A 56,786-nucleotide genomic window follows, 5' to 3' on the forward strand; every position below is an offset into this window, starting at 1 on the left:
GCCGGAACGTATCCGCCGTGCCCTGCGCGAGCGGGACGGGGTCTGCCAGTATCCCGGCTGCCAGGAATCCGAGTACGTGGACGCCCATCATATCCGGCACTGGGCCGAGGGCGGGGAAACACGGCTGGACAACCTGGTGACGCTGTGCCGGTTCCATCACCGTCAGTTGCACCGCGGGTGCTTTGATATTCGCCTCAACGGCACCTCCGCGGAGATTCTGGCGCCAGACGCTGGTTAGGGGGAGAGGCTTCCAGCGGAAACGAGGCTCCCTTGGAATAGGTAAGGTTTTTCTGGAACCCGAGCTGGAATTGATAGCCCGCCATCGCGTCCGGTATCGCGGCCGGCAAGATGACGACCGATACGATCGCAATGATTGTGATAACTGTTGGCAAAGGTCCCGGCTCTAGCCCTGCCTTGGGGCCTCGCCAGAGACGGCTGCAGGCTGCAGTTGCCCCTGGTCCATCCGCCAGAGCGCGCCCTCGCAGATGTCGTAGTGCGGGCAGTCGCGGGTACAGCCACGGCAGGGCAAGCGTGGATGTTGGGGTGCTGCCTCTGGCGGGGAAGTGTTCTCTGGCATGATCCGGTCTCCTGCTTTGCTGGCAAGCCAGAGTATACGGCATTCGCCGCAATCCCGATCAGTCCCTGGCTGGACAGGTCGCCCCGGGCAGGCCAGTATTCACAGTTGTCGCCACCTGCCACAAGGAGCCACCATGTCCTCAACAACAGCACCCCCCTGGGTAATTGCCGAAATGTCAGGATCGGTACTCTGGCTCACACTGAACCGGCCCGGGCAGCGCAGTCCTCTCTCCAGCCAGATGATCAATGCACTGCAGGAGTGCCTGAGTGCTGCAGCAGCGGATAGCGCGGTGCGCTGTATTGTTATCACCGGCTCCGGCCCGGCTTTTTCCGCCGGTCACGACCTGCGTGAAATGACCCCGCAAGCCGGCGAATCGGACGCTGATTGCCGGGCCCGGATGCAGGCCATCCTGCAGGCCTGCTCCCGCCTCATGCTGGGGATCACCGAATCCCCGAAGGCGGTAATCGCCTGTGTCCAGGGCGTTGCCACCGCCGCAGGGTGCCAGTTGGTGGCGGCCTGCGATCTCGCCATCGCCAGTGAAGAGGCGCGTTTCTGCCTGCCCGGGGTCAACATCGGGGCCTTCTGTACCACGCCGTTGGTAGCGGTCGGCCGCAATATTCATCGCAAACATGCCATGGAGCTGGCCTTGACGGGCGACTTGTTTGACGCCGAGGATGCAGTGCGGATGGGTTTGCTCAATCGTGTGGTACCGGCTGACAGGTTGCGGGCAGATACTGAAGCGCTGGCGCAGAAAATCGCCAGCAAGTCTGCCGAGGGCATAGCCAGGGGCAAGCAGGCGTTTTACCAGCAGCTCAACAAGCCCCTGGCGGAGGCCTACAGCACCACCTGTGAACCCATGATCGATACCATGACCACCGCGGATGCCCGCGAGGGTACCCAGGCCTTTTTCGACAAGCGCCAGCCGGTGTGGCCGCAAGGGTAGCGTCGGCGCCTCGATAGCCGAGGCCCCGGATCAGGGCCGGCTCCGGATCAGGTCTGGCGCTGAATCAGGTCTGGCGCTGAATCAGGTGACAGGCCGCAAGCTGGCCCGCGCCGACCTCGACCAGCTCGGGCGCCTGTTCCGCACAGCGGGGCTCGGCCACCGGGCAGCGGGGGTGGAAGCTGCAGCCGGAGGGCGGGTTGATGGGGGAGGGCACATCTCCACGCAAAACCTGCCGCTGCACCTTGCGATGCGGGTCCGGTACGGGAATGGCGGCTATCAGGCTCTGGGTATAGGGGTGGCGCGCCCGATGGTAGATGGTCTCGCTGGCGGCCGTCTCCACAATCTTGCCCAGGTACATGATCGCAACTCGATCGGACACGTGCTTTACCACCGCCAGGTCATGGGCAATGAACAGATAGGACAGCTTGAACTCACGCTGCAGGTCCACCAGCAGGTTGAGAATCTGGCTCTGGATGGAAACATCCAGCGCCGACACCGGCTCATCGCAGATCACCAGCTTCGGGTTCAGCGCAATGGCCCGGGCAATGCCTATCCTTTGCCGCTGGCCACCGGAGAACTCAAACGGATAGCGGCTCGCCGAGCGCGCCGGCAGACCGACGGTATTCAGCAGTTCCGTCACCCGCTTCTGGCGCCAGAGCCGGTCGCCGATCTTCTGCACGATGAAAGGTTCTTCGAGAATATCACCCACCGTATGTCTTGAATTCAGGGACTCCATCGGGTCCTGGAAGATCATCTGGATGTCCTGTCGCAGTGGGCGCAGGGTGCGTGGCGGCATGTGGGTAATATCCTGCCCATTGAAGCGAATGCTGCCGCCAGTGGGCTGGTACAGGCGGGCTATACAGCGGCCCAGGGTGGACTTGCCGCAGCCGGACTCGCCGACCAGCCCCAGGGTTTCCCCGGGTCCGATATTGAAGGAGACGCCGTCCACCGCCCGGTTGAAGGCCTTGGCGCGCAGCAGCAGGCCCTCCCGCACCGGGAAATGCATGGCCAGGTTGCTGACTTCCAGCAGCGGCGCGCTCACAGATCCCGCCAGCGAATGCAGCTTACATCGTGGCCAGCCGCGACCTGTTCCAGCACAGGCACTACTTCCCGGCACTCGTCCATGGCATGGGGACAGCGATTCTCGAACCGGCAGCCCAGGGGCAGGTCGCGCAGTCCCGGCACCATGCCCTCAATGACGCCCAGCCGCGATTTTGGCTCCGTATCCAGGCGCGGGATGGAATTCAGCAGGCCGCGGCTGTAGGGATGGGCCGGGCGGTCGAAGATGTCAAACACCGTGCCGCGCTCGGCGACCTTGCCCGCGTACATTACCGCTACCTGGTCGCAGGTCTCCGCGATCACGCCGAGATCGTGGGTAATCATGATGACCGCCATGCCCATCTCCGCCTGCAGGTCCTTGATCAGTTCCAGGATCTGGGCCTGGATGGTCACGTCCAGCGCGGTGGTGGGCTCATCGGCAATCAGCAGGGCCGGCCGGCAGGCCAGGGCCATGGCAATGACTACCCGCTGGCGCATGCCCCCCGACAGCTGGTGCGGGTACTCGCCGAGGCGTACCTCGGGCGAGGGAATGCCCACCCGCTCCAGCAGTTCCGCCGCCGCCCGCAGGGCATTGGCGGGCTCGCAAATCCTGTGCAGCAGCATGCCCTCGGTCAGCTGGCGGCCGATGGTGTGCACCGGATTGAGGGCGGTCATCGGCTCCTGGAACACCATGCCGATGCGGCAGCCGCGGATCTTCTCCATCTCGGGAATGGGCAGCTGCGCCAGATCGCGGTCCTGGAAGCGAATCGCGCCGCCGGCGATGCGGCCCATGGGTTGTGGCAGCAGGCGCATGATCGACAGCGCGGTGACGCTCTTGCCGCAGCCGGATTCGCCGACAATGCCCACCGTGGCACCGGGCTCGACGCTGAAGCTGACGCCATCGACCGCCCGCACCAGGCCCTCGTCGGTGGCGAATTCGGTGACCAGGTTGTCGACTTCCAGCAGGGCCATCGGCGCTACTCGGCCCACTGGTCGTAGACTTCGATCACCGGCTCGAAGGTCTTGCCGCTGCGTTGGGCGGCCTGGGTTTCCTCCTTTATGGCGGTGTCGATCCAGTGCACGAACAGCTCGCCGGGGCCGTCCGAGTGTCTGTAGGAGAAGCCCTCGGGATAGCGTACCCAGCGCCACTTTCCGAGCCGGAAGAAGCCCTGGTAGAAGCCAGGCACAAAGGACGCGTGCTCGTGGTGCAACTCGATCATCTGGTGCGACAGGGCAATCATCTCATCCCTGTCGGTGGATGCCCGGTAACGCTCGATCAGCTGGTCCATCTCCAGCAGCGCAAAGGCCTCCAGATTGTTGGTCTGGGTCTTGGGCTGCCGCTCGGGGTTGACGCTACCATCATCCAGGAAAGCGCGGTCCCAGGCGTTGTCGGAGTGGTAGTGCTCCCAGAAGCGGGGGTACTCCTCCAGGAAACGACCGAAAGCGGTGAAGGATATGTCGTGCTGCTTTTCCTGCACTTTCTTCCAGCCGACGGTGCCATCGAGGATTTCCAGGCGCAGGTCCAGCCCCGCCTTGGCAGCCTCCTGGCGCAGAATGGTCAGCACATCGCGCATGGTTTCGTAGCCGGTGGACAGGGTAAAAGAAAGCTTTTGCCCGGACTCGTTGACCAGGATGCCGTCCGCACCGCGGCGGCTGAAACCTGCTCTGGCGAAGTACTCCTGCGCCCTGTCGATATTGAATTCACGGGCCTTCAGGGTCGGGTGGGAATATTCACCGAAGCCGTCGTTGGCGGTATTGAGCCGCTCATTGTCGCCGCGGAAAAACTTCTCGATCACCAGGTCCCAGTTGGTGGCGTGGGCGATGCCGACGCGGATATCCCGGTTGTCCAGCAGCGGCTGCGCGGTGTTGATCCAGAGGCCGAAAGGCGGTCGCGGCCGCTGGTTGTAAAAGGTCACCTTGTGGATATAGCCCGCCTGCACATCCGGGTCGGAATCGGGTAGCTTCTCGTACCAGTACTCTGCCAGATTCAGGCCAAACTGGTCGATGTCGCCGCGCTTGAAGGCCTCGAACATCTTCGGGGTGTCGCGGATCACGCCGAGCTGGATGCGATCGGGGTTGAAACGGTAGCGCCAGTGCTTCTTGTCCCGGGCCCACCAGTTCTCCTGCCGGGTCAGCGCGATGGAGCGGCCCTTGCGGATGTCCTGGTCGCGGACGATATACGGTCCCGGAGTGGGTTCGAAAGCCCACTGGTAGCGCTCGCTGAAATCGTCACCCATCTCGCTGTAGAAATGGCGGGGAATGGGGCGCAACAACAGGCCGCGTTCGTCCATGTCGGGCTTGCGCTCGGCCATGGTAATGGAGATGGTGTGGTCGTCGTAGCGGCTGATATTGGTGTAGGTGGTGCTGTAGAAGTTGTTGTACCAGGGCGCCATGATGTACGGCGAGCGGTAGAACCAGAACATGAACAGGTAGTCGTCTGCCGTTATTGGTTCGCCGTCGGACCAGGTCGCCGCCGGGTCCAGCTTCGCGTAGACAGTCTGATTGTCCCAGTCCACCGCCCAGGACTCGGCCAGGCCGGGGTACAGCTCCAGCGTTTCCGGGTGCAGGTGGGTGAGCGTCATGCCCACGTCATCCAGCAGGAACGGACGGAAGCTGCCATTGGAATCGGGGCCGACGGTACGCAGCGTGCGCGGGAAATCCTGCAGCGCCCCGTACTGGGTGCCGCCCTTTTTTGCCTCCGGTGAACCGATTTCCGCCAGGTGATCGTTGCTGGTCCAGGCCAGATCGGGCGGCAGGTCCGCGGGGGTCTTGAAGCCGAAGAAATCCGGATTGGCGGCGTAGAACGCCTCCACCTCCGCATTGACCGCGGCCGCGGTTGCCGTCGCAGCCGCCTCCGCGGCGGCATCCGCGGCGCCGTCACTGTCCGACGTCCCGCAACCTCCCAGCAGCAGGACAAGGCTGGCCAGTAACAGCGTGGACAGTGTTTTCTTCATCTCGGTAACCTCGGCTAACGGTTCGCTAACGGTAAACGGAAAAGGTTTTGGGATCGAACGATTCGCGGATGGCCTCGCCGATGAAGGTGACCAGGGTGAGCAGGGCCACCAGGGTGCCGAAGGCGGAAATCACGATCCAGGGTGCGGTGCGGAGGTTGGCAGTGCCCTGTTTCAGCAACTCACCCAGGCTGGGCGTGGGTGCCGGCAGGCCGAAACCGAGGAAATCCAGCGCGGTGATGGCAGAAATCGCCGCGACTATGGTGAAGGGCATGAAGGTCACCAGGGTCGACAGTACATTGGGCATGACGTGCCGGAAGATGATCCGCGAATTGGAGGCGCCGATAATCCGCGCCGAGGCAATGTAGTCGCGGGACTTCTCCTTGTAGGTCTCGGTGCGCATGTAGTAGGTCATGCCGGTCCAGGAGAACAGCACCATGACCAGCAGCAGGATGCCGATCCGCGTGGTCACGGCAACGCTGGATGGAATCACCGAGAAGATGATGATCACCATGTACAGGAAGGGCACGTTGGACCAGATCTCGATGATCCGCTGGAACACGAGGTCAAAAAGCCCGCCGAAGTAGCCCATGGCGCAGCCGATACTGATGCCGATGACATAGACGCAGGCGGTAAAGATCAGGGCAAAGACCAGGGCGATGCGAGTGCCGTAGAACAGGCGCGCCAGGATATCGCGGCTGGTGGTGTCGGTGCCCAGGTAGTGCTGCTCTGCGGCGTCGGGCGGCAGGGGCCGGAATATCCCGCCCGGGGCGTGGTTCTCATAGGGGTTGTAGGGCACCAGCGGCAGCAGCACCCAGTTGTCCCCGCCCTGCTGCCGGAAGTGGGCCTTCAGCTCGCGATAGTTGGTCTCATAGTCGTAATCCAGGCCGAAATCGGTGCCGGGACGGAAGTCGGTATAGGTCGGGAAATGGAGCTTTCCTTCGTAGCTGACGATCAGGGCCCGACTGTTGACCAGCAGCTCGCCGAAAACCAGCAGCACACCCAGCCCCGCAAGCAGCAGGAAACTGTAGTAGCCGCGCTTGATCTTGCGGAAGCGCTGCAGCTTCTTGCGGGTCTGGGGGTTAAGGGCAAACACCGTCTACTGGAACCTGATCCGGGGGTCGACCAGGGCGACCAGGATGTCGGAGAGAATGTTGCCGATCAGCAGCAGCAGGCTGGCGAGCAGGACTACCCCCATGACCACCGGATAGTCGCGATCGAGAATGGCGGTGAGACCGAGCAGGCCAAAGCCGTCGATATCGAAGATGGTTTCGATCAGGAACGAGCCCGATACCAGCAGAGTGATGTTCTGGCCAAAGGTGGTGGCAATCGGGATCAGGGAGTTCCTGACTGCGTGGCGAGTGACAGACTGGCGGAATGACACTCCCTTGGCGACCGCGGTGCGGATGTAGTCGGCTGCCAGGTTGTCCATCAGGTGGTTTTTCAGCAGCAGGGTGACCAGGGCGAAACTGCCCACCAGGTAGCAGATCAGTGGCAGTACCGAGTGGTTCAGCAGGTCCATGGCCTGCGCTCCAGGCCCCAGGTCCTGGAAGTTGTAGCTGACGAAGCCGCCCATGGGAAACCACTCCAGGCGCACGGCAAAAAACAGGATCAGCAGGGAGCCCAGGGCGTAGCCGGGAATGGCGTAGCCGATGAAAATCAGAATGGAACTGATGTTGTCGACGAAGGTGCGGTGGCGTATGGCCTTGAGAATCCCCAGTGGAATGCAGACCGCATAGGTGATTACCAGGGTCATCAGCCCGTAGTACAGGGATACCGGAAAGCGCTGCTGTATCACCTCCCACACGGGTTCGTTATAGCGATAGGAGGAGCCGAGGTCGCCGCGAACCACCTTGCCCAGCCAGTGAAAGTAGCTTTGCAGCAGCGGCTTGTCGAAGCCGTAGTATTCGCGCAGTCGGTCCAGCTGGGCCTCGGAGATGGCCATGCCCTGCCCGGCCATCTGCGAGCCGCCACCGCCGGACATGCTCATCTGCTGGGTTTCCATGATCGCCCGTTCCAGCGGTCCACCGGGCACCAGGCGGGTGATGGCGAAGACGATGATGGTGACACCGATCAGCGTTGGGGGGACGAGCAGAAGGCGTCTGAGGAAATAATCGCGCATGTATGCCGTCAGGACCCCTGTGGTCGTGTTCGCCGCGGTTCAATAGACCGGCTCAGCAGCGGATGGTGCCACAAAGCCCCCCCTGGGCAAAGCCGGAGCAGTGTAATCCTGATTCACCACCGGTCCCGGACTCAGGCCTGGCGCCGTTGGCAAGGGTGGGCGCCGCTGAACGCATGGCCATGCTGACTCACTTTGAGCTCGAGCGGTTCAGCAGTCCGGTCGTCAGTTGCTCAGACGTTGCTGGCGGCGCCAGTCCCAGGGTGGGATCGGGTCGTGGCCGGCCCACAGGCCCCGCCGGGCGCTGCGCGCTTCTTTTTCAGCTGCCTCCAGCGGGCGCTCGTGGCGGGCGAAGTACTGATACCACCAGGCGTGGCCCTGCTGCACCAGGGCCAGGTTGATATTGCGGCTGTCAGCATAGAGGGTGCCCACCCGCCGACCGTAGTCGTCGGTCTCCACGACCACCACGCCCAGGTGCCTGCCCGCAACCATCCCCGCTAGCGCCTCGCGGGCCCTGTCGCCGTGGGGTTGGCCATGCTCCGGTGCATCAATCCCGTACAGGCGAATCCGGTGCTGCTCGTTTTTGCTGTCCAGCAGGGAGACCGTGTCGCCGTCCGCCACCCGCACAACGCGGCCGCTGATATCGAAGTCCGGCAGCGGGGTCCCCTCCCTGGCCGCCCCCGCCTGTTCCAGCTTGTCGGCCGCGTGGCGCCAGCCCGGCTCGGGGCCATCGCCGCCAGTTACGGTCGTCAGCAGCTGCCGGTGCCAGGTGATTTCGCCACCGGAGAAGTACTGGAACAGAGTCAGCCCCAGCAGAATTACCGCGACGCGGGTCAGGTTCTTGCGCGAGCGAGCAGCCATGCGTTTCACCGCCGGGGCCGGCGCCGCAGCAAGTAACTCATCAGGGTGATGGCAACGCCGTTCTTGGTCGAGGCTGCCAGCACTTCCCAGCCCAGGGCCTGATAGAAAGTCGCGTGCTCGGGCGTATACAGGTAGAGCCGCTCCAGGCCGCGCAGGCGTCCCTGTTCGCAGGCATGGAGCACCAGCCGCTTGCCCAGCCCGCGGCCGCGCCACTCCCTGTCTACCCAGAGATTGGCCAGCCAGGGTGTGAGTTCGGGCCTGCTGTCCAGGTCCTGTTCAATCAAGGACACTGAGCCGATGGCCACGCCTGCGGCCACCAGCGCCCAGGTGGACGGTACCGGGTCCCCGCCCAGCGAGCGCGCCAGGTCTGCGGCAAAACTGTCGACCGTGTCCTCGGGATACAGCTCCCGCCACTCTTCCAGATGTGCCCTGGCGAGCGTGTCTATGGCCTGCGGGCAGGCACTCAGCGGCAGTATGTCGACGACAATTGTGTCACGGGCCTTTAACATCGGGGCATTAACCTTGCTGATTCTCCTCTGCTCAGGATACCTTGCCCGATGATTTCCCGCCGCCATTTTCTCCGCTTGTCCACCGTCCTCGCAGGCTCAGTGGCGATTTCCACCGCCCTGGGCGGCTGTCAGTCAGCCCGGCCGCGGGGCTCGCTCTCGGCTGCCCGGTTTGAGCACGGCGTGGCCTCGGGTGACCCTGGGGTGGATAGCGTGCTGCTCTGGACCCGGGCCACGCCTGCCGCGGGTGAACCCGCCCTCGACCTGTCCTGGGAACTGGCGGCAGACTCCGCCTTCGAACGGGTGATCCGGCGCGGCGAGGTTCGAGCCGATGTCGGGCGCGACTACACCGTCAAGGTCGATGTGCGTGACCTCGAGCCGGGGGCCGAGTATTTCTATCGCTTCGCCGCCCGCGACAGCGTAACCGCGGTGGGGCGCAGCAAGACCCTGCCCGCCGCCGGAGTACAGCAGGTCCGTCTGGCTGTGTTCTCCTGCTCCAATTATCCCGCGGGCCACTTCCACGTCTACCGTGAAGGTAGCCGGGTGGCGGACCTGGACGCGTTTCTGCATCTGGGCGACTACCTCTATGAATACGGCGCCGGCGGCTATGCCACCGAGAACGCGGAGCAGCTGGGCCGCAGCCTGCCGGCGGATAATGCCGGCGAGCTGTACAGCCTGGCGGACTATCGCAAGCGCTATGCTCTGTACCGCACGGATCCGGAGCTGCAGGCGATGCACGCTGCCGCACCGTGCATCGCCGTGTGGGATGATCACGAAGTCGCCAATGACGCCTGGCGCGACGGCGCCGAAAACCATTCCCCCGGGGAAGGGGATTTTGACGAACGCAAGCTGGCGGCCCTGCGGGCCTGGTATGAGTGGCTGCCGGTGCGTCCCCCCATTGCCGAGGGCAACGAACAGATCTACCGCAGCTTCGACTTCGGCGACCTGCTGTCCCTGCATATGCTGGATACCCGCATCATCGGCCGCGACCGACAGCTGGAATACCGGGATTACGTGGATTCGGCAACCGGCACCATGGAACAGGACCGGTTTCGGGCCGACCTCGGCAACCCGGGGCGGACCCTGCTGGGGCCCGCGCAGCTGGCGTGGCTGGGTGAGCGTCTGGCCGCATCGCCCGCCCGCTGGCAGGTGCTGGGCCAGCAGGTGGTGATGGCGAAAATGCACCTGCCAGCTGATCTGCTGGGCGTGGAAGACCTGGCCGAGTTGCCGCCCCTGCTCGCAGAGTTGGCTGAATTGAAAGCCGCGCTGATGCGAGGCTGGGATATTGGCCCGGAACAACGGGCCCGCCTGCAGCGGGTGACGCCCTATAACCTGGATGCCTGGGACGGTTATCCGGTGGAGCGGGAAAAGCTGTACGGCCTCGCGCAGCAACTGGGCAAGCGGCTGGTGGTACTGGCGGGCGATACCCACAATGCCTGGTACAGTCGGCTCCACGACCGGCAGGGCGCAGAGGTCGGGGTGGAGCTGGCCACGGCCAGCGTGTCATCACCGGGCATGGAGAAATATCTGGGCGTCGGTGACGAGGAGGCGTTGCAACTGGCGGAGACGATGACCCTGCTGATCGACGAGCTGCAATATTGCAATCTGCATCAGCGCGGCTTCATGCTGTTGACCGTGACACCCAGCGCCCTGGAGACAGACTGGCTGTTCGTTGATGGCATCGGCGCACCGGATTACCGGCTCGCCCGCGGTCACCGTGTAGTGCTGGCGTCCTGAGCGCTCTCTTTCAGCGCCAGCGGGCGCACCGTTACCGACTCACCGGCGCCGTTCAGCCAGGCTTCGCCGCCCGAGAGGGTGCACTGCAACTCCAGCCCGCTGCGCGCCATGGCGGCCAGTGCGCGGGCGCCCGTATCGGGGATCTGCCAGACTTGCAGGTGCCTGAAGCGCTCCAGGCCGGGGCCGTGCTTCTGCCACCACACGGGCACTGCCCGGTCGCCGTAGGCATAGAGAATGACGCGGCGCGAGCGGGAGCAGGCCTTGCGCAGGCGGTCCGGGTCGGGGGTGCCCAGTTCTATCCAGGTTTCAATGCTGCCGGTCAGGTCCTTTTGCCACAGGTCCGGTTCGTCATCGGTGCTGATGCCGCGGCCGAATTCCAGGCTGTCGCTCGCGTTCAGGGCGAATGCCAGCACTCGCAGCATCATCCGTTCGTCGGTTTCCGAAGGGTGGCGCGCCAGGGTGAGCGGAAAATCGGCATAGTACTGGCGGTCCAGGTCGGCAATATTGAGGTCGAGCTTGAAAATGGTGGACTTGAGCGCCATGACATCGGCTTATCTGCAATCAGGGTGGGGCACTATAGCGTATGCGCGCTTGCAGGGCACGAGCCCTGCCAGGTCAGCGCCAGGGGCGTGGCACCAGTACCGGTGTGCGGGCCCGGTACGCCTGCCACTCGGGGTCGTTGCCCCAGCGTCGATCCGCCTTGCGTTCCAGCAGTGGCACGCCGCTGACCCGGGTCAGCAGCAGGAATACGAACAGCGGTGACAGCAGCGTCAGCCACTGCCAGCCAGCCAGCGCCGGTGCTGCAATCAGCGCAATACCGCACCACAGCAGGATTTCGCCGAAGTAGTTGGGGTGCCGGGAGCAGGACCAGAGGCCCGAGTCGATAAACCGCTCACTGCCGTGAGTGCGCCGGAAAGCGCGCTTCTGGTGGTCCGCAATCACTTCGATAGTGAAACCGCCGAGCCAAAGCAGCAGGCCCGCGAGTTCCAGCAAACCCACCTGCCCTCCGCGACCGCCGCTGATCGCCGCCAGTGCGCAGCCGGCCGTGATCAGGACCCACAAACCCTGCAGGCTCCAGGTGAACAGGAACGTGCCGGCATGGGGCTTGATCCGGTCGAAACGTGAGTCGCTGCCATCCTTGAGAACGCGCAGGAACAGGAAACTGCCCAGCCGCAACGCCCACAGGCTGATGCAGCCGGCCAGCAGCAGGCTGCGGCTATCGCTGGCACCGCTCAGGCCGACCGCCAGCCAGATCACCGACAGGTAGGTGCAGGAACCGGTCAGGTCATAGAATTTCTCGGTTTGCAGCAACCACGCCGGCACAAAGGCCAGCCATTGCAGCGCCAGCGCCAGCAGCGCGCACAGGGCAAATATCGGCCAGCCGTGCCAGCTGGCACCGGTGTGGCTGCCGGCTAGGGCAAATGCCAGCGCCAGCACGAGGACACTGCTCATGCGCAGCAGAAACTGCAGCGCGGCAGCTCCGCGGGTGGCGGGTTTTCGCGCCGCTTCCGCGTTCACTGCTTGCTGGCCGTCACCAGCCACACCGCCCCGGGCATGCGTATCTTGCCGTCGCTGAACCAGGGCGCCATGGCCTCGATGGCGGAGGTGTAGACCGCTTCCCGGAGTGCCGGGTCGCAGTCCTGCAGCAGCCGGCTCACCGGGCCCATGTTCAACATGTCCCGGGCTGTGGTGGCGAGATCGTCTTCGCGCCCCCAGGCCATGGTGACCGCATGCGCGGTAATGGCGATAGCGCTGAAACCAGCGCCCGCCAGTACCGAGCGGGTGTAGTCGGCGTCGGCAAAGGCGAAGGGCCCCGGGGCATGGGGTGGTGGCGGCTCCGGTGCAGGCAGATGCTGGAACGCGGCCTTGAGGGGAATCATCGCCCACAGATTCTCCTGCAACGGCTGCCAGCAGGAGAACGCCAGCTTCGCGCCAGGCTGGAGTGCCTGGTACAGGATGGCAAAGGCCGCTGTCGGGTCGTCGAAGAACATGACCCCGAAGCGGGAAAACAGCAGGTCGAAACTGGCGGGGGGGAAGGCGTGGTTCGAGGCGTCCGCTTGCAAAAAGTCGACCTGCCTGCCACTGGCGCCGGCCGCCAGCGCATTCTCCCGAGCGACCGCCAGCAGCGGGGCGGAAATATCCACACCGAGCACGCTGGCCTGCGGGCCGAGGTGGTCTGCCAGCATCAGGGTTTCGCTGCCGCCGCCGCAGCCCACATCCAGTACCCGTCGGGCGCTCCCGATATTGGCGTGCTGGATAAGGTCCCGGGCGATGGGGGCCAGCATATGCGCCATCATCGCGTCATTATCCGCCCATTTGTGGCCCGCCTCACCGTTCCAGTAGGCCAGCTGATCTGCATTGCTCATGAATTGATTCCTGTTGTCTTTTTAGCCTCCGGAAGGATACAGCAATGGATCGCGCCATTGCCCCTGCGGCGAGCACTTTGACAAAAATATAAGTAAATACTAATGTATATCCAGTTGCAGCGGGTTTATCCTAGGGAGAATGTCATGACACTCGATCGCGCAGTGATGGCCTTTGCCGGCATCATGGTTCTGCTCAGCCTCGTGCTGGCCCAGCTCCACAGCGGCTACTGGCTGTGGTTTACCGCCTTTGTGGGCGCGAACCTCCTGCAGGCTGCCTTCACCGGCTTCTGCCCGGCGGCCATCCTGTTCAAAAAGCTAGGCATAAGGACTGGAACCGCCTTTTCCTGAGAACAGGTAGCCAGGGTCCGTGCTCTACACCGTGTGCCTGCCGGACGCCGGGGCTGTCGGTGCCTTGTTGTGGAGGGATGCTCCGGCCAATGCTGCCACCGCTCAGGGGCGGCAGCCGGCGCCCGTGGGCGGGTGTGCGCCATTGGCGGCAGTCAGCCCCAGCAGGGACGCCTTGCTGACCGCCTGCACCCGGTTCTGGACGTTCAGCTTGGCAAAGATGTTCTTGAGGTGAAAGCGCACGGTGTTCTCGGACAGGTCCAGGTCTCTGGCGATTACCTTGTTGGCAGCGCCCAGGGCCAGCAGGGCCATGACCTCCTGTTCGCGCTTGCTGAGCAGGGGTTGAGTGACTGCGCCGGTGGCGGGTCCCTGCAGCCGTTCCCTGAACCTGATGGCGTGGCTCACCAGTCTGGCGTCGAGGCCCTCGCTGCGAGCCAGGTAGAGGTCGATGAGGTCTTCGAGCGGGCCCGCATCGTCCACCAGAGCGCGGATAAAACCGGTGCGCAGGGATAGCGCCAGAACCTCACCGGTATACTCCCGTGCCCGATCCCCGTCGCCCAGGGCGTGGGCTGCCTGGGCCATCAGCAGGGCGTAGCGGATCGATGAGCGCAGGCGCCCCTGCTCGCGCGCCTGTGCCGAAAAGTGCGCCAGCTCGGCGAGCGCCTCCTGGCTGCGTCCCTCCGCGAGCAACAGGCGGCTGATGGCGAGGGCGGCAACATCCCGCTCGCGCCAGGCCGCTTCATTGCCGTCACCGCTGCGATAGGCTTCCAGGCTGATGCCTGAATCCGCGACCAGCGCGCGGGCGGCGCGGTGCTTGCCCGCTCTCACCAGCAGTTCGACACGCTGGCACTGCAGCAGGTCCTCCAGGCGTGCCAGTCGTTGCTGGTCAGCGTACTTCATGGCCCGCTCCAGCAGCCGCAGTGCGGGCTTCAGGCCCGAGCGTCGATACTCGATATTGCTGGCGGTGCAGTAGCCTGCCAGGTAGATGTCGAACCAGGCCTCGCGAGCCTCCAGTTCGCGAGGAAGCTGCCGCAATACCGTCAGCGACATATCCTCGCGACCCAGCTCGTCCAGCAACTCCAGCAGCAGGACGTGGCCGATCAGCCTCAGACCCTTGTCTTCGCTGAACTTGCGCCGTGCCATATCGAGCCCGGCTCGATAGAGTTCTTCGGCTTTGGCGGTTTCGCCCTCGGCAAAACTGGCATCGCCGAGGTGGAAGTACAGATAGCTTTCGCCATACAGGGAGCCCATCTCCCGAAAGGAGCGAATGGCCTCCCGGGCAAAGTGGCGGGCACTGCGAAAATCGCCCTGCTGGGTATGCACCACGCACATCAGGTTGTAGTGGAAGGCGCGCCGCTCCGGGTCCTGGCGGTCGATCCGGGCGGTTGACTCCAGCAGGGCCTGGTAGCTGGTTTCCCGGATTCTGCGCCCCGCATAGATGGCCAGATAGGCGTCGATCTGCCGGAGTTCGTTCAGCAGCGTCTCGGGTACCCCCGCCGCCAGGGCAGCCCCGTCATCCAGGGCCAGCCGCTCGGCCTCGCGGAATGTCTGCAGAGCCCTGAATACCAGGCCATCCTTCACCTCGATGATGCTCTGTAACAACAACAGCAGCGGTGACGCGCCGATGACCATTGTGTCGAGCAGGCCCAGTGCGGTGCGGATTCGGGTAATACCCTCGCGCAACCAGAGAGAAATGGCGCCCATGGACTCGATAATCCCGATGGCGCGAGCGGGGTCACCGGCAAGCACGCAGTGGCGCACTGCATTCACCAGGTCGGACTCGCGGGCATACCAGTCCGCGATGCGGCTGTGCAGATGCCGCAGCTGGGCCGGATCCTCGATCTGCAACCGACGGTAGAGGTGATCCCGCAACAGCGGGTGCAGCTGAAAGATGTCACCGGGCCCCGATAGCGGTCGTATCAGGCTGTGCAGGTGCTGCAGCCGGTGAATGCGTTGCAGGCTGTCCCCCGCCTCGCGAACATGGTCGGCCAACTGGCAATCCACTCTCTCCAGCGGTGCAACCGACATCAGGAATTGCCGGTCCGGGTCCTCCAGCCCTTCCAGGATCTGGTGGGCAAGGTAGGCAGACAGGGTGCCGGCATCACGGCCCAGCTCCTGCAGCACCCGCTCGTGGTCGCGCTCGGTGGCGAGGGCGCTGCGCAACATCTGGACCGCGACCGGCCAGCCCCGGGTGCGGCGGTAGATCTCTTCGGCTACCGCGACAGGCAGCTGGTCCGAGAATATCTCCCGGATCTCTGGCAGGGTGAACTGTAGTGCCGTGGCATCAAGACGCTGTACCTCCCCGTTGACTTCCAGCCGGCTGAGGTCCAGGGCGCTGTCGTCACGGGTGGCGATGCAAAGGTGCAGGTTCCCGGGCGCGTAGCGCAACAGTGGCTGCATGATTGCTTCAATGGTCGCCGGTAATAGCTTCTCGAAGTCATCGATAACCAGCAGGACGCGCCCGGGGCAGGCCTCGACGCTGCGCTGGATCAGGTTGAGTATCTGGCGGGGCGTAAGTTCGCCGTGGAATGCATTGCTGTCCTGATAGGTGGGCTGGAGGACGCCGGCACGGGACAGGCTGAAGGCGAGATAGGTCAGCAACTGCAGATCGTCGTTGTCGTCTTCGTCCAGCGCCAGCCAGCAGCAGGTTGCCGTGTTATCCGGCAACTGGCGCAGCCAGTTTGCGAGCAGCGTACTTTTGCCGTACCCGGCGGGGGCGCTGACAATGGTCGCCCGCTTTGACAGCCCCTCGTTCAGGCGCAGTTCGAGACCCCGGCGGTCGAGCACAGCCACCCGCTGGCTAGGCGGACATACCTTGGCGAGCGCGAGCCACGGCGGGAAGGCCGTGGTCGTGCGGGGCGTGTCTTCTGGGGCATGTTCCTGCATAGGACTGACTGTATAAGACTGGCGCCGTGAAATCGACGCCCATGTGCCCGGCCCGCCCCACCCGAACGGGTAGGCTGCAGACAACAGGGCCGAACCCGGCCCCACCCGCGGACGCCGGTTTCCCACACCAGACGCGGATTGTGAGTGGGCGCGGCGCTGGCTAGGGTAAGCATGAAGCAGTCAGGGATACATTACACCATGAGACTCGGAGTCGATGTCGGCGGGACGAATACGGATGCGGTGCTGGTTGACGGCCTGCGGGTGGTGGCCAGTTGCAAGCAGCCGACGACGGAGGACGTAAGCTCCGGAATCGAGGCCGCGCTGCGTCGGGTACTGATGTCGGCGGGAGTCGAGGCACAAGCCGTGACCGCGGTGATGATCGGCACCACCCATTTCACCAACGCCTTCGTGGCTCGCCAATCCCTGCTGCCGGTGGGCATCCTGCGGGTTGCCCTGCCGGCGGCTCGCGGCATCCCGCCGCTGGTGGACTGGCCCCGGGACATTCGCCAGGCGATTGGTGGACCCTGCTTCCAGGTTCGCGGTGGCGTGCAATACGATGGCCGCGTCAACGCGGAGCTCGACGAAAAGGCCGTGCGCGAGGCCGCACAACAGTTTCGCGAGGCGGGCATCCAGAGCGTCGCCATCTCTTCCCTGTTTGCGCCCATCAGCGCCGACATGGAGTTGCGCGCAGCGGACATCGTACGCGCGGAAATGGGGGCGGAGGTGGCGATCACCCTGTCCCATACAATCGGCCGGATAGGACTGCTGGAGCGGGAAAACGCCACCATCATGAACGCTTCGCTGGCCCGGCTGTCGCGCGAGGTTGTTCGTTCCTTCGGGGCGGCGATGCGCGCCCTGTCGCTGCAGGCTCCCTTCTATATCAGCCAGAACGACGGCACCCTGATGAGCGCGGACTTTGTCGAGCGCTACCCGGTGCTGACCTTTGCCTCCGGCCCGACCAACAGCATGCGCGGCGCCGCGCGCCTGGGGGGGCACGAAACCGCGATGGTGGCGGACATCGGCGGCACGACCACGGATTTCGGCTGGTTGGCCGGTGGCTTCCCGCGCGAATCCTCGGTGTCTGTGGATGTCGGGGGGGTGCGTACCAATTTCCGCATGCCCGATATCTACGCGCTGGGGCTGGGCGGCGGTTCCCGCGTTGTCGAGCAGGGTGGCGACGTCGCCATCGGCCCGGGCTCGGTAGGCTACCGCCTGCTGGAGGAAGCCCTGGTGTTCGGCGGCAGTACCCTCACCGCCACGGATATCGCGGTGGCGGCGGGCTACGCCGAGATCGGCGACCGCGACCGCGTGGCCCACCTGGATGCGGCCCTGGTTGAGCGCTGCGTCACCCGGATACACGACATGGTAGCCGGCGGGGTGGACCGGATGAAAACCAGTGCCGAGCCGGTACCCCTGATCCTGGTGGGCGGCGGCGCGGTGCTGATCAACCGGGACATCCCCGGGACCACCGAGGTCATCGTCCCCGGGCACGCCGGCGTTGCCAATGCCATTGGCGCCTCGATCGCCCAGATCGGTGGCGAGACCGACCGGGTGTTCTCTTACGAGCAGAGCGGTCGCGAAGCGGCCCTGGCCGCGGCCCGGGCCGAAGCGTGCGAGCGCGCCGTGGCCGCCGGCGCGCGACCGGACAGCATCGTGGTCATTGACCTCGAGGAGTTGCCGCTGGCGTATGTGCCGGGCAATGCCGTCCGGGTGAAAGTCAAGGTGGCCGGTGACCTGGCCGCCGGTATCTGAAGCCTCCAGGGCTCTACGGGAGTATGCAAGCGAACATGAAGATAAGTCTGGAAGACCTGCCCTACATTGCCACCGGCGCCGCGTTCCTGGGAACGGGAGGCGGCGGGGACCCCTATATCGGCCGGATGCTTGCCACCAGCGCGATCGAGGAGTTCGGGTCACCTGAACTGGTCAGCGTGGAAAGCCTTGCGGACGATGCCAACGTCTACACCATCGCAATGCTGGGCGCGCCCACGGTGCTGGTGGAGAAGGGCGCCTGTGGCGATGACATCGATCTCGCCCTGGCACAGCTGCAGGAATACACGGGTCGGCGTGCAGACGCGGTGATCCCGATTGAAATTGGCGGGGTCAACTCCCTGGTGCCGGTCATGGCTGCCGCCCGCACCGGGCTGCCGCTGGTGGATGCCGACGGCATGGGTCGCGCCTTTCCGGAGATCCAGATGGTCACCTACAACGTCCACGGCGTCTCCTGTACCCCGCTGGTGGTGACCGACGAACACCTGAATTCCCTGGTCGTGAATACCGGCAGTGCCAAGCGCGCGGAGGATCTGGTGCGGGTGTGCGCCGTGGAGATGGGCTGCAGCGTCATGCTTTCCAGCTATCTCATGACCGGGCGCCAGGTCAAGGACAGCGCGGTCACCGGCACCATGACCCTGGCGCTGGCAATTGGCCGCGCCATCGCGGCGGGCCGCAGGGCCGGTGATCCCGTGGGAGCGCTGCTGTCAGCGCTGCGTGCCACGCCCTACTACAGCCACTGCAAGGTGATCTTTGACGGCAAGGTCAGCGACCTGCAGCGTGACACCCGCGGCGGGTTCTCGGTGGGGCTGTGTGACCTGGTGGCGCTGGACGGCAGCGGGTCCGCGATGCAGCTGGTGTTCCAGAACGAACATCTGGTGGCGCGCCAGGACGGTGCGGTGCGGGCCATAGTGCCCGACCTGATCTGTGTGGTGGACCGGGAGACCGCCGAACCGATCCCGGTGGAGGGGCTCAAGTACGGACAGCGGGTCAAGGTGCTCGGCGTCAGTGCGCCACCCATTCTCAGAACGCCGGCGGCACTGCAGGTCTTCGGTCCGGCGGCCTTCGGGCTGGACGATCCTTTCCAGCCGATCGAATCACTTTAAACAGCCAAAACAACATCAATGTGTGGGGAGAAAGAGATGAAGCGCAACAACAGGATGATCGGGGCGATACTCGCCGCCACTACCGCCGGATTCCAGTATCAGCTCGCGGCCCAGCCGGCGGCCGGCCTGCAGCTGGAGGAAGTCATTGTCACGGCGCAGAAGCGGGAACAGAGTTTCAACGAGGTGGGCATCGCCGTCACTGCCTTCAGTGGCGATGACATCAACGCGCTGCGCCTCAACCAGCCGGTGGATATCGCCGCACAGACCCCCAACCTGCGCATCAATAACGTGGTCGCCAATTCCATTCCCAATGTGACGATCCGCGGTATCGGGCTCAATGACTATGCGACCAACAACAATCCGGCGGCGGGTATCTACATCGATGAGGTATACCTGGTATCACCGGCCATGCTCAGCTTCCAGATGCATGACCTGGCGCGGGTGGAGGTGCTGAAGGGGCCACAGGGAACCCTGTTCGGGCGCAACACTACCGCCGGCGCGGTCAACTTCATTGCCAACCGTCCGACCGACGAGTTTACCGCGGGGGCAACGCTCGAGTACGGCCGCTACGGCCATGCCTCCGGTCGCGGTTTTGTCAGCGGTCCGCTGATGCCGGGACTCGAGGGGCGCCTGTCGGTGCAGCGCATCCGCCAGAGCGACGGCCACCAGACCAATCGCGTTACTGGCGAGGAGGTGGGCAGGATCGCCAGCACCGCCTGGCGCGCGCTGCTGCAGTGGCAACCGACCGACAACCTGGACATTCTCCTGAACGCCCACGGCGGCAGGGATGATTCCGACGTACACCTGGTGAAGATCGACAATCCGTTTTCACCCGAGGACGACGGTGATCGCGATGTCTTCCGCTCGGGTGCCTCGGTGGATACCCGGCAGGACATAGACAGCCAGGGCTTCTCTTTGACCGCCAACTGGGCTTTCGCCGGGCAGCTGAGCCTGACCTCCATCAGCGCCTGGGAAGAGCTCGACCGCTTCCACGTGGAAGACCGGGATGCCACCAGCCTGGTCCAGCTGGATGGCTATTTCGACAATGCCGTGGAGCAGTTCTCCCAGGAGCTGCGGCTGTCCTATCTCGGTGACGAGCTGGTATGGATCGCGGGTGCCTTCTACGGCAGCGATGAAGTGGAGACCCGTGACCGTTTTGACAGCGCCGACCTGCTGCCCCTGCTGGGCCTGGATGGCTTCGAGTCGCTGGGCAATGAATACCGCCAGGAATCCGATTCGGTTGCCGTGTTCCTGCATACCGAGTGGCAGGTCGCCCCCGCCTGGCGGCTGACAGCCGGTCTGCGCTACACCGATGAAGACAAGACTTTCTCCGATGCCTTTACCTACCTGATCGGCGGCGGCTTCGAGGCGCCCCTGTTCCCGGGCGTTCGCAACGACTACAGCACCGACGATGTGTCCGGCAAATTCGGGATCGATTACACGGGCTTCGAGGATGCCCTGCTGTATGCCAGCGTATCCCGGGGCTTCAAGTCAGGCGGGTTCCAGGGCCAGCTGACCTTTGACCCGTCGGACCTGCAGCCCTTCGAGGAGGAAAACCTGCTGGCCTACGAGGCCGGCGCCAAGCTGACCCTGCTGGATGGCTCCATGCAACTGAATGCCTCCATTTTCTTTTATGATTACGAGGACATGCAGTTCTACGGCGGGATCTTCGATTCGCCGGTGGGTACCCTGTTCGGGATTGCCAATGTCGGTGATTCGGAGGTGACCGGTGGCGAGATCGAGCTGGCCTGGCGCCCGGCCGAGGGGCTGGATGTACGCCTCGGGATGGGCTTGCTGGATACCGAGATCACCCGCTCCATCGTCGGTGGCGTCGCCGAGGGCAGTGAGTTGCCGAATTCCCCGGAGTTGAACGTCAACGGTATCCTCCGTTACCAGTGGCCGCTGTCGGCGGGCCTGTATGCCGATGTCATGGTGGACTTCAACTACCAGGATGAGATGACCTTCGATATCGTGCGCCAGCCGCAGGAGGCCCGCGAGGACAGCTACTGGCTGTGGAACGCACGCGCGGGCGTCGGTGCCGCATCGGGAGGTTGGACGCTGTCGCTGTGGGGCAAGAACCTGTCCGACGAGCGCTATCGCACCCAGGTGCTGTTCTCGAGCGTCGGTTTCGGTGAGTCCTGGGGCATGCCCCGTACCTATGGTGTCAGTCTGGACCTGAGCATCTGATGCCTTCGGGCCAATCGACAGGAGGTGTCGGCATGAAGTCAGTCATCCACATCATTACCCCGATCATCACGGAAGGTGTACGCAGCCTCGACGATGTGCAGCCGTTCCTGCGCCCGGACATGGAGGTCCGCCACAGCCTGATCAGCACCGGTCCCGCATCGATAGAGTGTTCGACGGACGAGGCCCTCAGTATTCCGGGGATCCTGGAGCAGGCGGTGGCCGCCGAGCAGGCCGGAGCCTCGGCACTGATCATAGACTGCATGGGTGACCCGGGTCTGGAAGCCTGTCGGGAACTGGTTTCGATACCGGTGCTGGGTCCGGCGCAAACCTGCATGCACTACGCCAGCATGCTGGGGCATCACTTCGCCTTCATTACGGTGCTGGACCGCCTCAAGCCGATGATAGACGGCCTGGTGGCGCGCTATGGGCTGCAGTCGAACTACGCCGGCTTTGGCGCGGTGGATATTCCGGTGTTGGAGATCGAGCAGCGCCTGGACGAGCTTGTGGATCAGTTGGTGACGGCTTCCCTGCGCAGTATTGAAACGACGCGGGCCGGCGCTATTATCCTCGGCTGCACCGGTTTTTTCGGCTGTGCCGAGGCCATTGCCGGGCGCCTTGCCGCGGCGGGATATGCGGTGCCGGTGCTGGACCCGATCCCGCTGACCCTGCATGCGGCGGATGCGCTGGTAAAGACCGGCCTGAGCCACAGCAAGTACATCTATCCCACCCCGCGGCGCAAGCCCCTGGCCGGCTACGCGCTGCCAGGGGCATACACGACCGCCTGACCCGCGTTGTCCCTGGTGGTATTGCCGGAGGCGGGAACTGCCCGGGGCCTTCGGACCCCTTTTTTGTCCTGCCATGCTGACCGATAATGCCCGGTCATTATACCGCGGGAGCAGGAACAATGGACGACACCGGCAAGGTGCAGGACAACGGGTTGCAAGGACAAGTGGTCTGGATCACCGGGGCTTCCGGGGGGATTGGTGCCGCCCTGGCCCGACAGCTCGCCGCCCGCGGCGCCCGGCTGGTACTGTCGGCCCGCCGTGCGGATGTGCTGGAGGCAGTGAAGGCCGACTGCGTCAGCGCCGGGCTGGCGCCGGATGCCGTGCTGGTGCTGCCGCTGGACGTGATCGCGGTCGACAGCATGCCGGCGGCGGTGGCGGCGGTGCTGGCGCGCTTCGGCCATGTCGACCTGCTGATCAACAACGCCGGCATCTCCCAGCGCTCCTCGTGCCTGGAAACCGAACTGGATGTCTACCGCAGGCTGTTCGAGGTGGATGTCATCGGCCAGATCGCCCTCACCAAGCAGGTACTGCCCCACATGGTCAGCCGCGGCAGCGGTCACGTGGCCGTAACCGCGAGCGTCGCGGGCAAGGTGGGCGTGCCGCTACGCACTGGCTACTGTGCCGCCAAGCACGCGGTGATGGGGTTTTTTGATGCCCTGCGCACGGAAATGGCGCACCTGGGTATTGCTGTCACGACGATCGTCCCCGGCTTTATCCGCACGGATATCGCCCGCAACGCCCTCACCGGGACCGGGGCGCCGACAGGTGTGGCGGATGAAGATATCGACGGCGGCATGGATGTCGATGACTGCGCTGCCGCGATTCTTGAAGGCTTCGCCAGTGGTACCGAGGAGATCGCTGTCGGCAAGGGCGCGGAGATGGACCTGCTGGCGCTGAAGCGCAATGATCCCACCGGCACCTTCCGGCTGCTGGAGGCCATGGCTGCCGACGTGGTGGCCAGGCGTCCGTCCTGAGCATAGTGTTCAGCTGGCGGCGGGATCTGCGGTCAGTATCTGCTGCACGAACTGTAGGTGTTCCGCTGCTTCGTGCCCCAGCGGCGTGAGGAAGCCGCCGTCCTCATGGTCCACCAGCCCCTTGGCGTGGAGCCGGCCGGCGGCGGCAATCATCTCCGGTGCCGCGTTGCTGTGAATTTTCAGTCCGACCTGGGCGCTGCTCAGGTCGAACTTCAGCAGCAGCTCAATCTCGTCTATAAGATCCGGGGTCAAGGTCATTGCGGTATCCTGGCTGTGTCATGTGGCAAGCATACCGCATTACGGGGCCCCGGGCTGTAATCGTGCGTGACAGTCAGTCATTCTCCGGCAGCGGTGCGCGCACGACTGGCTCCAGGCGCACAATGGCGGATGGCCTGGCGCCGCGGTCGTCGATGGCGAGGTAGACAAAGCCATCCGGCCCCTGGCGTACATCGCGGATGCGGCCGAGGCCCTTTGCCAGGCTCTCTTCCCGCACGACCCGCTGTCCGTCCAGTTCCAGTAAAGTGACTTCCTGTCCCGCCAGCCCGCCGGCCAGCAGGTGGCCGCGCCAGTGGGGAAACGCGTCGCCGGTATACAGGGCCAGGCCGGACGTGGCGATGGACGGCACCCAGACCTTGCGCGGCTGGGTCATGCCTTCGGCGTGGGTGCCGGCATGGATCGCGGAACCGGAGCTGTAATTGACTCCGAAGCCGACCACTGGCCAGCCGTAGTTGGCGCCGGCCTCGACCAGGTTCAGCTCGTCACCGCCCTGGGGACCGTGTTCCGTCAGCCACAGGTCCCCGGTTGCCGGATTCATGGTCATGCCCTGGGCATTGCGGTGGCCGTAGCTCCAGATGTCATCGAGCGCCCCATCCTCGTCGACAAAGGGGTTGCCGGCGGCGATGCTGCCGTCCTCGGTGAGGCGCACAACCACCCCGTGGTGGTCGGACAGCAACTGTGCCGGGTGTGTCTCCAACTCGCCGGAGGGGGGCACCTGGCGATCGCCGATGGTGACGAAGATATGGCCCTTGCCATCGAAGACGATGCGCGAGCCATAGTGGCCACGGCCCCGGGATTTGGCCTCGAAGATTTCCTCGACCTCCTGCAGCGCGCCATCCTGGTAGCGGCCGCGGATCACCGCCGTGGTGGACTCGTCGCCGGGCAGCGGTTTGGAGTAGGTCAGGTACAACAGCCGGTTGGTGGCGAAATCCGGGTGCGCAACCACATCCAGCAGTCCGCCTTGCCCCTTGTAGTACACCTCCGGTAGCCCGGCCACCGGCTCGGCCAGGAGTTCGCCGTCGCGCACCACGCGCAGCCGCCCGGGCTGCTCGGTGACCAGCAGCTCGCCATCGGGCAGGAATGTCATGGACCAGGGCCGGATGAGGCCGTCGGCCACGGTGACTACCCGATAATCGTGGAAGGCGGAGTAGCGGGTCTCTCCGGCAGCAGCCTGCTGGGCGCTTGCATGGCCGACGATGGACAACAGCAGGGTAAAGGTAACCGCCAACATCTTCATGACTTGAGCTCCGTGTCGTGAATACGCCAATCAGTATAGCGGTTTGCCGTGAATGGAGCTAAAGGGCGCGGCAACAGTCGCCCGGCCCTGCCGGGTACCGGTCTTCAGGCGGACGCCAGCTCCACCCAGTGTTTCGGAATGTTGTCTTCAACCAGCTCGTGAATGCTGACGTTGATGATACGGTGCTCGCTGCCGACTTCCTCGGCGAACCGTGACTGCTTGCTGCTGCGGGCTATGATCATGGCATTGGGGTAGTTGCGCCGCAGCCACAGGGCGGTGCGCAGGTTGTCTTCCTCCTGGCCGGTGCCGAGCACGAAGATCAGGTTGTAGGCGTCGGCTTCGATATGCACCTCCTGCCGCAGTTGTTGCCAGACCACCGGGTGCGAGATGTCCCCTTCGTATACACAGCGGCGATAGTCGCTGGAGAAAACCATCTGCTCCTCGGCAACCAGCACCCGGCGCGTGGCGTCCCGCTCGATAATGGCGACCGTATCCAGCTCGCCCTTTGCGTGTTGCTGCAATTCCTCCAGCACCGTCTGCCCGAAACGCCCGAACCCCGCGAGCACCACGATGTCCTTGCCCCGCGACTTCTGGAACCGGTGCAGCATGTGTCCGTGCACGAGGCCGTAGGCGGCCAGGCTGTAGGAGTTGAAGGTCTCGCAGCTCTGCGCTACCCGGGTGCTGTGCATGGAGCGCATGAAGCGCAGGTTGGCGCAGTGCATCACTACCCGGGAGCCGATGCCGGGCACCAGGTTCAGCAGCACGCTGACCGCTTCATAGCTGCGCAGGCTGTTGTCCGACAGCAGCACTACCCGGAGCGCGTGCTTGACCCGGAGCTGGCGCAGGAAGAACTCGTGGGTGACATCCCCCACCGCCAGCAGGGCGTCATACTCTTCCCGCAGTTCATCCACGACCGGGGCAGCAGGCAGGGCGCGAGACACCACCACTACCGGCACGGTCGGGTTGTGATTGCGCAGGACTCGCAGGTAGCTGAGGGTGAGGTCGCCAGCACCGATAACCACCACGTGATTGCGCAGTTTGCGCAGCTGGAAGTGCTGGGGCGAGAGTGATTTCAGCAGCGCCTCGATCAGGGTCCAGGCGGCCAGCACAGGGGAGCCGAAGTAGGCCAGCCACAGCAGCACCATGCCGGGCCAGGGTCCGCTTACCGGTGTCCCCAGCTCTACCCCGCCAATCACAAACAGGCTCAGGCTGTAGTAGGCCTGGGCAACGAGGCCGGCCGTGGCGACATCCGGACGCTCGCTGACGATGACCCCGGAGGCAAACCCCGCGAGCCCGCAGAAAAAGAACAGGATCGCCCCCAACAGGCGCCAGGAAATCCGGGGTTTGCGGCTGGACGGACTCGACATGAAGCAGGGGCTCGTTCGCGGTGGTCAGGGCATGATACGCAAGCCGGGTGGCCCTGGCCATGTGCGGCCGGCGAGGTGCGGCCGGCGAGGTGCGGCCTTGGAACAGCCCGGCCGTTCACGTCAAGTCTTGCGTCAGGGGCGCGGTGGTGCAAGTATCCGCCAACATGTGTTGTGGATATAACCTGTCATGAACCTGCGGACGTTTTCTGGCTTTCTGTTATTGGCCGCCTGCACTCCGGCGCTGGCCGATGACGGTTTCCCCGCCTGCCTTGCAGGGCTGCAGGACCAGGCCCGGCAGGCACGTGTTGCCGACTGGATCGTGGACGATATCGTGCCAGGCCTGCAGCAGCAGGCCAGGGTGCTGGAGCTCGACCGCAAGCAGCCGGAGTTCGTCCAGACCTTTGCCCAGTACCTGAATGCCCGTGTCACTCAGGCGCGGATAGAGCAGGGTCGCATCCTCTATCGCAAGCATCAGGAGTTCCTCGGCCGGCTGCAGCAAAAGTACGGCATACCTGGACATTACCTGGTCGCCTTCTGGGGGCTGGAAACCAATTTTGGCAGCTATCTCGGTGGCATGCCGACTCTGGATTCCCTGGCGACCCTCGCTTGCGATACCCGCCGCGCCGATTTTTTTGGCGGCGAATTCATCGCCGCGCTGCAGCTGCTGGAACGGGAGCGCCTGCAGCCGGAGCAGATGCGCGGCTCCTGGGCTGGTGCCGTGGGGCACACCCAGTTCATGCCCAGCAACTACCTGCGCTACGCCGTGGACGGTGACGGTGACGGCCGTATTGACCTCTGGGGCAGCGAGCAGGATGCCCTGGCCTCCGGTGCCAACTTCCTGAGTCAGCTGGGGTGGGTGCCGGAATTGCGTTGGGGGCGCGAAGTGCGGCTGCAGCCCGGGTTCCGTTTCGATCTGGCCGGTGGCGGCAAGTGGCGCCCACTGCGGGAGTGGTCACAGCTGGGTGTTCGCCGCAGCGATGGCGGGCCGCTGCCGGAGTTGGAACTGCAGGCAGCGATCCTGGTCCCTGCTGGCGCCGCCGGTCCCGTTTTCATGGTCTACGAGAATTTCGATGTGATCATGCGCTGGAACCGCTCTGAGTCCTATGCCATTTCTGTAGGCTACCTGGCAGACCGCATAGCCGGCGCCGGGCCCCTGCAACGGCCGCCGCCAATGACCCAGCGGTCCCTGTCGCGGAGTGATGTGGAAGCGCTGCAGCAGCAGCTCAACCAGCTCGGCTTTGAGGCCGGCGTCGAAGACGGTATTTTCGGCTCCGGCACCCGCGCCGCGCTGAGTGATTTCCAGCGCAGCCGGGGCCTGGTCGCAGATGGCTATCCGGATGCGGACAGCATTGAAGGCCTGCAGGATGCCGCGACCAGGGATGCCGCGGAAGCGCCTGGAGACGATTAGCGCGGCAGCTGCCGCGGCACCATGACCGGTCGCTGCAACCAGCGCTGGAAGCGGATGTTGATACGGTCCATGTTGTCCGACCACCACTGCGCGTCCAGCTCAATGGCCGTGGCCAGGTGCGTCTCGGTGGTGGGGAGGATTTTCCGCATATCCTCCTTGACCAGGGGCATGGAGGACCGGCGCACCGGGCCATAGGGAATGTGGTTGGCTTGCGCGGCCAGGCTCTCGGTGGAGGTGGCAAAGCGGATGAAATCCATGGCCTGAGCGGTATTGCGACCATTCCTGGGTACGCTCCAGACATCGTAGAACCAGACCTGGTGGTCCCAGAGGATTGCCAGTGCCTCCCCCCGTGCCACTGCGTCGTGGATCCGGCCGCTGTAGACCGAGCTCATGGCAACCTGGCCCGTCTCCAGCATGCGAATGGCCTCCTCGCCGCTGCGCCACCAGTCGATGGCGGGCTTTATGCTCGACAGCATCGCGAATGCCCGGTCCAGTCCCTCGTCGGTAGACAGCACCCGGTACACGTCCTCCCGCTGCACCCCGTCGGCGATCAGCGCCCACTCCAGGTTGCCCTGGGGGCTGCGCCGCATGCCCCGGCGGCCGGGGAAGTCCCGGAGATTGAAGAAATCCGCCAGCTTTTCCGGCGCGCGGTCGATCCTGTCGCGGTGATAGCTGACCACGGTCGAGCCGACCACATTGCCGACTCCGCAGGGCATCAGGCTGACGCTGATGAAGTCCCTGCGCGCCGGCGTGCCATCCGGTGCCGGTGGCAGGCTATCCGGATCAATGGTCTCCAGCAGGCCCTCCTCGCAGGCACGGATGGCATCGAACAGCTCCAGGTCCACCACATCCCAGCTCACATTCCAGGAGCGCACCTGGCGCCTGATTTCCTCGATGCCGCCACCGTACTCCAGCACGTTGACCCGGATCCCCGCGGCTTCTTCATAGGGGCGGATAAAGCCCAGGATCTGGCTTTTGACATAGGCGCCATCCCAGGAGACCACGTTCAGCGAGTTTTGCGCCAGAGCCGGAATGGCGAGGCTGCAGGCGCAGAGAATGCCGAGTCGGGACAGGGCGCGGGTCAGCATGAAGTCACCAGTAGAATCCGATATTGACGTTGAAGCGGCGGCGCCACTCGTCGCTACCCCCGGCGGCCATGGAACCGTCGCCGAAGAAGGCCATGTTGTTGGCCAGGATATAGTCGATGTAGGTGAACAGGGGGCCGCTGCCGATGGCGCAGCCGATGGTGTTGATCTGCGAGTCGATGGCGCCGGGTTCGTCCTTGAACAGCCGGGAGTAGTCGTTGTAGCAGGTTATCTGGTCTATCCAGGACAGGGGCGACTGGAAGTTGTAGGCCAGGTTGACGACTGCCACGTCCGCCTCGCCGGCGATATCGTAGCTGCCACCAAAGGCGCCCACCCGCACCGCGGTGGTGTCTGCTCCGGCGGGGTTGACGGGGTCGTAGGCATAGCGGATGCCCTGCAGTTGCAGGTTCCAGCGCCCGCAGCGGCTGTCGATATGCGCGGCGGCAGCCCAGTGGTCGCCACGGCGGTCGCTGGCGGCGTTGTAGACCTCGGACCACTGGCCGGAGCCGCCGACCTCGGTCTCGCAGCTGCTGCCGAGGCCAAAGGTATGGACCAGGCGGGCATTGAACTGGTTGATTTCCTCGTTCTGCTGCTCGCCAACCTGCACCAGGTCGAAGGAGTAGCGGTCGAGGTCGGCGGGACTGTTCAATTCCTCGTTCTTGTAGAAGGCGAGGTGGCTGGTCCAGGGACCGTCCTGGCGCTGGTAGCGAATGCCCATGTCGTAGTCGTCCGCCAGCCCCAGATAGTAGGGCACGCCAAACCAGGCGTTGTGCGCAGCAAAGGGCAGGATGCCGAAGGGAACCTGGTGAATGCCCACCTGCAGCTGGCTGGCATCCTCGAACTCGTAGCCCAGCCAGCCGTGGTGAATCGTGTTCATGTAGGAATAAAAGCGGTACTCCGCAGACACCAGGATGTTGTCGATCTTGCCGTCGACGTTGAGCCGGAATACGTCCAGCCCGCTCTCGCCGCGCTTGCCTTCCGAGCTGTCGAGGAAGTCCCGGTGTACCAGATTGAAGCGCAGGGCGCCGCCGACATGGATGTCAGGTGCACTGGCAACAGGTTCTGCAGCAGTGGCGAGACGCTCGGATCCGGACACCGCATCCATCAGTTCCGCGGTTGGCTCTGGCGCAGCCTGCATCGCGGGTTCCTCGCGCAGCACGGGCAAAGCCTGCCGGTCCTTCGCCTCCAGTTCCCGGAGCCGGGCCTCTAGGGCCTCAATGCGTTGCAGCAAGGCCTCCACCGTGGCCTGTTCGTCTGCCTGCACCGCGCCGCCGGCAAGACCGCCACACAGCGCTGCAGCTACCAGCATGGCCGCGCGTTTCACTCTCAGGACCCCGGCATCGGCTCGGGGCTGGGTTGCAGCATTTCATCGTGTTCCGCCATGTTCCAGGGCAGGCTGGCCGGGGAGATGTGCAGGAAGTGCAGGTGCTTCTCCAGTTGGTCGAGGATGTCGGTGATGATGTCGTGCTGGTCAAAACCGAACAGGTCGTAGGACTGGCCACCCCGGCGCAGGAATACTTCCGCCCGGTAATAAGTGTTGGGGGCATCCTGGTTATGCACCATCTCCGGGAAGGCGTAATTGGGCAGGGCGTGCTCCAGCATCCGGATTTCGTAGATGAAGTCGACCTGGTCATCCTTGATAACCTCCAGCCAGACACGGAACGGTGTTTCTTCTTCATGCACTTCGGCTTTCCAGCCCTGCTTGTCCAGCTCCCGCTGGACCCGGAACATGGCCTTGCGCACGGTCGTGGTGATGAATTCCGCTACCTGTGCCTGATCCGGGTGGTTTACCAGCCCGGCGAGCCGCCGGCGCCAGAGCCCTTTACCGGATGTGCCGGAAAACCGGCTCTGGATTTCCGTCTTCAGGCTGGTCTGGTGGTGGCTCTCGATAGTCAGCGCCCGCCACATGCCCAGGGCGGCCACAATCATGATCAGGGAAAAAGGCAGCGCGCTGGCGATGGTCATGGTCTGCAGGGCACTGAGGCCACCTGCCAGCAGTAGCGCGGCGGCCACTGCCCCCGCTGCGGAGGCCCAGAAGATCCGCTGCCAGACCGGGGTATGTGTCGCGCCACCGGACGCCAGCGAGTCCATCACCAGCGAGCCCGAATCCGAGGAAGTGACGAAGAAAGTGATGATCAGGATCACGGTGATGAAGGACACCACGGAGGACAGTGGCAGCACTTCGTAGAGCTTGAACAGGGCCACCGCATGGTCCGCCTGTACGTCGGCGATCAGCGTGCTGTAACCCTCGTTCATGATCAGGTTCAGGGCGGTGTCGCCAAAGATCGAAAACCAGAGGAAGGTGAACACCGTGGGCACCAGCATCACCCCGACCACAAACTGGCGGATGGTGCGGCCGCGGCTGATCTTGGCGATAAACAGGCCCACGAAGGGTGCCCAGGCAATCGTCCAGCCAAAGATGAACAGGGTCCAGTTGCCGATCCAGTCACTGCGCGAGTAGGCCTGCAGGTTGAAGGTGCGCTCGACGATATGGTTGAGGTAACTGCCGGTGTTCTGCAGGAAGCTCTCCAGGATGTGAATGGTGGGGCCGACGCTGAACACGAACAGCATCAGTGACACCGCCAGCCCCATGTTTAGGACCGACAGGCGCTTGATGCCCTTGTCCAGGCCCGCGACCACGGAAACGATGGCGAGCAGGGTGATGACCACGATGGCGATGATCTGCACAGTGATGCTGACCGGGATCCCGGGCCACAGGTAATTGATGCCGGCGTTGATCTGGGCCACCGACAGCCCGAGGGTGGTGGCGATCCCGAACATGGTGCCGAGAATGGCAAACACGTCAACCGCGTGGCCGATGGGGCCATGGATTCTGTCGCCGATCAACGGGTACAGCGCCGAACGGATGGACAGCGGCAACCCGTGACGAAAGGCAAAGTAGGCCAACACCAGCCCGGTCAGACCGTAGATGGCCCAGATGTGGAAACCCCAGTGAAAAAAGGCAATCTGCATCGCTTGCTTGGCGGCATCGACGGTTTCCCCCGCTCCGGCGGGGGGGGTCGCGTAGTGCAGGACCGGCTCCGCCACCCCGAAAAACAGCAGCGCTATACCGTAACCGGCGGAAAAAAGCATCGCAAACCAGGCCGGGAAGCTGTATTGCGGATCGGCGTGATCGGGACCGAGCTTGATATGGCCCCAGCTAGTGAAGGCAACGCTGACGATGAATACCAGGAAGAAGGCCACCGACAGCATGTAGAACCAGCCGAAGGTGGAGGTGATGTAGGCGAGAGTGGAACTGAACACCTCTCCCGCCAGCTCGGGATTGCTGATGGTGCCAACCACCAGCAGCAGGATCACGACGACGGCCGGAACAAACACTGGAATCAGGATGGTAGAGGTGGATTCGGCGGCACTTTTTGCCTGGTTCATGGATGGGTTTCCTCGATCCGGGGCTGTATCGGTGCGGCTCGTTGGCCGACCGGCGCGCTGTTCAGAGTAGCAGACCCTGCTCATCGGGTGTAGCGCCGACACCGCTGGCCTGCAGGAGCCCGCTGCCCCGGGCCACCCTCTCTGTCCGCTGCGCGGCCATTCACCTTTGTCCGCGGGTGATCGCGCAGGGACCGCGCTCCCACACCCCCCCCCGACCTGTAGGAGCCCGCTCTGCGGGCGATCGCCCGCAGAGCGGGCTCCTACACACTCCGGGTTATGCTACTGTTGGTGGCTTGCGCAACACCATTACCGGAGCCGCCATGAGTGCCCTGCAGAACCGCCAGTTTCGTCTCAAAGCCCGACCGGAAGGCCGCATCGAGCGCAGCCATTTCGATTTTGTTGAATCCGCAGTGCGGGAGCCCGGCCCCGGCCAGGCGCTGGTGCGGGTGCTCTATCTCAGCCTGGACCCGACCAACCGGATCTGGATGAGCGACATGGACCAGTACATGCCGCCGGTGGCGATTGGCGAGGTCATGCGCGGCGGTGGTATCGGCGTTGTGGAGAAGTCCAATTCTCCGCGCTACAAGCCCGGCGACAAGGTCCTCGGCCTGACGGGCTGGCAGGATTACTGCCTTGCGGATGAAGGCGACAATGCCATGTCAGTGCTGCCCGCGGATCTGCCGATCCCGTTGTCCACGATGCTCGGCGCCTGCGGGATGACCGGTATTACCGCCTATTTCGGTTTGCTTGAGCTGGGCCGGCCCCAGTCCGGGGAGACTGTTCTGGTTTCGGCAGCCGCAGGCGCAGTCGGTTCCGTGGTCGGCCAGATCGCGAAAATCCGGGGCTGTCGGGTGGTCGGCATAGCCGGCGGCGCCGAGAAGTGCCGCCATATTGTCGAGGACCTGGGTTTTGATGCCGCCGTGGATTACAAGGCGCCGGACTGGCGTGAGCAGCTCGCTGCGGCGACGCCGGACGGCATTGATGTCAATTTCGAAAACGTCGGCGGCGACATCATGGAAGCGGCGATGGCGCGGATGAACCTGTTCGGGCGCATGCCCCTGTGCGGGATGATTTCCGGCTATAACAGCGGCCAACCCATGCGCGCGGATTTTGCGCCCATCCTCATGCGCCGGATCGAAGTCCGCGGCTTTATCGTCTCCGACTTCATGGATCGCTTTACCGAGGCCACGACCCAGCTCGCTACCTGGTATCTCGAGGGCAAGCTCAAGCACGAGGAAACCGTGATCGACGGCCTCGAGGCCGCCCCCGAGGCGGTCAACCTGCTGTTCGATGGCGGTAACGTCGGCAAGCTGGTGGTGAAAGTCAGCTAATCACAGCTTCGCTCTTCCGGCGGCGTGTCCAGCAGTGACTGCAGGAGCACCGGCCGGTCGGTCATGATGGCATCGACGCCCAGGGCCATGAGCCGCAGCATGTCCTCGCATTCGTTGACGGTCCAGACCTGCACCGCCAGATTGGCGTTGTGGGCGTCGGCAATGAAGTCCGCCGTCACCACCTCGAGGAAGAAGCCCTCGGGCAACTGGCCCTCCCCGGTAATCTGGCTGGTATCCGGGGGCACCTGGAAAGCGACGTGCTCGGGTACTGGCGGAATGATGCCGTCACCGAGTGCCGCCAAGACCAGGTTGGTGCCCTGGTCCAGGGGCACCGAGGTGGGAATGCACGGCGCCGCGGCCTTGAACGCGTTTGCAGCTTCGTCGACGAACGAGGCTGCAATCACGTCATCAGTGCGGCCATAGGCCAGAAGGGCCTGGGCGATCTGCTGCTCGTAATTGCCCGCCCCGTCCAGGTCCGGCTTCAGCTCCACGTTGAGCCGCTCGGCGGCGAAGCGTTGCAGGGCCTCCTCCAGGGTGGGAATGCGGAAGTCCTCCGGGCTGTAGCCGGGCGGTGGTGGCCGCTCGCCGGTGGCAATGCCGCGGAACACATAGTCCTCTTCCGGCCGGTCTTGCGGGGTGCCGACTCCGGGCACGAACCAGTAGGCCGCATCCAGTTGCCGCAGTTCCGCCAGGGTCAGGTCCACCACCCTGCCGCTACCGTTGGTAGTGCGGTCCACCGTGAGGTCATGGAGGATGACCAGCTCGTTGTCCCGGGTCTGGTAGACATCCATCTCCAGCACATCGGCACCGACCAGGGCGACTTCGGCATAGGCGTAGAGGGTGTTTTCCGGAAAATCGATCACACCGCCGCGATGGGCGTAGTTGAGCGGGTCGGCGCCGGATACGCGCCAGGGATTGGGTTCCTTGTTGAAGGGCGCATCACAGGCGTCGTCGTCGTTGGCAATGGTGCCCACCGCGGCTGTGCCGGTGGGCTCGGCATTGCCGTCGACCTCGTACAGCAGGCGCAGGGTCTTGGCGGGCTCGTCTGCCGCGTTGCCGAAGACCTCTACCACAATCTCCGCCGCCAGCGCTCCCGCGGGAATGGTGACATCGCCCTCGACCGGCAGGAAATCCACGTCCGCCACGGCGCTGCCGGCTTCGGTGCGATAGCGCACCAGCACCGGCTCCGGCTGTGGCCCGGTCAGGGTGGCGCGAAAGCGCAGCTGCGCCATTTCACCCGGGCCGCCCTCGGGTATCGCCGTTGGCGCAATGGTCAGCGCCGAGGGGGCAACCGGCTCCGGTGGCGGCTGGTCGCTGCCATCGCTGCAGCCCGCGAGCAGTGAGACCACGAACAGTGCCGGTAGGAACAGGGACTGGCGCATGAGATGTCCTCCTGAATGTAGCAGAAAGGGCTACGCAATTTTCATCACAGTCGTTGGCGCCGGGTAGCGGTTTGGCTCAGCGGATGGCAACCGGATTGATGATCGCCTGTACCGCGCCGACAAAGCGGGGCTGGCCGAGGACAAACAGGAACTCTGTCGCGGCGTCTGCCGCCAGGGCCCGGGTGTCCATGTTCTCGAGGATGTACACCCCGTGGCGCGCCAGCAGTTCCTGATGGGCGGGGAACATCTCATCGGGTTGCTCGCCCGGCATGGCATCCAGGCCCCAGGTGTCTGCGCCGACCGCCACCACCCCCAGTTCCGCCAGGTAGCGCGCCCCCTCCTGGTTGAGGCCGGGCTCGCCGGCCATGAAACGCGCGGGATCGGAGTCGGCGATGGCGAGCCAGCCGGTGTGGAAGAGGACCACATCCCCTTGCTCGATGCTGACATTCTGGGCCGCTGCCGCAGCCTTGATCTCCGCGCTGCCGAAGACGGTACCCGCATCCAGAATCTCCTGCCCCAGATGACTGGCCATGTTGATCAGCACCCCGCGGGTCACGATCGGCGGCAGGGTTTCGATACCGAAGCTGGTCAGCCCGGTGACGGTGACAAACTCGCTGGCGTGTTTACCGTTGTAGTAGCGGTGGTTGATGCCCAGGTGGCCGAGACCGTCAATCTGGCTGCCGATCCCCATCCAGGTCTGCAGCAGGTCATCGTTGGAGGTGAGCTGGTTGGCGGCCATCGGCGCGCCGACGCCATCGTCCAGTTGCAGCACGGTGAGGGCGTAGCTGCGGGGGCCATAGGCGGGCGAGTCCGGGCCGGTTGCCACGCCCAGGGCATAGGTCTTGCCGGCCTTTACCAGGCGGGCAGCCTGCAGTACCTTTTCCGGCGACAGGTAATTGATTGCGCCCAGGGTATCCTCCGCACCATGGCGCGAGGGATACCAGCTGTTGTCTTGTTCGGCGCTGTACCCGTGCAGGGCGGGCAACAGCAGGAGCAGGAGGGTCAGGCAGGTCATTGGCAGTGAAGTCATGGCACGGGTTCCGGTGAGCTGTTATTGATTCCCGGCCACTGATCGCCGGCATGTCCCCCAGCAGCATAGAGCAGATTGGTCGCTGCTGCCGCAGTCCCGCGCTGGCCGTCAGTCCGCGGCGTTGTGGTACACGTTCTGCACGTCGTCCAGGTAGTTGAGCATGTCCAGCAGCCTCTCCATGACCTGGGCATCGTCCTCCTCCAGGGTCACGGAGGTCTGGGGCACAAACTGCACTTCGTCCACCTCGAATTCGATCTCGCCGAAGGCGTCCAGCAGGGCCTGGCGAGCCTTGAAATGTTCGGTATGCGGGACAAAGGCGCTGATATTGCCGCCCTCGCTTTCGATATCGGTCACATCGACGTCCGCTTCCATCAGGGCCTCGAGCGCGGCGTCCTCGTCGTCGCCGGGAAATACCAGGATAGCGCTGTGATCGAACAGGTGGCTGACACTGCCGGGCGTGCCCAGCTTGCACTTGGTCTTGGTAAAGCAGTGGCGAACATCGCCGAAGGTGCGGTTGGGGTTGTCTGTCAGGCACTCGACAATGACCATGCTGCCGCCTGGGCCGAAGCCTTCGTAGCGGGCCACGGCGAAGTCCTCGCCGCCACCGCCTTTGGCCTTGTCGATCGCCTTCTCGATCACGTGGGCCGGCACCTGGTCCTTGCGGGCGCGTTCCAGCAGGCTGCGCAAGGCCAGGTTGGCGTCCGGGTCCGTGCCGCCGGCCTTGCCGGTGACATAGATTTCCCGTGCATATCTGCTGTATACCCTGGCCTTGGCGTCAGAGGTCTTGGCGATCGATTCCTTGCGGTTCTGGTAGGCGCGGCCCATGAGCGTTTTCCGATTGCAATTCAGCCGTGCATTATAGGTCCCTCCCCCCGGGGGCTGACAAGTCATCGCGCGGTCCGGATGCTTGCGTGAGGTGGTTGCCGCTGCGCCGTCGGATACCGGGGCCGGGTTATGCTATTGTTTGCCGACGAAGCGCGAGTGGGTAACGGGTTCGCGCGACTGGATGCTTCAACAGGGAGTCAACGATGTCCAGACGAGCAGCAAACTATGGCCGCGCCCTTGTGGCCGCGGTGGTCACCTTCGGCGCCGCGGTGCTGGCGCCCCTGGTGTCGGCGGAGGAGAGCGTCGCCACCACAGCCTTGAAGGTGCTGGTGCGCGCTGACGATGCCAAGTTCATCGGCAGCGGTGTTGGCGACATGAACATCGTCGTTCGCAACGCGGCGACAGGAGAGCTGCTGGCCCAGGGCGCCATTACCGGCCCCACCGGGGACACCGAAGCGCTGATGCAGACGCCCCAGACCCGCGGCCGCTCGGCCACGCTGGGGGATCCCGCCAGTTTTCAGGCAGAACTCGGCCTGGCGCGACCCACCCGGGTCGAGGTCAGCGTCACCGGTCCCCTGGCGGTTGCCCAGAGCATCCAGTCCACAGCCGTGACCCTGTGGTTGATCCCCGGCCAGGACCGGGTGCAGCAACCCGTGATCCTGCACCTGCCCGGGCTCATAACCGAACTGCTGAATTACACGCTGGGAGAGGAGCAGCTGGCCCTGAGCGCCAGTGTCACCATGATCTGCGGCTGTCCCATCACCACAGAGGGCCTGTGGCCAGCTGCCGATTTCCGCGCCAGGGTACAACTTTACCGCGAGGGCGAGCTGGTCGCGGAGGGACCGCTGGATTTCACCGGTACCGACAACGAGTTCGCCGGGAAACTGGACCTGCCAGGCCCGGGTGATTTCGACATGGTCGTCCTCGCCCACCAGATCAGCACTGGCAACGCGGGCGTTTACGAGCGCCCACTGCGTATTGAATAGGCGCCGCGATGGCGGGTGAACCTGCTGCGGGCGCTGGCAGCCATTGGGTGTTCGGCTACGGGTCACTGATCTACAAGGTTGATTTCCCGTTCCTGCAGCGTGAGGTGGCCGAGGTATCCGGGTGGGAGCGCCGCTTCTGGCAGGGTTCCCACGATCACCGGGGCACAGTGGCAGCTCCCGGGCGCGTGGTGACCCTGGTGCCTTCCCCAGGCGCGGTGTGCAAGGGCATGGCCTACCTGATTGACGAATCGGTATTCGGGCATCTGGATCATCGGGAAAAAAACGGCTATCACCGCCACGAGGTGGATATTTCCCTTTCCGGGCGGGGCAACAGCGTGGCGGGCGTGCTATACGTAGCGGATGAGGGTAATCACGCTTTCCTGGGGCCGGCGCCCGCTGCCGAGATTGCGGCACACATTGCGGCCGCCTCCGGGCCCAGCGGCAGCAACAGGGACTACCTTCTGCAATTGGCCCAGGCCCTGCGGGATCTTGATGCCGCCGATCCGCACGTGCACGAGTTGGCACAGCTGGTGCGGCAGATCACGGCCCCGGGCTCTTGACTACAATCTGCCCGATCACCGGCAACGGCCAGGAGCAGACACGGAGAACAGCACTTTATGGAAGACAACAACAGCTATGTACCACCGCGGGTCTGGTCACCGGACACCGCAACCGGCGGCCGCTTCGCCAGCATCAATCGGCCGGTGGCGGGGCCGACCCATGACAGGGTGCTGCCGACAGGCAAGCACCCTCTGCAGTTGTATTCACTGGCGACACCCAATGGCGTCAAGGTCACGGTGCTGCTGGAGGAGCTGCTGGCGCTCGGCAGGAGCGATGCGGAATACGATGCCTGGCCGATCAATATTCTCGAGGGCGAACAGTTCGGTTCCGGGTTCGTCGCCATCAACCCCAACTCCAAGATCCCGGCCCTGCTCGATCACAGCACCTCGCCGCCGACGCGGCTGTTCGAGTCCGGTGCGATCCTGGTGTACTTGGCGGAGAAATTCGCAGCCTTCCTGCCCACGGCCGCGTCCGCGCGCGCCGAGTGCCTGTCCTGGCTGTTCTGGCAGATGGGCAGCGCCCCCTACCTGGGTGGAGGCTTTGGCCACTTTTACGCTTACGCCCCGGAAAAGTGGGAGTATCCGATCAACCGCTTCACCATGGAGGTCAAGCGCCAGCTCGATGTGCTGGATCGCAACCTGGCGGACCGGCGCTACCTCTGTGGCGATGACTACACCATCGCCGACATGGCGGTCTGGCCCTGGTACGGTGGCCTGGTACTGGAGACGCTGTACGACGCCCAGGAGTTCCTGGACGTGGGCTCCTATGCGCACCTCAATCGCTGGGCACGGGACATCCAGGCGCGGCCCGCGGTGCAGCGCGGGCGCCGGGTCAACCGCATCTGGGGGCCGGAAGAGGAACAGTTGCCGGAACGGCACGCGGCCAGCGACTTCGGAGGGTAGCAAGTATGGCAGGCTCACTTCAGGATCAATTGCTCAAGGCCGGTCTGGCGGATACCGACAAGGCCAAAAAACTGGCGAAGGAAAAGCGCAAGCAGGCCAATGTTGCCCGACGCTCCGGTGAGGAGCTCGGGGTCGAGACCAAAGAGGCAGCCCGCGAGGCGCTGGCCTTAAAGGCCCGGCGCGACCGCGAGTTGAACGAGGCCCGCAACGCCGAGGCCCTGCGCAAGGCGATCAACGCCCAGATCAAGCAGCTCATCGAAGGCCACAAGTTGCCGCGTGGACGCGGCGACATCGGGTTCAATTTTACCGATGGCAAAAAGGTCAAGAAGCTCTACGTCACAGCCATGGAGCAAAAGCAGCTCGCGGCCGGCAACCTGGCCATTGGCAAGCAGGGGGACCAGTATGAGCTGCTGCCCTGGCCCATTGCGGCGAAGATCGCGGAGCGCGACAGCAGCCGAGTGATTGTCTGCAGTGAGGCGGGGGCCCAGGAACTGACGGCAGAAGAGCAGGAGTGGTACAAGGATTACGAAGTGCCCGATGATCTGATGTGGTGAGCTACGTTACTGTGCCCAGCTGCCGTATGGCCGCCGTGCATGACCGGACATTTGCCTGGACCCGGTGCGGGTCTGGAATCGCGAAGATCAGGCATCAGATCTGTAAATTTTGGTACAAGCTATGTAGGCTTGCAGAGATCCAGACCGAACAAGCGGAAGGAGCAAGAACGATGAAAGCACTATTGGCCTGCCTGATCATCGCGTTGCAGTCGTTGTCCGCGCTAGCAGACGCGGACTCTCATGGGTCTGGCAATGCCGATCTGCAGGTGCAACTCATGCCCGGCGACGATGTCGCGGTAGCCACCTCCTTCGTCGACAACCGCACGCGCGCCCCGGATGGCGCGACATCAACGGTGCGGGCATTCGAGACCGATGTCTGGCAGAAGATCAATGGCGAATGGAAGATCATCAGCCTGCACTACAGTGTCATCCCGCCGCCAGAGTGATTAATCCGGAAGGGCCGGCCCGAGCACGAGGACCGGATGTCATGGAAAGGTCGCTTAATCCAGCTGCAGCCAATCCCTGAGGCTGCGGCCGATATCCTGGATTTCCTCCATGCACACTTCGTGTTGCATGGGGTAGCTGCGGTACCTCGGTGCAAAGCCCATCCCCTGCAATATCTGGCTCGCGGTATGGCCCATTGATTCAGGCACCATGGGATCCCGGGTGCCATGGAAAATATGAATCGGCAGGGCCCTGTTTGCTTCCGAGAGACTCACTTCCCTGGCTGTCGCGAAGTAAGTGGACAGCGCCAGCAATCCGGCCAGGGTCTTTGGATAGGACAGTGCCGTATGGTAGGCGACTGCGCCTCCCTGGCTGAACCCGGCGATCACAATCCGCTCACTGGGAATACCCGCATCCAGTTCACGCTGGATCAATTCCCGGACGGCGGCAGAAGACGATTCTATCTGCTCCAGATCAATCTCGCGCTCTATCGACATGGCGAGAATGTCGTACCAGGCCGGCATCACCATGCCACCATTGATTGTCACGGGTATTTCCGGGGCGTGGGGAAATACGAAACGCACACCGTGTTTTTCCGGCAGGCCCAGATGAGGTACCACCGGGACGAAATCGTGGCCGCTGGCGCCCAACCCGTGCAGCCAGATTACAGCGGCATCTGCCGTGCCGCCGGGTTCCAAAACTTCACAATTCAGCAAGATCCAACTCCCCCGTATTCAAATATGTCGCAAAGGATATCATGGGAGCTGGAGGCGAGAAGGACTTGAATTCAGCCCCCCGCCGGCGTGGTAAGTTTCCAAGCGAATAAACGGGTTAGCGATAACGCCAGTGTCAGGCGTCGGTGTTGTCAGGCGCGCCCCTTGCTTTTACATTTCCCCGTATACCTTTAGCGCTCACCTGAGTACCTTCCGGATGAGACTCTCCATGGACCAGGGTAAACCCAGCTGTCAAAGCCTGAACAGTGGCGAGCCGGCAAATGCACATTCTGGCGTAAGTGGGCTAAACTGTGGTTGTGATTGGCAGACCGGTGCGATTTGGAAAACGGATCGACTATTGCCACATTCTCTGCCCATGTACCCACTCTGATAGAGTCAGGCATTGAACTCATTATCGATCCTGCTGGTAGAGGACACCCTCGCCATCGCCCGCCAGGTGACTGATTTCCTGGAGGGGCATGGCTGGCAGGTGGACCTTGCCCAGACTGGCACCCAGGCTGTAGCGCTCGCAGTGGAGAATCTCTATCACGTTGTACTTCTCGATCTTAATCTGCCCGATATGGACGGAGTGGATGTTTGTGCGCGTATTAAGGAATCCGCCGAGATAAATGTTCCGGTGCTGATGCTTACGGCACGCGACAGTTTCGAGGACAAGGCCACCGGCTTCGGTGTAGGTGCTGATGACTATGTGACCAAACCCTTTGATTTGCGGGAGCTTGCCCTGCGCTGCCAGGCCCTCGCCAGGCGTAACGCCCTGAATCACAGCAAGGTGCTGGAGCTTGGAGAGCTGCGCATCAACCTTTCGCAGAAAGCCGTATGGCGGCAGGAACAGCGACTGGCGCTCACCTCAATCAGCTTCAAAATTCTGGTGCAACTGGCGCAGGCCTATCCGAACCCTGTATCCCGCTCGGTGCTTATGCACCAGATTTGGGGGGATGCGCCACCGGACAGCGATGCACTCAAATCCCACATCTACAGCCTGCGCAATACCCTGGACAAGCCCTTCGAATCCAGCATCCTGATGACCATTACCAATGTGGGTTACAAGCTGGATATTCCCGGTGCCTGAAAGGAACAGTATCGAGCGGCAGGTCACGAGAACCTTCGTTGGCTTGACCCTGTTGCTCACCACAGTCTACGTGGGCATGGTAGTTCTCTTCGCCTATATCACCGAAGATGCGCTTGTCGAGAAGCTACTGGCCCGGGAGATCAGCTACCTGCAGGATACCTATGCCGGCACTGGCCAATGGCCCTCTCCCAGGCTTGACTACATGATGCTGTATGCCAGTGCTGAGCAGGCTCCGGTGCCTGTGCGCCGAAAGCTGCAGGCAAGCCCGGACAGCGGCGAGATATTCACTGCCGACGAGAGACACTATCATGTGCGCAACTTCTACCTGGATGAAGATCTTCAGGCGCTGCTGGTTGCGGAGGTGTCGTCCCTGCTGGTAGTGACCAATCTCTCCGGCAGCCTGTTGAAAATTCTGGCTGGCCTGGTGGTGATTACCCTCGCCGTGTCACTCTGGCTTGCCTACAGGGTGGCGCGACGGACGACGCGCCCGATTATCCAGCTGAGCGATGAAGTAAAGCAGATGCATCAGCAGGGCAAGGCGCTGGACCTCAGTGCAGCCGGCAGAAACGATGAGATTGGCTACCTGGCGGAGACCATTCAAAGCAACTTCAACCAGATACATGACGCACTCGAAAGAGAGGGTCACTTTACCCGAGATGTCAGCCACGAGTTGCGCACACCGCTCACGGTGATGAAAAATACCCTTACCCTCTTGGAAACCCGGCCGCCGCAGCCCCGGGATATTGAGCAACTGAAGCTGGCAGCGCAACATGTGCAGAGGACCGTCGCCATCCTGCTCGCCTTGGCTCGGCAGGACTCGGTACAGGCGCAGTCACTCAGGTTACGCCCCATTGTGGAAGAAGCGATACTGGGCTTGCATGGGGCACTCGAGCGCTCCAATTTTTCGGTGGAAGTGGCAATAGCAGATGATTGCGAGCTGATCGGCAATCGTCAGTTGATCACGCTGCTGGTCGGTAATCTGGTTGAGAATGCAATGCGCTATGCCGCTGAGCCTTCACTGAACATCTCACTGCACGAGGACAGCCTGGTGTTCAGCAACGCGGTCTTTGCGCCCGTGATCGATGACCCGGTCAAACCCGGCAGAAAACAGGCAGACAGCCCCGGCCTTGGACAAGGACTATTTCTGGTTGAGCGCATTGCTGCAAGGCTGAACTGGCTACTGTCAACCCGCTCTCAGGCGGGGATATTTAGCATTATCCTGAAAATTTCACCTTGATTTGACCTCCTGTCACTTAGCCTGTGGTCACGGCATAGGCAAGGCGAAATCACATGTTAAAGAAATTACTACTGGGCATAGCCCTGATAATACTTTGTTTCACAGGTGCTGGCGTATGGGTCATCAACTTGCTACAGAGCAGTGAATTGACGAACCTGGCCGCCACAACCCCGGATAAGCTCGCCTACCTTGACGCGAAAGTAAGCTCGAGCAGAGGGAAAATTCTCGCCGTTGTGACCAGCACCGGCGAGATGGGTGAGTCCGGAAAACGAACAGGCTATGAGCTCACTGAATTATCCCGGGCCTATTACGTATTCACCGCCAACGGCTTTACTGTCGATATCGCCAGTCCGGACGGAGGACAACCACCGGTAGTGATTGATGACGATGACATGGGGGAATTTGACTATGCGTTCCTCAATGACCCTGTGGCAAGAAGCAAAGTCATCAACTCCACTGCGGTAGCGAGCATCAATCCCGAGGAATACGCCGCTGTGTATTTCGTGGGTGGCAAGGGCGCCATGTGGGATTTCCCGGACAATGAGGCCATGCAGAACCTCGTTCGGCACTTCCACTACAAGAACAAGGTGATTGGTGCTATCTGCCACGGACCGGCGGCGCTGGTGAATGTGAAGCTCGACGGCGGTGAATACCTTCTTGCCGGTAGGCGGGTCAGTGGATTCAGTAACGACGAGGAGCTTTTCCTGATACCGGAAGCCCGGACAATTTTCCCGTTCCTGCTGGAGGACAGGCTGCGCGCTCGCGGCGCGGCGGTGCAGACAGGCCCGTCCTACCTGGAGCAGGTGAGCCGGGACGGGGCGCTGCTCACGGGGCAGAATCCCTGGTCGGTTTGGGCGCTGACTGAATCCATGATTGTGCAACTGGGCTATCAGCCTGTTCCCCGGCTGAAAACCGCGGATGAGTACAGCGTCCAGATTCTTGGCACCTATGAGCAGCATGGTTACCGCAATGCCCGGGCACAGCTGGAGTTTTTGGCCGGCAGGGCAGGCACGCCGATCAACCATCGCCTGATCGCTATGCACTCGCTGGTTGCCGCGATGAAGATGGAGTTTATCAAGGCGTTCGAACTGGTGATGATCGCCGCCGCTGCCAGGCAGGTTGGAGGCCGTATATGAAGCGCTTATTCAAAATTCTGGCCACTGTGGTAGTGCTTGCTGGACTGGCGATGGCGGTGCTCTCGCTTACGGCGCTGCCGGCCATGCCGCAGACTGGTATCCACAGCGACGTACTGTTGCGCAATGTACGGTTACTGGTGGTTGAGGGAGGCGAGATGACAGGGCCGCGGGATGTCCTAATTCGCGAAGGCCTGATTGTCCGTATTACTCCAGTAGGGCAGCTGGCACCCGTGAGCGATGTGCTGGAAATCGACGGCACTGGCAAGTACGCAATTCCCGGCCTGTGGGACATGCACACCCACTCCACCAAGTTATCCGCTCAATACCTGCATCCTCTTTTTCTCGCCAACGGGGTAACCGGGGTGCGTGAAATGTGGGGCTGTATGTCCGAACCCGACAGCTATATCGCCTGCCAGGAAGACCGTGTCAGCTGGAATCAGGGTCTGGTCAGGGGAGCTGCAAACAGTCCTCGCTATCTGCAACACAGCGGCTTCCAGATTAACGGCGGCAACGAGGTGCCCGAGAGCTACCCCGATTTCTTCCGGGTCCGCAATGGCGGCGAGGCCAAGGAGCTTGCGGCCTACTACGCGAATCAGGGTGTGGATTTTCTCAAGATCTACTCCGAACTGTCCCCCCAGGCCTATCGCAATCTGGCAGTTGAAGCACGGGCACATGGATTGTCCATGGCGGGGCACAGACCGCTGGGGGTGTCACTCCCCGAGCTGATTGCAGCGGGACAGCGCAGTGTGGAACACCCCCGTCTGTTCCTCCTGGAATGCTACCGTGGGGCCAGTGATTTCCGCGCTCTTCACGACCCGTTGGCCGCCTTTAACATGGACCTGCGTCGCGAACTGGTGGAACAGCATGACCCCGACACATGCGCTCGACTGATGACGTCGATGGCGAGCGCTGAAATCGCCTGGGTGCCCACCCTGCAGGTATTGGCCATGAGCGCTCGCGCCCAGGATGCTGGTTTTCGCAACGACCCCAGGCTGAAATACATCCCCTGGCCGATCCGTGAAGGCATGTGGAAGCCGGATGCGGACAATGCTGCCAAGAAATCCAGGCTGGCCGGACACGCGGAGACCTATGAGCAATTGTATCAGTTGGCGCGGCGTAACCTGGTGGACGCGCATGAAGCGGGCGTTGAGCTACTGGTGGGCACCGATGCCGGGGATAGCTATATATTCCCGGGCTTCTCCGTTCACGATGAGCTCCGGGAATTTGTCGAGGCCGGTATTTCTGCCGCTGATACCCTGCGTCTGGCCACGCTCGGGGCGGCGACCTTTAGCGGCCTTGATCACCAGTACGGCTCTATTGAAGAAGGCAAGGCAGCTGACATTCTACTACTCAACGACAACCCTTTGGCTAACATCGAGGCAACTCGGGACATTTACGGCCTGCTCTTTAACGGGCAGTTTTTCAATCGCGCGGCGCTCGACGAACTTTTGAGTTTCGCCGAGCAACAGAGCAACGGCGTTCAGTTCAACCTCAAGTTACTTTGGAGCCTGGTCAGCAGCCCTATTGTGCGGATGCAGTTCGCCGATTAGGGTGCAGACGAGTCAAATAGTCGAAATGGAGCGATGTCCGGGAGATTACCGCTGCTGTGATCAGAGCGTTCGGCCAGAAAGGCCCGAGCCCGGAATTCGATTTTACTGACAAAACAGGAATTCGCCAGGTACAGGCGCAGGGTAACCGGCGCCATTGCTTCTTGCCCGCTTATTCGTGGGTGCCCAGCATAATATCCCTGGTATCGGGGCGAGTGTAGGGCTTGCTCATGAAGTTATCGACTGTCCGGTTAAACAGCTCCGGCGATGTTTCCGGTGTGAAGTGCGTTTCACCGGGAAAGATGGCCAGATGAGCCCGGGGAATGTGCTGGTACATCAGTACAGTGTGTTCGTCTCGAATAACGTCTTTGTCTCCCGCCATTACCAGCACCGGTACTTTTATCTGGCCCAGTTCGCCCAGCGTCATATTGGGTTGCTCCCGTAATAGCCGCAGATGCTCGGCCTGTACCTTCCAGTTCTGGCTGGTATCGCCTGCAGTCAGCATGGCATCGACTTCCGCCGATGCCTGTTTCACCCAGGCGACGGCCCAGGGCTGCACCGCACTCGCATCGGGCTGGAGGTTGGCGCCCATGGTTGCCAGCTTGTCGATCAATTCGGGGTGATCGACCGCCATGCGCAGGCCGATGTTGCCGCCATCGCTCCACCCCACAACCTTCACCGGCCCGAGTTTCAGATGACGAAACAGATCTGCCCAGTCGTCGGCCATCTGGATATAGGTCAGCTCACCTTCGCCGAGACCGGATTTACCGTGAGCACGACTGTCGGCAGCTACCACCTTGTACTTGCCGGCGAAGTAATCGATCTGATGACGCATGGCCGATATATCCTGGCCACTGCCATGAATCAGGGCCATGGGTTCACCCTCACCATACACTTCGTAATACATTTTGATGCCGTTGATGTCCGCGTAACCACCACGGTCGGGGCTGTCGCCATAGCCTGCTTCACCGTTTTGGGCAGCGGCCAGCGGGATGATCAGCCAGCCGATTGCCAGGCAGCCCAATAGTCTGCGTAGGGTTTGGGTATTTTTTGTCATGGCGAAATTCCTGTCTGATCGTTAGCTGAAATGGCAGACTCTGGACAGAGTACCCCTCAGCAACCAATTTCTGCACTGTTACCTGTGTGACCGGTAAGCACCTATGGAAAATGGTGGGCCCAGAAGGACTTGAACCTTCGACCTGCCGATTATGAGTCGGATGCTCTAACCAACTGAGCTATGGGCCCGCAACAGGGAGTTGGAGATTATAAAGAAGAAGCTGTCGCAGGCACAGCCCCAGTCCCGGGGTTTCGCGGGGTGACAGGCCCGGCGTCCGGTCGCCGGGGCTGGGCCTGCCTGGGGTGTTGCTTCATTCGGCCGCTGGCGGCGCCAGAATCAGCTGGGCATCGTACATGTTGGGACTTTTGCAGCTGGAGACACCCTCGTGAAGCTCCATGGCCTTCGCCATGCCGCCGCCGTTGACGTAGGCCTCCCAGGCCTTGGCAAACGCCGGGTACGAAGGCCAGGCGGCAACGTGGTAGTAATCGAATTCGGCGTCGCCGAAACCGAGCCCGGGAACGAAAATCCAGCTCGAGCCTCCTGCCCCCATGTCCTCCATCATGTCTGCGACCCTTGCATGGCCGGCGGCCGCGTCAGCGACGCTGGCATCGTCCTCCAGCGAGCAGCGGGAGAACCAGACAACGCCGTCCCCCGGTGCGCCTTCCTGGCCGCCTGTGGCATAGGAGGACATCATGGCATGGCTGCAGTCCACTGCATCATAGTAGGCCTTCGACACACTGCCGGAAGCATTTACCCACTTGTCGGTGCTGGAGCCAAAGTCGGCGGCAGACTGGTAGGCGCCTATCCAGCCGACATGGAATTCAGTGTCCATCGAGCGGAATTGCGGGGTAATCATCCAGGCACTGTGGCCACTGGTGTTGCTGGCGGCCCACTTCTTGAAGTTGGCGTTGGCCTTTTCCAGATCCTGCATGCCCTTGCCGTCACGGAATGTACAGGCATAGAGCTCTACCGGCTGGGCGGTCATGTGATTATCGGCGTGGGTGGGCGCAATGGTTAGAGTGGCAAAAGCGACCGCCCCCAGCGTCATGTAAATGACATTCTTCATGGTTTTATTCCTGTTTTGGGGTGGGAGTTAGCCGGCGGAACCGCGGTCGGCGTCCCCAAAGCCTAGCCCACAAACAGGAATCGTCAATAAATTGACTGGACGAGGTGCTGCTACTCGTCCAGGAAGCTGCGCAGATAGTCCGAACGGGTCGGGTGGCGCAGCTTGCGCAGGGCCTTGGCTTCTATCTGGCGAATGCGCTCGCGGGTGACATCGAACTGCTTGCCCACTTCCTCGAGGGTGTGGTCGGTGTTCATGTCGATGCCGAAGCGCATGCGCAGCACCTTGGCCTCGCGGGCGGTGAGGCCCGCCAGCACTTCCTTAGTGGCCTCCTGCAGGCCCTGGCCGGTGGCGGCCTCGATCGGCGAGCTGATGGTGGCGTCTTCGATGAAGTCACCCAGGTGCGAATCCTCGTCGTCACCGATGGGCGTCTCCATGGAGATTGGCTCCTTGGCGATCTTCAGCACCTTGCGCACCTTGTCTTCCGGCATGTCCATGCGCTCGCCCAGTTCCTCAGGGGTGGGCTCGCGGCCCATCTCCTGCAGCATCTGCCGCGAGATGCGGTTGAGCTTGTTGATGGTCTCGATCATGTGCACCGGGATGCGGATGGTGCGTGCCTGGTCGGCGATGGAGCGGGTAATGGCCTGCCGGATCCACCAGGTGGCGTAGGTGGAGAACTTGTAGCCGCGGCGATATTCGAACTTGTCCACCGCCTTCATCAGGCCGATGTTGCCCTCCTGGATCAGGTCCAGGAACTGCAGGCCGCGGTTGGTGTACTTCTTGGCGATGGAGATTACCAGGCGCAGGTTGGCCTCGACCATTTCCTTCTTGGCGCGGCGGGCACGGGCCTCACCCATGGACATGCGGCGGTTGATTTCCTTGATTTCATGTACCGCCAGCCCGCACTGGTCTTCCACCGCGATGATGCGGCGTTGCAGGCGGGTAATGGTTTCCTTTTGCGCGCTCAGTTTGGCGACGTAATCCTTCTTGCCCTTGGTCTGACGGGTGATCCACTTGACGTCGGACTCCGAACCCTGGAACGAGGTAATGAAGTCCTTGCGCGGCATGCCGCAATCGCGGATGGCGATGGTCATGATCTGCCGTTCCTGGTCGCGTACGGCAGCCAGCACCTGGCGGGGCTTGTCCATCAGCGGATCGAATACCCGCGGGGTCAGCTTGAAGAACTTGAACAGTTCGCCCAGCTTTTCCATTTCCTTGATCGTGGTCTTGTCGCTGCGGCCATTGCTGGCAATGGCTTTCTCGGTCTTGCTGAACTGGCGCTTGAGGGCGGTGAAGCGCTTCTTGGCTTCCACCGGATCGGGGCCGGACTCGGTTTCCTCGTCGGAGTTGTCGGCGTCTGCAGACTCGGCGAGTTCTGCGGCAACCTCGGCGGCAGAGGGCACGTGATCGGCCGGGTCCAGGTAGCCGATGATGACATCGCCCAGCCGACGCTCTTCCCTCAGCACCTGGTCGTACTCGTCCAGCACCTGCTTCACCGCACCGGGGTAGTGGGCCAGGGCCGCCATCAGCTCGCGGATGCCTTCCTCAATACGCTTGGCGATAACGATCTCGCCTTCCCGGGTCAGCAGTTCGACGGTGCCCATTTCGCGCATGTACATGCGCACCGGGTCGGTAGTGCGACCGGCCTCGGTTTCGACGGCGGCGAGGGCGGCGGCGGCCTCGGCCGCGGCGATGTCATCGGCAGCGCTGTCGCCCTCGGTCATCAACAGTTCATCGGCATCCGGGGCGACCTCAAACACCTGGATGCCCATGTCGTTGATCATCTGGATGATGTCTTCAACCTGGTCCGGATCGGAGATGTCTTCCGGCAGGTGATCGTTGACTTCGGAGTAGGTCAGGTAACCCTGGTCCTTGCCGCGGGCGATGAGATCCTTGAGCCGGGACTGTTGTTGGGCGACGTTGGTCATTCAGCAGACACCTTCGAATAAAATGCAAAAAAAATTTAGCCGGCGATTATAACCGGAAAATCAGTGACTTAGCCAGCGAAATCCCTGGCAATTTAACGGCTCCTGGTCCCGCTGGTGCCTGCTTTCGGGCACCACTACCCGCTTTATATGGGGGCTATGGCTGCCGGTTGCAAGCCGCGCATCTGGATGCCTGCGGGGTGGCGGTGGAGTGACTCAGGACTTGCGCTTGTTGCGGGCCTCGTCCATGCGCTGTTTTTGCTGCAATAGTTCCTTGAGTCTCTGTTTCTCCGCGTCGCTCATGTCAGCGTAGTTGGTGGCTTTCAGTTTGTCGACCTGGGCGGACAATTGGCTGCGCTGGGGCAACTGCACCAGGGCGGCCAGGGTGTCACTGAACTGCTGTTCGATGCCTGCGCGCGGGATCAGCCGTTCCTGTCCCGCCAGGCGCCCCAGCAGCTCACCTTCGGGGGTGCCGTACCAGTGGCCCAGCAGCATGGCGGTATTGGAGTCCGGGCGCCGCTGCAGCAGGGCCAGCAGGTCCCGCAGCAGGGCGACGTCGTCGCCTTCGAGTGTGGCCAGCGGCTCGGGGTCCACCCGGGTGGACATCTCCGGCTGGTGCAGCAGCAGCGCAATGGCCGCCTGCGCCAGGTTGGAATAGCCCGCTCGGGCCCGGTCACTGGCCGCCCGCTGTCTCGGGGTGGGCTGGCTGGAATCGGCTCCCTGCGCCCATTCGGGTGCCGGTTCAGGTGCTGGCGGCGGGGGAGGCGGGGCCTCGAGATGCATCAACTCGGCAACGGTCAGTCCCGTGCGCTCGGCGAGAGCGCGAAACATGAGTTGGCGGAAGACGCCGTCCGGCAGTTGGCGGATATAGGGCAGCGCCTGCTTGCTCAAGCGGGCGCGGCCCTCCAGGGTGCTAGTGTCCAGGCCTTCGCCTGCCACGTCAAAGAGGAATGTTTCCAGCGGTGTGGCGGCAGTAACCAGTTCGCGGAAGCGATCCGCCCCCAGCTTGCGCACCAGGGTGTCCGGGTCCTCCCCCTCGTCCAGGAACAGGAACCGGGCCTGGCGTCCGTCTTCCATGCAGGGCAGGGTTGACTCCAGGGCACGCACCGCAGCCTTGCGCCCGGCGGCGTCGCCATCGAAGCAGAACACCACTTCCGGGGTCAGCCGGTACAGGCGCTCCAGGTGGGTCTGGCTGGTGGCGGTACCCAGGGTGGCGGTGGCGTTGCTGATACCGTGCTGCGCCAGGGCGATGACATCCATGTAGCCTTCCACTACCAGGGCCCGCTCCAGCTTGCGGTTGGCCTGGCGGGCCTGGTAGAGGCCGTAGAGTTCGCGGCCCTTGGAGAAGACGGGGGTTTCGGGTGAATTGAGGTACTTCGGCTTGTCGTCACCCAGTACCCGGCCACCGAAGGCTATGATGCGCCCGCGCTGGTCGCGAATGGGGAATACCACCCGGTCCCGGAAGCGGTCGTAGCTGCGTCCGGCGTCGTTCTGCACCAGCATGCCCGCATCCAGCAGCAGTTTGCGCTGGCTGTCGTCCTGTGCCAGCGCCTGCAGCAGGTTGTCCCAGCCCGGGGGCGCGAAGCCGAGGTCAAAATCCTTCGCGATCTGCCCGGTGAGCCCGCGCTGCTTGAGGTAGCTTACCGCGCGGTGAGCCTCGGGATGCGAGCGCAGCTGCTGTTGGTAGAAGCGGGCGGCCTGCTCCAGCAGGGCGTACAGCGCCTTGTTGCTGTCCTCGCGCTGGGCCTGGGCGGCACCGCCGCGAGTCTCCTCCCGCGGCACTTCCAGGCCCAGGCTGCCAGCCAGCGTCGCCACCGCCTGCGGGAAGTCCAGGTTCTCGTAGTCCATGACGAAGCCGAGGGCATTGCCGCCGGCGCCGCAGCCAAAGCAGTAGTAGAACTGCTTGTCCGGGTTGACGCTGAAGGAGGGTGTCTTCTCCTCGTGGAAGGGGCAGCGGGCGCTGTAGTTCTTGCCGGTTTTCTTGAGTTTGACCCGCCGGTCGATGACTTCCACGATGTCGACCCGGTCGAGCAGGTCGTCGAGGAATTTTTGGGGAATACGTCCAGCCATCAGGGGGTGTCAGCAGTGCTCTGTGAGAGACCGCATATTGAAGCACGGTGCGGGGGACTTGTCAGGGCCGGCGGCGCTTCTGGCAACGCCGGCGAGCCGGGGGTCAGGCGCTGAGGCGGGCCTTGACCAGCTTGCTGACGGCGCCGATATCGGCGCGGCCCTGCAGTTTCGGCTTGAGCTCGGCCATCACCGCGCCCATCGCCTGCATGCCGGAGCCGCCGGCGTTCGCCACGGCGGCGTCGATCATGGCTTCCAGCTCGGCGTCGCTGAGCTGGGCGGGAAGGAACTCCTGGATCACGGCGATTTCCCGCTCCTCCTGGTTCGCGAGCTCGTCGCGGCCGGCGGCGTGGTACTGTTGTGCGGAGTCGCGGCGCTGCTTGATCATCTTGTCGAGCACGACCAGCACCCGGGCATCATCGAGTTCGATGCGCTCGTCCACTTCAATGCGTTTGATTTCCGACTGGATCAGCCGGATGGTGCCCAGACGCTCCTTGTCTCGCGCCCTCATGGCCGCTTTCATGGCAGCCTTGATGGTTTCGGTCAGCGGCAGATCACTCATGGTGGGGACGCCTGGTTGGGGACGCTTGGTCGGGCACGCCTGGTGGGGGCGCCTAGTACAGGCGGACGCGCTTGCGGTTTTCCCGGGACAGCTTCTTCAGGTGGCGCTTGACCGCGGCTGCAGCGGCGCGCTTGCGCGTGGTGGTGGGCTTTTCGTAGTGTTCGCGCTTGCGAACTTCAGCCAGGACACCGGCTTTTTCACAGGAGCGTTTGAAGCGGCGCAGAGCGACGTCAAAAGGCTCGTTTTCCTTGATCTTGATATGCGGCATTAATTCTTTACCCGTTTCAGTAAGTAGTGCACCAGCCGCCCTCTGCGGCAACCAGAGCTTTAAAAGGTCGCGCATTCTATACTCAGTTGGCGGTATTTGCAAAGCCCTGTTGGCCGCCCGTCCCTTGGGCTGCGGGGGCAGTGCCGGAAATCATCAGCGCGACTGGGTCATCCGGGTTTGACAGGCCAGGTGGAACTGCAACAATGGAAAGACCGCGTATCGGCCGACTCTGCAAGGGTGCGCGATCCGACAGGAGTAAGTCATGAGTGCAATGAGATTGAAGATCCCTGCATTGGCGTTGCTGCTGGTGTTGGCCTGGGCGGTCCAGGCCGACGAAGTACGCTGGCCGCAAACGGTCGAGTCGGCCGACGGCATACCGATTGCCTTTGAGGTGATTGGCAACGGCGGCGAGCCGGCCCTGGTATTCATTCACGGCTGGAGTTGTGACGGGCGCTACTGGCGCGAGCAGGTTGCGCACTTCGCAGGCAAGCACCAGGTGGTGGTTATCGATCTGGCCGGTCACGGTCATTCCGGGCTTGGGCGAGAACGCTATAGCGTGGCTGCATTCGGCCAGGATGTGCGTGCTGTGGTCGACGCCGTGGGCGCCGAGCAGGTGATTCTGGTCGGGCACTCCATGGGCGGGCCGGTCGCAGTGGCGGCCACCCAGGCGATGCCCGAGCGGGTGATCGGGATTGTCGGGGTGGATACTTTTCAGGATATCGGCGGCACGATATCGCAGGAGGAATTCGACGCCCTGGTGGCGCCCATGCGGGCGGATTTCCGTCAGGGCGCAGCGGCTTTTGTGTCACAGATGCTTGTTGAAGAAACTGATCGCGGCCTGCGTGAATGGATCGTCGCCGACATGTCGGCAGCGCCACCGGAAGTGGCCGTCAGCGCCATGGAAGAGATGCTGACCGACACGCTCAGCGGCAGGTCCCGCTTGGCGTTTGACGGGCTGGATATACCTATTGTGGCGATAAATGCCGATTTGTGGCCAACCAATACCGAGGGCAACCGGCGCCACATCGGCTCCTTCGAGGCGGTGATCCTGGAAGGCACCGACCATTTCCTGCAGATGGGTGAACCGGAGTCCTTCAACCGTGAACTGGAGCGGGTGATTGCCAGCATGGTGAAGCAGCCACGCTGAACCGTACCGTCGCGGCGGTCGCGAACAGGGAGCTCGCTGAACCATAGCCGCGATGTTCCCCTGCCCATTGGCCTTCGGACCTCGCCGCGACCGCCCGAAGCCGTTATCATGCGCCCCTCTGCGACAGTGAAGATAACGATGCTGATTCTGGGTCTGGAAACGTCCTGCGACGAGACCGGGGTCGCGCTCTACGATACGGGGCGCGGCCTGCTGGCGCATGCCCTGTTCAGTCAGGTCGATATCCACGTCGAATACGGTGGCGTGGTGCCCGAGCTGGCTTCACGCGACCATATTCGCAAGGCGCTGCCGCTGCTGCAGCAGGTCCTCGATGACGCCGGGGTGGCGGCCACGGCGCTGGATGGTATTGCCTACACTGCCGGCCCCGGCCTGGTCGGGGCGCTGATGGTCGGCGCCACCCTGGCCCAGTCCCTCGCCTGGGCCTGGGGCATCCCGGCGCTGGGGGTGCATCACATGGAGGGGCATTTGCTGGCTCCCATGCTGGAGGACGAACACCCGGAGTTTCCCTTTGTTGCCCTGCTGGTCTCGGGTGGTCATACCCAGCTGGTGCGGGTGGACGGCATCGGCGAGTACCTGCTGCTGGGCGAATCCCTGGACGACGCCGCCGGCGAGGCATTCGACAAGGCGGCGAAGATGCTGGGGCTGCCCTACCCCGGCGGTCCCCATATCGCCCGGCTGGCGGAGTCCGGCGACCCGGCGCGGTTCGACTTTCCGCGGCCCATGGTCAACCGGCCCGGGCTGGATTTCAGTTTCAGCGGGCTCAAGACCTTCACCCTCAACACCGTCACGGCCTGCCGCGAGGACAGTGGCCTCAGCGAACAGGACAAGTGTGACATCGCCCGCGCCTTCGAGGAGGCGGTGGTCGCGACCCTGGTCATCAAGTGCCGCCGGGCGCTGGAGCAGGAGGGCCTGCAGACCCTGGTGATGGCGGGCGGCGTCAGCGCCAACCGCAACCTGCGGGCCCGGCTGCAGAAGGAGCTGGGCAAACTCGGTGCCAGGGTGTTCTATCCGGCGCCGGAATTCTGTACCGACAACGGCGCCATGATTGCCTACGCGGGTGCCCAGCGCCTGCAGGCGGGGCAGCATGACGGGCCGGAAACCACCGTGCGGCCGCGCTGGCCCATGACCGAATTGCCGTCGCTGCGGCCTGCCGTGGTGGCCTGATCGTGGATATCGTCTTCATCCGCGAGCTGCGCGCCGATGCCATCATTGGTGTTTATGACTGGGAGCGCAGCGTACGCCAGACCCTGGTGCTGGATCTGGAAATGGCCTGGGACAACCGGCCGGCGGCGGCAGGAGATGCCATTGGCCAGGCGCTGGACTATGCAGCGGTCTCCAGTCGGCTCATCGAGTATATAGAAGGCAGCAATTATCAGCTGCTGGAATCCCTGGCCGAGGACCTGGCGGCGCTGCTGCTGTCCGAATTCGGGGTGCCCTGGCTGCGCCTGCGCCTGTGCAAGCCCGGAGCGGTACAGGCGGCGCGGGATGTGGGTGTGTTGATCGAGCGCGGGGCCGGGTCGGCGTGACTACCGTGTACCTGGGCCTGGGCAGCAATATCGAGCGCGAACGCTACCTGCTGGCGGGGCTGGACGCCCTGCAACTGCTGCTCGGCGAGCTGGCGCTGTCGCCGGTTTACGACAGCCCCGCCATTGGCTTCGACGGCCAGCCATTCCTGAACATGGTGGTCGGTGCCCGCACCGAACTACCCCTGGCGGCGCTCGCAACACGCCTGCGGCACATCGAAACCGAGCACGGCCGGCCCGCCAACGCCACCCGCTTCTCCGCCCGGCAGCTGGACATCGATATCCTCACCTACGGTGACCTGGTCGGTGAGTTCGGCGGGGTGACCTTGCCGCGGGGAGAGATCCTGGAGAATGCCTTCGTGCTGCGGCCGCTGGCAGAGCTGGCACCCCGCGCGCAGCACCCCGTGGACGGCCGCAGCTTTGCCGAACTCTGGGCGGCCTTTGACCAGCGCAGCCAGGTACTGGCGCGGGTGGACTTCAGCTGGCGGGGGCGCTGGATCTCCCGGGCGGTTTAGGACAGTACGGCCAGGTCGCCGGGGCCTCTATACCTCATCTTTGTGCGCTGCGCGGAAAGCGTCCAGCAGCCGGGTCTGCTCCGCGGCAATCGCGTCGCCCAGGGCCTTGCCGCTTATCCCCCGGGCCACAAACGGTGCCGCAGTCACCGACTGCGCCAGGGTCAATGCCCGCTGCAGATACGCCGCCTGCGGGTAGTCTCGCTCCTCCATCCCCCTGCGGCCCCGGGCGTCGGCTTCACAGGCCAGCAGAAAAGCCCGGAACCGCTCCGGCTGGCGCAGGGCCCCGGTGGCGCGAAACAGCTTCAGCAGGGTCTTGCCCCGCAGCTCCTTGGCGCGGTGTACCAGCAGGTGGAACTCGCAGACCTGCAGCGCCAGGTCCCGATGCTGGTTGGGTGCGCGCAAGCGCTCACATACCCGGCGCACCAGGGCGAGTCCGCGTTGTTCATGGGCGATATGCCGTGGCCACTCCGTTTCCGGGGTCAGGCCCTTGCCCAGATCGTGCAACAGGGCGGCGAAGCGGACGTCCGTTGCCGGACTCAGGCGGGCTGCCTGCTGCAGTACCAGCAGGGTATGCAGGCCGCTGTCGATCTCCGGGTGATGCTCCGGGCTTTGCGGCACGCCGAACAGGGCCTCCAGTTCCGGCAGCAACGCCCGCAGGGCACCGCAGTCGCGCAGCACGCCAATGAACACCTCCGGATTGCGCTCACCGAGGGCGCGCTCCAGTTCCACCCAGATCCTTTCCGGGGGCAGGTGCCCCAGCTCGTCCTGGGCGACGATCTCCGCCATCAGGGCGATGGTCTCCGCGGCCACGGTGAAGCCCAGGTGGGCGTAGCGTGCGGCGAAACGGGCCGTGCGCAGTACCCGCAGCGGGTCCTCCACAAAGGCCGCAGATACGTGCCGCAGCACTCTCTGGGCGAGGTCCCGCTGGCCACCGTAGGGGTCGATGATGGCGCCGTCCGCATCCCGGGCCATGGCATTGACCGTCAGGTCCC

The 56,786-nt window shown here is 63.4% G+C and carries 53 protein-coding genes and 1 tRNA gene (1 of these 54 running past the window's edge); 24 read left to right on the forward strand and 30 right to left on the reverse strand.

Going from position 1 to position 56,786, the window contains the following annotated elements; translation table 11 throughout:
- Positions 1-238 (forward strand): HNH endonuclease signature motif containing protein (locus RLO07_RS00170; protein WP_462290106.1); only part of this gene is annotated, 238 nt, incomplete at its 5' end.
- A 165-nt stretch (positions 239-403) separates the two neighbouring features.
- On the opposite strand, the gene RLO07_RS00175 is transcribed toward RLO07_RS00170, so the two are convergent.
- On the reverse strand, positions 404-577 hold the full coding sequence (locus RLO07_RS00175; protein ID WP_462290107.1) for a hypothetical protein: 174 nt from the start codon (positions 575-577) through the stop codon (positions 404-406).
- Positions 578-710: 133 nt separating this feature from the next.
- Here RLO07_RS00175 and RLO07_RS00180 point away from each other — a divergent pair, with 133 nt between their 5' ends.
- Positions 711-1,520 (forward strand): enoyl-CoA hydratase, encoded by an 810-nt coding sequence (locus RLO07_RS00180; protein WP_462290108.1) that lies wholly within the window; start codon positions 711-713, stop codon positions 1,518-1,520.
- Positions 1,521-1,584: 64 nt separating this feature from the next.
- On the opposite strand, the gene RLO07_RS00185 is transcribed toward RLO07_RS00180, so the two are convergent.
- The 7 genes from RLO07_RS00185 to RLO07_RS00215 form a co-directional block, all read right to left on the reverse strand.
- The gene (locus RLO07_RS00185; protein ID WP_462290109.1) at positions 1,585-2,562 is read right to left on the reverse strand and encodes an ABC transporter ATP-binding protein; all 978 of its coding nucleotides are present in this window, start codon (positions 2,560-2,562) and stop codon (positions 1,585-1,587) included.
- On the reverse strand, positions 2,559-3,530 hold the full coding sequence (locus RLO07_RS00190; protein ID WP_462290110.1) for an ABC transporter ATP-binding protein: 972 nt from the start codon (positions 3,528-3,530) through the stop codon (positions 2,559-2,561). The genes RLO07_RS00185 and RLO07_RS00190 overlap by 4 nt, the downstream gene beginning before the upstream one ends.
- 5 nt (positions 3,531-3,535) lie before the next feature.
- Entirely contained in the window at positions 3,536-5,512 is a 1,977-nt protein-coding gene (locus RLO07_RS00195) for an extracellular solute-binding protein (RefSeq protein ID WP_462290111.1), read from the reverse strand.
- A 25-nt stretch (positions 5,513-5,537) separates the two neighbouring features.
- Complete coding sequence (locus RLO07_RS00200; protein ID WP_462290112.1) at positions 5,538-6,605, reverse strand: ABC transporter permease; 1,068 nt, start codon at positions 6,603-6,605, stop codon at positions 5,538-5,540.
- 3 nt (positions 6,606-6,608) lie between these two features.
- Entirely contained in the window at positions 6,609-7,631 is a 1,023-nt protein-coding gene (locus tag RLO07_RS00205; RefSeq protein WP_462290113.1) for an ABC transporter permease, read from the reverse strand.
- Positions 7,632-7,853: 222 nt separating this feature from the next.
- Positions 7,854-8,489: a thermonuclease family protein gene (locus RLO07_RS00210; RefSeq protein ID WP_462290114.1), complete on the reverse strand. Its 636-nt coding sequence runs from the start codon at positions 8,487-8,489 to the stop codon at positions 7,854-7,856.
- A 5-nt stretch (positions 8,490-8,494) separates the two neighbouring features.
- Positions 8,495-8,998, reverse strand: coding sequence for a GNAT family N-acetyltransferase (locus tag RLO07_RS00215; protein WP_462290115.1), 504 nt, complete (start codon positions 8,996-8,998; stop codon positions 8,495-8,497).
- A 48-nt stretch (positions 8,999-9,046) separates the two neighbouring features.
- On the opposite strand from RLO07_RS00215, the gene RLO07_RS00220 reads away from it, so the two are divergent.
- Positions 9,047-10,732 carry an alkaline phosphatase D family protein gene (locus tag RLO07_RS00220; RefSeq protein ID WP_462290116.1) on the forward strand — a complete coding sequence of 562 codons (1,686 nt, stop codon included), beginning with the start codon at positions 9,047-9,049 and terminating at the stop codon, positions 10,730-10,732.
- Here RLO07_RS00220 and RLO07_RS00225 read toward each other — a convergent pair.
- The 3 genes from RLO07_RS00225 to RLO07_RS00235 form a co-directional block, all read right to left on the reverse strand.
- Positions 10,708-11,274 (reverse strand): YaeQ family protein, encoded by a 567-nt coding sequence (locus RLO07_RS00225; protein WP_462290117.1) that lies wholly within the window; start codon positions 11,272-11,274, stop codon positions 10,708-10,710. The genes RLO07_RS00220 and RLO07_RS00225 overlap by 25 nt on opposite strands.
- Before the next feature lie 73 nt (positions 11,275-11,347).
- A complete protein-coding gene (locus RLO07_RS00230; RefSeq protein ID WP_462290118.1) occupies positions 11,348-12,250 on the reverse strand; it encodes a DUF1295 domain-containing protein in 903 nt (300 codons plus the stop codon).
- A complete protein-coding gene (locus tag RLO07_RS00235) occupies positions 12,247-13,098 on the reverse strand; it encodes a class I SAM-dependent methyltransferase (RefSeq protein WP_462290119.1) in 852 nt (283 codons plus the stop codon). The genes RLO07_RS00230 and RLO07_RS00235 overlap by 4 nt, the downstream gene beginning before the upstream one ends.
- A gap of 144 nt (positions 13,099-13,242) precedes the next feature.
- Between RLO07_RS00235 and RLO07_RS00240 the strand changes: the two genes are divergently transcribed.
- Positions 13,243-13,446: a YgaP family membrane protein gene (locus tag RLO07_RS00240; protein WP_462290120.1), complete on the forward strand. Its 204-nt coding sequence runs from the start codon at positions 13,243-13,245 to the stop codon at positions 13,444-13,446.
- Positions 13,447-13,548: 102 nt separating this feature from the next.
- Here the strand turns inward: RLO07_RS00240 and RLO07_RS00245 are convergent, their stop codons facing one another.
- Complete coding sequence (locus RLO07_RS00245) at positions 13,549-16,236, reverse strand: LuxR C-terminal-related transcriptional regulator (RefSeq protein ID WP_462290121.1); 2,688 nt, start codon at positions 16,234-16,236, stop codon at positions 13,549-13,551.
- A gap of 291 nt (positions 16,237-16,527) precedes the next feature.
- On the opposite strand from RLO07_RS00245, the gene RLO07_RS00250 reads away from it, so the two are divergent.
- From RLO07_RS00250 to RLO07_RS00270, 5 genes are all read left to right on the forward strand, one after another.
- The gene (locus RLO07_RS00250; protein WP_462290122.1) at positions 16,528-18,081 is read left to right on the forward strand and encodes a hydantoinase/oxoprolinase N-terminal domain-containing protein; all 1,554 of its coding nucleotides are present in this window, start codon (positions 16,528-16,530) and stop codon (positions 18,079-18,081) included.
- 35 nt (positions 18,082-18,116) lie between these two features.
- A complete protein-coding gene (locus RLO07_RS00255; RefSeq protein ID WP_462290123.1) occupies positions 18,117-19,202 on the forward strand; it encodes a DUF917 domain-containing protein in 1,086 nt (361 codons plus the stop codon).
- A gap of 36 nt (positions 19,203-19,238) precedes the next feature.
- Positions 19,239-21,389: a TonB-dependent receptor gene (locus tag RLO07_RS00260; protein WP_462290124.1), complete on the forward strand. Its 2,151-nt coding sequence runs from the start codon at positions 19,239-19,241 to the stop codon at positions 21,387-21,389.
- 32 nt (positions 21,390-21,421) lie between these two features.
- Positions 21,422-22,174, forward strand: a complete 753-nt coding sequence (locus tag RLO07_RS00265; RefSeq protein ID WP_462290125.1) for an aspartate/glutamate racemase family protein — start codon at positions 21,422-21,424, stop codon at positions 22,172-22,174.
- 119 nt (positions 22,175-22,293) lie between these two features.
- Positions 22,294-23,148: an SDR family oxidoreductase gene (locus RLO07_RS00270; RefSeq protein ID WP_462290126.1), complete on the forward strand. Its 855-nt coding sequence runs from the start codon at positions 22,294-22,296 to the stop codon at positions 23,146-23,148.
- Between the two features lie 9 nt (positions 23,149-23,157).
- Here the strand turns inward: RLO07_RS00270 and RLO07_RS00275 are convergent, their stop codons facing one another.
- The 3 genes from RLO07_RS00275 to RLO07_RS00285 form a co-directional block, all read right to left on the reverse strand.
- Positions 23,158-23,406: a TIGR02647 family protein gene (locus RLO07_RS00275; protein ID WP_462290127.1), complete on the reverse strand. Its 249-nt coding sequence runs from the start codon at positions 23,404-23,406 to the stop codon at positions 23,158-23,160.
- Between the two features lie 73 nt (positions 23,407-23,479).
- Complete coding sequence (locus RLO07_RS00280; RefSeq protein ID WP_462290128.1) at positions 23,480-24,661, reverse strand: PQQ-dependent sugar dehydrogenase; 1,182 nt, start codon at positions 24,659-24,661, stop codon at positions 23,480-23,482.
- 104 nt (positions 24,662-24,765) lie between these two features.
- The gene (locus RLO07_RS00285) at positions 24,766-26,028 is read right to left on the reverse strand and encodes an NAD-binding protein (protein ID WP_462290129.1); all 1,263 of its coding nucleotides are present in this window, start codon (positions 26,026-26,028) and stop codon (positions 24,766-24,768) included.
- Positions 26,029-26,215: 187 nt separating this feature from the next.
- Between RLO07_RS00285 and RLO07_RS00290 the strand changes: the two genes are divergently transcribed.
- Positions 26,216-27,436, forward strand: a complete 1,221-nt coding sequence (locus tag RLO07_RS00290; protein ID WP_462290130.1) for a lytic murein transglycosylase — start codon at positions 26,216-26,218, stop codon at positions 27,434-27,436.
- Here the strand turns inward: RLO07_RS00290 and RLO07_RS00295 are convergent.
- From RLO07_RS00295 to RLO07_RS00305, 3 genes are read right to left on the reverse strand one after another with little or no spacing between them, the layout of a single operon-like run.
- Positions 27,433-28,524 (reverse strand): ABC transporter substrate-binding protein, encoded by a 1,092-nt coding sequence (locus RLO07_RS00295; protein WP_462290131.1) that lies wholly within the window; start codon positions 28,522-28,524, stop codon positions 27,433-27,435. The genes RLO07_RS00290 and RLO07_RS00295 overlap by 4 nt on opposite strands.
- A 4-nt stretch (positions 28,525-28,528) precedes the next feature.
- Entirely contained in the window at positions 28,529-29,845 is a 1,317-nt protein-coding gene (locus tag RLO07_RS00300; protein ID WP_462290132.1) for a hypothetical protein, read from the reverse strand.
- Between the two features lie 2 nt (positions 29,846-29,847).
- Positions 29,848-31,911, reverse strand: a complete 2,064-nt coding sequence (locus RLO07_RS00305) for a BCCT family transporter (RefSeq protein WP_462290133.1) — start codon at positions 31,909-31,911, stop codon at positions 29,848-29,850.
- 320 nt (positions 31,912-32,231) lie between these two features.
- Here RLO07_RS00305 and RLO07_RS00310 point away from each other — a divergent pair, with 320 nt between their 5' ends.
- Positions 32,232-33,242, forward strand: coding sequence for an NADP-dependent oxidoreductase (locus RLO07_RS00310; RefSeq protein ID WP_462290134.1), 1,011 nt, complete (start codon positions 32,232-32,234; stop codon positions 33,240-33,242).
- Here the strand turns inward: RLO07_RS00310 and RLO07_RS00315 are convergent.
- From RLO07_RS00315 to RLO07_RS00325, 3 genes are all read right to left on the reverse strand, one after another.
- Positions 33,239-34,624 (reverse strand): glycerophosphodiester phosphodiesterase family protein, encoded by a 1,386-nt coding sequence (locus RLO07_RS00315; RefSeq protein WP_462290135.1) that lies wholly within the window; start codon positions 34,622-34,624, stop codon positions 33,239-33,241. The two genes, RLO07_RS00310 and RLO07_RS00315, sit on opposite strands and share 4 nt — an antisense overlap.
- A 76-nt stretch (positions 34,625-34,700) precedes the next feature.
- On the reverse strand, positions 34,701-35,654 hold the full coding sequence (locus RLO07_RS00320) for a cyclase family protein (protein WP_462290136.1): 954 nt from the start codon (positions 35,652-35,654) through the stop codon (positions 34,701-34,703).
- A 108-nt stretch (positions 35,655-35,762) separates the two neighbouring features.
- The gene (locus RLO07_RS00325) at positions 35,763-36,479 is read right to left on the reverse strand and encodes a YebC/PmpR family DNA-binding transcriptional regulator (RefSeq protein WP_462290137.1); all 717 of its coding nucleotides are present in this window, start codon (positions 36,477-36,479) and stop codon (positions 35,763-35,765) included.
- Between the two features lie 203 nt (positions 36,480-36,682).
- On the opposite strand from RLO07_RS00325, the gene RLO07_RS00330 reads away from it, so the two are divergent.
- The 5 genes from RLO07_RS00330 to RLO07_RS00350 all read left to right on the forward strand — a co-directional run bounded on the left by RLO07_RS00330 (position 36,683) and on the right by RLO07_RS00350 (position 39,928).
- On the forward strand, positions 36,683-37,465 hold the full coding sequence (locus tag RLO07_RS00330; RefSeq protein WP_462290138.1) for a hypothetical protein: 783 nt from the start codon (positions 36,683-36,685) through the stop codon (positions 37,463-37,465).
- Positions 37,466-37,473: 8 nt separating this feature from the next.
- On the forward strand, positions 37,474-38,025 hold the full coding sequence (locus RLO07_RS00335) for a gamma-glutamylcyclotransferase (protein WP_462290139.1): 552 nt from the start codon (positions 37,474-37,476) through the stop codon (positions 38,023-38,025).
- Positions 38,026-38,082: 57 nt separating this feature from the next.
- The gene (gene yghU, locus RLO07_RS00340; RefSeq protein WP_462290140.1) at positions 38,083-38,928 is read left to right on the forward strand and encodes a glutathione-dependent disulfide-bond oxidoreductase; all 846 of its coding nucleotides are present in this window, start codon (positions 38,083-38,085) and stop codon (positions 38,926-38,928) included.
- A 5-nt stretch (positions 38,929-38,933) separates the two neighbouring features.
- Complete coding sequence (locus RLO07_RS00345; RefSeq protein ID WP_462290141.1) at positions 38,934-39,482, forward strand: DUF2058 domain-containing protein; 549 nt, start codon at positions 38,934-38,936, stop codon at positions 39,480-39,482.
- Positions 39,483-39,652: 170 nt separating this feature from the next.
- Complete coding sequence (locus tag RLO07_RS00350) at positions 39,653-39,928, forward strand: YybH family protein (protein WP_462290142.1); 276 nt, start codon at positions 39,653-39,655, stop codon at positions 39,926-39,928.
- Positions 39,929-39,982: 54 nt separating this feature from the next.
- Here RLO07_RS00350 and RLO07_RS00355 read toward each other — a convergent pair whose 3' ends face one another.
- A complete protein-coding gene (locus RLO07_RS00355; RefSeq protein WP_462290143.1) occupies positions 39,983-40,642 on the reverse strand; it encodes an alpha/beta hydrolase in 660 nt (219 codons plus the stop codon).
- A gap of 400 nt (positions 40,643-41,042) precedes the next feature.
- On the opposite strand from RLO07_RS00355, the gene RLO07_RS00360 reads away from it, so the two are divergent.
- From RLO07_RS00360 to RLO07_RS00375, 4 genes are read left to right on the forward strand one after another with little or no spacing between them, the layout of a single operon-like run.
- Positions 41,043-41,729: a response regulator transcription factor gene (locus tag RLO07_RS00360; protein ID WP_462290144.1), complete on the forward strand. Its 687-nt coding sequence runs from the start codon at positions 41,043-41,045 to the stop codon at positions 41,727-41,729.
- Complete coding sequence (locus tag RLO07_RS00365; protein WP_462290145.1) at positions 41,722-42,966, forward strand: sensor histidine kinase; 1,245 nt, start codon at positions 41,722-41,724, stop codon at positions 42,964-42,966. Before RLO07_RS00360 ends, RLO07_RS00365 begins: the two co-directional genes overlap by 8 nt.
- Before the next feature lie 53 nt (positions 42,967-43,019).
- The gene (locus RLO07_RS00370; protein ID WP_462290146.1) at positions 43,020-44,102 is read left to right on the forward strand and encodes a type 1 glutamine amidotransferase domain-containing protein; all 1,083 of its coding nucleotides are present in this window, start codon (positions 43,020-43,022) and stop codon (positions 44,100-44,102) included.
- A complete protein-coding gene (locus tag RLO07_RS00375; RefSeq protein ID WP_462290147.1) occupies positions 44,099-45,652 on the forward strand; it encodes an amidohydrolase family protein in 1,554 nt (517 codons plus the stop codon). The genes RLO07_RS00370 and RLO07_RS00375 overlap by 4 nt, the downstream gene beginning before the upstream one ends.
- A 169-nt stretch (positions 45,653-45,821) precedes the next feature.
- Here RLO07_RS00375 and RLO07_RS00380 read toward each other — a convergent pair whose 3' ends face one another.
- From RLO07_RS00380 to rpsU, 7 genes are all read right to left on the reverse strand, one after another.
- Positions 45,822-46,706 carry an alpha/beta fold hydrolase gene (locus tag RLO07_RS00380; RefSeq protein WP_462290148.1) on the reverse strand — a complete coding sequence of 295 codons (885 nt, stop codon included), beginning with the start codon at positions 46,704-46,706 and terminating at the stop codon, positions 45,822-45,824.
- A 111-nt stretch (positions 46,707-46,817) separates the two neighbouring features.
- Positions 46,818-46,894: transfer RNA gene (locus RLO07_RS00385), tRNA-Ile, on the reverse strand.
- 122 nt (positions 46,895-47,016) lie between these two features.
- Positions 47,017-47,772 carry a hypothetical protein gene (locus RLO07_RS00390; RefSeq protein WP_462290149.1) on the reverse strand — a complete coding sequence of 252 codons (756 nt, stop codon included), beginning with the start codon at positions 47,770-47,772 and terminating at the stop codon, positions 47,017-47,019.
- A 110-nt stretch (positions 47,773-47,882) separates the two neighbouring features.
- Entirely contained in the window at positions 47,883-49,697 is a 1,815-nt protein-coding gene (rpoD, locus tag RLO07_RS00395) for an RNA polymerase sigma factor RpoD (RefSeq protein ID WP_462290150.1), read from the reverse strand.
- A gap of 213 nt (positions 49,698-49,910) precedes the next feature.
- Positions 49,911-51,764, reverse strand: a complete 1,854-nt coding sequence (dnaG, locus tag RLO07_RS00400; RefSeq protein WP_462290151.1) for a DNA primase — start codon at positions 51,762-51,764, stop codon at positions 49,911-49,913.
- Positions 51,765-51,867: 103 nt separating this feature from the next.
- A complete protein-coding gene (locus RLO07_RS00405) occupies positions 51,868-52,323 on the reverse strand; it encodes a GatB/YqeY domain-containing protein (RefSeq protein ID WP_462290152.1) in 456 nt (151 codons plus the stop codon).
- A gap of 52 nt (positions 52,324-52,375) precedes the next feature.
- Complete coding sequence (gene rpsU / locus RLO07_RS00410; RefSeq protein ID WP_304704519.1) at positions 52,376-52,591, reverse strand: 30S ribosomal protein S21; 216 nt, start codon at positions 52,589-52,591, stop codon at positions 52,376-52,378.
- Positions 52,592-52,853: 262 nt separating this feature from the next.
- Here rpsU and RLO07_RS00415 point away from each other — a divergent pair, with 262 nt between their 5' ends.
- The 4 genes from RLO07_RS00415 to folK all read left to right on the forward strand — a co-directional run bounded on the left by RLO07_RS00415 (position 52,854) and on the right by folK (position 55,794).
- Positions 52,854-53,738: an alpha/beta fold hydrolase gene (locus RLO07_RS00415; RefSeq protein WP_462290153.1), complete on the forward strand. Its 885-nt coding sequence runs from the start codon at positions 52,854-52,856 to the stop codon at positions 53,736-53,738.
- A 138-nt stretch (positions 53,739-53,876) separates the two neighbouring features.
- On the forward strand, positions 53,877-54,920 hold the full coding sequence (gene tsaD, locus RLO07_RS00420) for a tRNA (adenosine(37)-N6)-threonylcarbamoyltransferase complex transferase subunit TsaD (protein ID WP_462290154.1): 1,044 nt from the start codon (positions 53,877-53,879) through the stop codon (positions 54,918-54,920).
- Positions 54,921-54,922: 2 nt separating this feature from the next.
- Positions 54,923-55,282 carry a dihydroneopterin aldolase gene (folB, locus tag RLO07_RS00425; RefSeq protein WP_462290155.1) on the forward strand — a complete coding sequence of 120 codons (360 nt, stop codon included), beginning with the start codon at positions 54,923-54,925 and terminating at the stop codon, positions 55,280-55,282.
- Entirely contained in the window at positions 55,279-55,794 is a 516-nt protein-coding gene (folK, locus tag RLO07_RS00430) for a 2-amino-4-hydroxy-6-hydroxymethyldihydropteridine diphosphokinase (RefSeq protein WP_462290156.1), read from the forward strand. Before folB ends, folK begins: the two co-directional genes overlap by 4 nt.
- A 27-nt stretch (positions 55,795-55,821) precedes the next feature.
- Here folK and RLO07_RS00435 read toward each other — a convergent pair whose 3' ends face one another.
- Positions 55,822-56,786, reverse strand: partial view of a multifunctional CCA addition/repair protein gene (locus tag RLO07_RS00435; protein WP_462290157.1) — the 3' portion only. It continues 271 nt past the right edge of the window; the window shows 965 of its 1,236 coding nt (coding positions 272-1,236); its start codon lies off the right edge, out of view; the stop codon is at positions 55,822-55,824.

The sequence above is a fragment of the Haliea sp. genome, assembly GCF_040221975.1.
Classification (GTDB): Bacteria; Pseudomonadota; Gammaproteobacteria; order Pseudomonadales; family Halieaceae; genus Haliea.

Coding starts and splice junctions, on each gene's coding strand:
- RLO07_RS00345 (WP_462290141.1), top strand. CDS start 38,934: ATGGCAGGCTCACTTCAGGATCAATTGCTCAAGGCCGGTCTGGCGGAT.
- RLO07_RS00210 (WP_462290114.1), bottom strand. CDS start 8,489: ATGGCTGCTCGCTCGCGCAAGAACCTGACCCGCGTCGCGGTAATTCTG.
- RLO07_RS00375 (WP_462290147.1), top strand. CDS start 44,099: ATGAAGCGCTTATTCAAAATTCTGGCCACTGTGGTAGTGCTTGCTGGA.
- RLO07_RS00175 (WP_462290107.1), bottom strand. CDS start 577: ATGCCAGAGAACACTTCCCCGCCAGAGGCAGCACCCCAACATCCACGC.
- RLO07_RS00320 (WP_462290136.1), bottom strand. CDS start 35,654: ATGACTTCACTGCCAATGACCTGCCTGACCCTCCTGCTCCTGCTGTTG.
- RLO07_RS00285 (WP_462290129.1), bottom strand. CDS start 26,028: ATGTCGAGTCCGTCCAGCCGCAAACCCCGGATTTCCTGGCGCCTGTTG.
- RLO07_RS00405 (WP_462290152.1), bottom strand. CDS start 52,323: ATGAGTGATCTGCCGCTGACCGAAACCATCAAGGCTGCCATGAAAGCG.
- rpsU (WP_304704519.1), bottom strand. CDS start 52,591: ATGCCGCATATCAAGATCAAGGAAAACGAGCCTTTTGACGTCGCTCTG.
- RLO07_RS00270 (WP_462290126.1), top strand. CDS start 22,294: ATGGACGACACCGGCAAGGTGCAGGACAACGGGTTGCAAGGACAAGTG.
- RLO07_RS00215 (WP_462290115.1), bottom strand. CDS start 8,998: ATGTTAAAGGCCCGTGACACAATTGTCGTCGACATACTGCCGCTGAGT.
- RLO07_RS00335 (WP_462290139.1), top strand. CDS start 37,474: ATGGCGGGTGAACCTGCTGCGGGCGCTGGCAGCCATTGGGTGTTCGGC.
- RLO07_RS00260 (WP_462290124.1), top strand. CDS start 19,239: ATGAAGCGCAACAACAGGATGATCGGGGCGATACTCGCCGCCACTACC.
- RLO07_RS00310 (WP_462290134.1), top strand. CDS start 32,232: ATGAGTGCCCTGCAGAACCGCCAGTTTCGTCTCAAAGCCCGACCGGAA.
- RLO07_RS00305 (WP_462290133.1), bottom strand. CDS start 31,911: ATGAACCAGGCAAAAAGTGCCGCCGAATCCACCTCTACCATCCTGATT.
- RLO07_RS00415 (WP_462290153.1), top strand. CDS start 52,854: ATGAGTGCAATGAGATTGAAGATCCCTGCATTGGCGTTGCTGCTGGTG.
- RLO07_RS00330 (WP_462290138.1), top strand. CDS start 36,683: ATGTCCAGACGAGCAGCAAACTATGGCCGCGCCCTTGTGGCCGCGGTG.
- RLO07_RS00295 (WP_462290131.1), bottom strand. CDS start 28,524: ATGCTGACCCGCGCCCTGTCCCGACTCGGCATTCTCTGCGCCTGCAGC.
- RLO07_RS00290 (WP_462290130.1), top strand. CDS start 26,216: ATGAACCTGCGGACGTTTTCTGGCTTTCTGTTATTGGCCGCCTGCACT.
- RLO07_RS00255 (WP_462290123.1), top strand. CDS start 18,117: ATGAAGATAAGTCTGGAAGACCTGCCCTACATTGCCACCGGCGCCGCG.
- RLO07_RS00380 (WP_462290148.1), bottom strand. CDS start 46,706: ATGACAAAAAATACCCAAACCCTACGCAGACTATTGGGCTGCCTGGCA.
- RLO07_RS00240 (WP_462290120.1), top strand. CDS start 13,243: ATGACACTCGATCGCGCAGTGATGGCCTTTGCCGGCATCATGGTTCTG.
- RLO07_RS00315 (WP_462290135.1), bottom strand. CDS start 34,624: ATGCGCCAGTCCCTGTTCCTACCGGCACTGTTCGTGGTCTCACTGCTC.
- RLO07_RS00195 (WP_462290111.1), bottom strand. CDS start 5,512: ATGAAGAAAACACTGTCCACGCTGTTACTGGCCAGCCTTGTCCTGCTG.
- RLO07_RS00250 (WP_462290122.1), top strand. CDS start 16,528: ATGAGACTCGGAGTCGATGTCGGCGGGACGAATACGGATGCGGTGCTG.
- RLO07_RS00350 (WP_462290142.1), top strand. CDS start 39,653: ATGAAAGCACTATTGGCCTGCCTGATCATCGCGTTGCAGTCGTTGTCC.
- tsaD (WP_462290154.1), top strand. CDS start 53,877: ATGCTGATTCTGGGTCTGGAAACGTCCTGCGACGAGACCGGGGTCGCG.
- RLO07_RS00205 (WP_462290113.1), bottom strand. CDS start 7,631: ATGCGCGATTATTTCCTCAGACGCCTTCTGCTCGTCCCCCCAACGCTG.
- RLO07_RS00180 (WP_462290108.1), top strand. CDS start 711: ATGTCCTCAACAACAGCACCCCCCTGGGTAATTGCCGAAATGTCAGGA.
- rpoD (WP_462290150.1), bottom strand. CDS start 49,697: ATGACCAACGTCGCCCAACAACAGTCCCGGCTCAAGGATCTCATCGCC.
- RLO07_RS00390 (WP_462290149.1), bottom strand. CDS start 47,772: ATGAAGAATGTCATTTACATGACGCTGGGGGCGGTCGCTTTTGCCACT.
- RLO07_RS00225 (WP_462290117.1), bottom strand. CDS start 11,274: ATGGCGCTCAAGTCCACCATTTTCAAGCTCGACCTCAATATTGCCGAC.
- RLO07_RS00220 (WP_462290116.1), top strand. CDS start 9,047: ATGATTTCCCGCCGCCATTTTCTCCGCTTGTCCACCGTCCTCGCAGGC.
- RLO07_RS00235 (WP_462290119.1), bottom strand. CDS start 13,098: ATGAGCAATGCAGATCAGCTGGCCTACTGGAACGGTGAGGCGGGCCAC.
- RLO07_RS00265 (WP_462290125.1), top strand. CDS start 21,422: ATGAAGTCAGTCATCCACATCATTACCCCGATCATCACGGAAGGTGTA.
- RLO07_RS00275 (WP_462290127.1), bottom strand. CDS start 23,406: ATGACCTTGACCCCGGATCTTATAGACGAGATTGAGCTGCTGCTGAAG.
- RLO07_RS00280 (WP_462290128.1), bottom strand. CDS start 24,661: ATGAAGATGTTGGCGGTTACCTTTACCCTGCTGTTGTCCATCGTCGGC.
- dnaG (WP_462290151.1), bottom strand. CDS start 51,764: ATGGCTGGACGTATTCCCCAAAAATTCCTCGACGACCTGCTCGACCGG.
- RLO07_RS00370 (WP_462290146.1), top strand. CDS start 43,020: ATGTTAAAGAAATTACTACTGGGCATAGCCCTGATAATACTTTGTTTC.
- RLO07_RS00190 (WP_462290110.1), bottom strand. CDS start 3,530: ATGGCCCTGCTGGAAGTCGACAACCTGGTCACCGAATTCGCCACCGAC.
- yghU (WP_462290140.1), top strand. CDS start 38,083: ATGGAAGACAACAACAGCTATGTACCACCGCGGGTCTGGTCACCGGAC.
- RLO07_RS00325 (WP_462290137.1), bottom strand. CDS start 36,479: ATGGGCCGCGCCTACCAGAACCGCAAGGAATCGATCGCCAAGACCTCT.